The sequence below is a fragment of the Donghicola tyrosinivorans genome, from assembly GCF_003003355.1.
In the GTDB taxonomy this organism is placed as follows: domain Bacteria; phylum Pseudomonadota; class Alphaproteobacteria; order Rhodobacterales; family Rhodobacteraceae; genus Donghicola; species Donghicola tyrosinivorans.
Genome location: NZ_PVTQ01000017.1, coordinates 1 through 56535, shown reverse-complemented (window position 1 = coordinate 56535; position 56535 = coordinate 1). Strand labels below are relative to the sequence as shown.

At 59.4% G+C, this 56535-nt stretch carries 54 protein-coding genes (1 of these 54 only partly in view); 35 read left to right on the top strand and 19 right to left on the bottom strand.

The window, feature by feature from the left end:
- The 8 genes from mmsA to CLV74_RS18505 all read left to right on the top strand — a co-directional run.
- Window positions 1-475 carry the end of a multiple monosaccharide ABC transporter ATP-binding protein gene (gene mmsA, locus CLV74_RS18540; protein WP_106267781.1) on the top strand. The gene continues 1043 nt to the left of window position 1, outside the view, so the window shows 475 of its 1518 coding nt (coding positions 1044-1518); the start codon falls outside the window, past its left edge; the stop codon is at window positions 473-475.
- Window positions 476-485: 10 nt separating this feature from the next.
- Complete coding sequence (gene mmsB, locus CLV74_RS18535) at window positions 486-1697, top strand: multiple monosaccharide ABC transporter permease (RefSeq protein ID WP_106267779.1); 1212 nt, start codon at window positions 486-488, stop codon at window positions 1695-1697.
- 4 nt (window positions 1698-1701) lie between these two features.
- Window positions 1702-2670: an AraD1 family protein gene (araD1, locus tag CLV74_RS18530; protein ID WP_106267777.1), complete on the top strand. Its 969-nt coding sequence runs from the start codon at window positions 1702-1704 to the stop codon at window positions 2668-2670.
- A gap of 24 nt (window positions 2671-2694) precedes the next feature.
- A complete protein-coding gene (gene araD, locus CLV74_RS18525) occupies window positions 2695-4437 on the top strand; it encodes an L-arabinonate dehydratase (protein WP_106267829.1) in 1743 nt (580 codons plus the stop codon).
- A gap of 101 nt (window positions 4438-4538) precedes the next feature.
- Window positions 4539-6050, top strand: coding sequence for an aldehyde dehydrogenase (NADP(+)) (locus CLV74_RS18520; protein WP_106267775.1), 1512 nt, complete (start codon window positions 4539-4541; stop codon window positions 6048-6050).
- Window positions 6051-6068: 18 nt separating this feature from the next.
- Window positions 6069-6938 (top strand): SMP-30/gluconolactonase/LRE family protein, encoded by an 870-nt coding sequence (locus CLV74_RS18515; protein WP_106267773.1) that lies wholly within the window; start codon window positions 6069-6071, stop codon window positions 6936-6938.
- Window positions 6935-7861, top strand: a complete 927-nt coding sequence (locus CLV74_RS18510; protein ID WP_106267771.1) for a Gfo/Idh/MocA family protein — start codon at window positions 6935-6937, stop codon at window positions 7859-7861. The genes CLV74_RS18515 and CLV74_RS18510 overlap by 4 nt, the downstream gene beginning before the upstream one ends.
- Window positions 7854-8894, top strand: coding sequence for an aldose epimerase family protein (locus CLV74_RS18505; protein WP_170108100.1), 1041 nt, complete (start codon window positions 7854-7856; stop codon window positions 8892-8894). Before CLV74_RS18510 ends, CLV74_RS18505 begins: the two co-directional genes overlap by 8 nt.
- Here CLV74_RS18505 and CLV74_RS18500 read toward each other — a convergent pair whose 3' ends face one another.
- On the bottom strand, window positions 8895-11375 hold the full coding sequence (locus tag CLV74_RS18500) for a penicillin acylase family protein (RefSeq protein ID WP_106267766.1): 2481 nt from the start codon (window positions 11373-11375) through the stop codon (window positions 8895-8897).
- Window positions 11376-11460: 85 nt separating this feature from the next.
- Between CLV74_RS18500 and CLV74_RS18495 the strand changes: the two genes are divergently transcribed.
- The 4 genes from CLV74_RS18495 to pgi all read left to right on the top strand — a co-directional run bounded on the left by CLV74_RS18495 (window position 11461) and on the right by pgi (window position 16193).
- A complete protein-coding gene (locus CLV74_RS18495) occupies window positions 11461-12333 on the top strand; it encodes an NAD(P)-dependent oxidoreductase (RefSeq protein WP_106267764.1) in 873 nt (290 codons plus the stop codon).
- Between the two features lie 132 nt (window positions 12334-12465).
- Entirely contained in the window at window positions 12466-13920 is a 1455-nt protein-coding gene (zwf, locus tag CLV74_RS18490) for a glucose-6-phosphate dehydrogenase (protein ID WP_106267762.1), read from the top strand.
- On the top strand, window positions 13917-14588 hold the full coding sequence (gene pgl / locus CLV74_RS18485; protein ID WP_106267760.1) for a 6-phosphogluconolactonase: 672 nt from the start codon (window positions 13917-13919) through the stop codon (window positions 14586-14588). The genes zwf and pgl overlap by 4 nt, the downstream gene beginning before the upstream one ends.
- A 6-nt stretch (window positions 14589-14594) precedes the next feature.
- Window positions 14595-16193 (top strand): glucose-6-phosphate isomerase, encoded by a 1599-nt coding sequence (pgi, locus tag CLV74_RS18480; protein ID WP_106267758.1) that lies wholly within the window; start codon window positions 14595-14597, stop codon window positions 16191-16193.
- Window positions 16194-16326: 133 nt separating this feature from the next.
- Here pgi and CLV74_RS18475 read toward each other — a convergent pair whose 3' ends face one another.
- Window positions 16327-16797: an acyl-CoA thioesterase gene (locus CLV74_RS18475; RefSeq protein ID WP_106267756.1), complete on the bottom strand. Its 471-nt coding sequence runs from the start codon at window positions 16795-16797 to the stop codon at window positions 16327-16329.
- 220 nt (window positions 16798-17017) lie between these two features.
- Here CLV74_RS18475 and cysS point away from each other — a divergent pair, with 220 nt between their 5' ends.
- The 3 genes from cysS (at window position 17018) to CLV74_RS18460 (ending at window position 20846) form a co-directional block, all read left to right on the top strand.
- On the top strand, window positions 17018-18394 hold the full coding sequence (gene cysS, locus CLV74_RS18470) for a cysteine--tRNA ligase (protein WP_106267754.1): 1377 nt from the start codon (window positions 17018-17020) through the stop codon (window positions 18392-18394).
- 86 nt (window positions 18395-18480) lie between these two features.
- Window positions 18481-20103 (top strand): citramalate synthase, encoded by a 1623-nt coding sequence (gene cimA / locus CLV74_RS18465; protein ID WP_106267752.1) that lies wholly within the window; start codon window positions 18481-18483, stop codon window positions 20101-20103.
- Entirely contained in the window at window positions 20100-20846 is a 747-nt protein-coding gene (locus CLV74_RS18460; RefSeq protein ID WP_106267750.1) for a squalene/phytoene synthase family protein, read from the top strand. The genes cimA and CLV74_RS18460 overlap by 4 nt, the downstream gene beginning before the upstream one ends.
- 51 nt (window positions 20847-20897) lie before the next feature.
- On the opposite strand, the gene CLV74_RS18455 is transcribed toward CLV74_RS18460, so the two are convergent.
- Complete coding sequence (locus tag CLV74_RS18455; RefSeq protein WP_106267748.1) at window positions 20898-22112, bottom strand: MFS transporter; 1215 nt, start codon at window positions 22110-22112, stop codon at window positions 20898-20900.
- Window positions 22113-22173: 61 nt separating this feature from the next.
- On the opposite strand from CLV74_RS18455, the gene CLV74_RS18450 reads away from it, so the two are divergent.
- The 3 genes from CLV74_RS18450 to CLV74_RS18440 all read left to right on the top strand — a co-directional run bounded on the left by CLV74_RS18450 (window position 22174) and on the right by CLV74_RS18440 (window position 24242).
- The gene (locus CLV74_RS18450) at window positions 22174-22803 is read left to right on the top strand and encodes a DNA-3-methyladenine glycosylase family protein (protein ID WP_425430989.1); all 630 of its coding nucleotides are present in this window, start codon (window positions 22174-22176) and stop codon (window positions 22801-22803) included.
- A complete protein-coding gene (locus tag CLV74_RS18445; RefSeq protein WP_106267744.1) occupies window positions 22800-23465 on the top strand; it encodes an alpha/beta hydrolase in 666 nt (221 codons plus the stop codon). Before CLV74_RS18450 ends, CLV74_RS18445 begins: the two co-directional genes overlap by 4 nt.
- Before the next feature lie 192 nt (window positions 23466-23657).
- Window positions 23658-24242, top strand: coding sequence for an HNH endonuclease (locus CLV74_RS18440; RefSeq protein WP_106267742.1), 585 nt, complete (start codon window positions 23658-23660; stop codon window positions 24240-24242).
- On the opposite strand, the gene CLV74_RS18435 is transcribed toward CLV74_RS18440, so the two are convergent.
- Complete coding sequence (locus CLV74_RS18435) at window positions 24239-24991, bottom strand: metallophosphoesterase family protein (RefSeq protein WP_106267740.1); 753 nt, start codon at window positions 24989-24991, stop codon at window positions 24239-24241. The two genes, CLV74_RS18440 and CLV74_RS18435, sit on opposite strands and share 4 nt — an antisense overlap.
- A 316-nt stretch (window positions 24992-25307) precedes the next feature.
- Between CLV74_RS18435 and atpD the strand changes: the two genes are divergently transcribed.
- Genes atpD through CLV74_RS18390 form a run of 9 tightly spaced genes read left to right on the top strand, consistent with a single transcriptional unit; the run spans window position 25308 to window position 31702 of the window.
- Window positions 25308-26714 carry a F0F1 ATP synthase subunit beta gene (gene atpD / locus CLV74_RS18430; protein ID WP_106267738.1) on the top strand — a complete coding sequence of 469 codons (1407 nt, stop codon included), beginning with the start codon at window positions 25308-25310 and terminating at the stop codon, window positions 26712-26714.
- Window positions 26711-27160, top strand: coding sequence for a F0F1 ATP synthase subunit epsilon (locus CLV74_RS18425; protein ID WP_106267736.1), 450 nt, complete (start codon window positions 26711-26713; stop codon window positions 27158-27160). The genes atpD and CLV74_RS18425 overlap by 4 nt, the downstream gene beginning before the upstream one ends.
- A 3-nt stretch (window positions 27161-27163) precedes the next feature.
- The gene (locus CLV74_RS18420; protein ID WP_106267734.1) at window positions 27164-27451 is read left to right on the top strand and encodes an AtpZ/AtpI family protein; all 288 of its coding nucleotides are present in this window, start codon (window positions 27164-27166) and stop codon (window positions 27449-27451) included.
- The gene (locus CLV74_RS18415) at window positions 27448-27714 is read left to right on the top strand and encodes an N-ATPase subunit AtpR (RefSeq protein ID WP_106267732.1); all 267 of its coding nucleotides are present in this window, start codon (window positions 27448-27450) and stop codon (window positions 27712-27714) included. Before CLV74_RS18420 ends, CLV74_RS18415 begins: the two co-directional genes overlap by 4 nt.
- Before the next feature lie 2 nt (window positions 27715-27716).
- Window positions 27717-28385 carry a F0F1 ATP synthase subunit A gene (gene atpB / locus CLV74_RS18410; RefSeq protein ID WP_106267730.1) on the top strand — a complete coding sequence of 223 codons (669 nt, stop codon included), beginning with the start codon at window positions 27717-27719 and terminating at the stop codon, window positions 28383-28385.
- An 11-nt stretch (window positions 28386-28396) separates the two neighbouring features.
- Window positions 28397-28642, top strand: a complete 246-nt coding sequence (locus CLV74_RS18405; RefSeq protein WP_106267728.1) for a F0F1 ATP synthase subunit C — start codon at window positions 28397-28399, stop codon at window positions 28640-28642.
- Window positions 28643-28645: 3 nt separating this feature from the next.
- The gene (locus tag CLV74_RS18400) at window positions 28646-29371 is read left to right on the top strand and encodes a F0F1 ATP synthase subunit B family protein (RefSeq protein WP_106267726.1); all 726 of its coding nucleotides are present in this window, start codon (window positions 28646-28648) and stop codon (window positions 29369-29371) included.
- Between the two features lie 3 nt (window positions 29372-29374).
- The gene (locus CLV74_RS18395; RefSeq protein ID WP_106267724.1) at window positions 29375-30901 is read left to right on the top strand and encodes a F0F1 ATP synthase subunit alpha; all 1527 of its coding nucleotides are present in this window, start codon (window positions 29375-29377) and stop codon (window positions 30899-30901) included.
- A complete protein-coding gene (locus CLV74_RS18390; RefSeq protein WP_106267722.1) occupies window positions 30902-31702 on the top strand; it encodes a F0F1 ATP synthase subunit gamma in 801 nt (266 codons plus the stop codon).
- 24 nt (window positions 31703-31726) lie between these two features.
- Here CLV74_RS18390 and rocF read toward each other — a convergent pair whose 3' ends face one another.
- The 3 genes from rocF to hemB form a co-directional block, all read right to left on the bottom strand.
- Window positions 31727-32644: an arginase gene (gene rocF / locus CLV74_RS18385; RefSeq protein WP_106267720.1), complete on the bottom strand. Its 918-nt coding sequence runs from the start codon at window positions 32642-32644 to the stop codon at window positions 31727-31729.
- Between the two features lie 162 nt (window positions 32645-32806).
- On the bottom strand, window positions 32807-33367 hold the full coding sequence (locus CLV74_RS18380; RefSeq protein ID WP_106267718.1) for a lipid-binding SYLF domain-containing protein: 561 nt from the start codon (window positions 33365-33367) through the stop codon (window positions 32807-32809).
- A 113-nt stretch (window positions 33368-33480) separates the two neighbouring features.
- The gene (hemB, locus tag CLV74_RS18375) at window positions 33481-34479 is read right to left on the bottom strand and encodes a porphobilinogen synthase (protein ID WP_106267716.1); all 999 of its coding nucleotides are present in this window, start codon (window positions 34477-34479) and stop codon (window positions 33481-33483) included.
- 117 nt (window positions 34480-34596) lie between these two features.
- On the opposite strand from hemB, the gene CLV74_RS18370 reads away from it, so the two are divergent.
- Window positions 34597-35121 (top strand): component of SufBCD complex, encoded by a 525-nt coding sequence (locus CLV74_RS18370; protein WP_106267714.1) that lies wholly within the window; start codon window positions 34597-34599, stop codon window positions 35119-35121.
- Window positions 35122-35127: 6 nt separating this feature from the next.
- Complete coding sequence (gene mfd, locus CLV74_RS18365; RefSeq protein ID WP_106267712.1) at window positions 35128-38589, top strand: transcription-repair coupling factor; 3462 nt, start codon at window positions 35128-35130, stop codon at window positions 38587-38589.
- Between the two features lie 41 nt (window positions 38590-38630).
- Here the strand turns inward: mfd and CLV74_RS18360 are convergent, their stop codons facing one another.
- The 4 genes from CLV74_RS18360 to CLV74_RS18345 all read right to left on the bottom strand — a co-directional run bounded on the left by CLV74_RS18360 (window position 38631) and on the right by CLV74_RS18345 (window position 42917).
- On the bottom strand, window positions 38631-39404 hold the full coding sequence (locus CLV74_RS18360) for a hypothetical protein (RefSeq protein WP_106267710.1): 774 nt from the start codon (window positions 39402-39404) through the stop codon (window positions 38631-38633).
- 133 nt (window positions 39405-39537) lie between these two features.
- On the bottom strand, window positions 39538-40761 hold the full coding sequence (locus tag CLV74_RS18355; RefSeq protein WP_106267708.1) for a multidrug effflux MFS transporter: 1224 nt from the start codon (window positions 40759-40761) through the stop codon (window positions 39538-39540).
- A 2-nt stretch (window positions 40762-40763) separates the two neighbouring features.
- On the bottom strand, window positions 40764-41393 hold the full coding sequence (locus tag CLV74_RS18350; RefSeq protein ID WP_106267706.1) for a DsbA family oxidoreductase: 630 nt from the start codon (window positions 41391-41393) through the stop codon (window positions 40764-40766).
- A 9-nt stretch (window positions 41394-41402) separates the two neighbouring features.
- Window positions 41403-42917 (bottom strand): class I adenylate-forming enzyme family protein, encoded by a 1515-nt coding sequence (locus CLV74_RS18345; RefSeq protein WP_106267704.1) that lies wholly within the window; start codon window positions 42915-42917, stop codon window positions 41403-41405.
- 64 nt (window positions 42918-42981) lie between these two features.
- On the opposite strand from CLV74_RS18345, the gene CLV74_RS18340 reads away from it, so the two are divergent.
- Window positions 42982-43605, top strand: coding sequence for a helix-turn-helix domain-containing protein (locus CLV74_RS18340; RefSeq protein WP_106267702.1), 624 nt, complete (start codon window positions 42982-42984; stop codon window positions 43603-43605).
- A 19-nt stretch (window positions 43606-43624) separates the two neighbouring features.
- On the opposite strand, the gene CLV74_RS18335 is transcribed toward CLV74_RS18340, so the two are convergent.
- The 3 genes from CLV74_RS18335 to CLV74_RS18325 all read right to left on the bottom strand — a co-directional run bounded on the left by CLV74_RS18335 (window position 43625) and on the right by CLV74_RS18325 (window position 46102).
- Window positions 43625-44101 carry an arsenate reductase/protein-tyrosine-phosphatase family protein gene (locus tag CLV74_RS18335; RefSeq protein ID WP_106267700.1) on the bottom strand — a complete coding sequence of 159 codons (477 nt, stop codon included), beginning with the start codon at window positions 44099-44101 and terminating at the stop codon, window positions 43625-43627.
- 64 nt (window positions 44102-44165) lie between these two features.
- Window positions 44166-44282, bottom strand: coding sequence for an entericidin EcnA/B family protein (locus tag CLV74_RS18330; protein ID WP_106267698.1), 117 nt, complete (start codon window positions 44280-44282; stop codon window positions 44166-44168).
- A 2-nt stretch (window positions 44283-44284) separates the two neighbouring features.
- Window positions 44285-46102 (bottom strand): extracellular solute-binding protein, encoded by a 1818-nt coding sequence (locus tag CLV74_RS18325; protein ID WP_425430988.1) that lies wholly within the window; start codon window positions 46100-46102, stop codon window positions 44285-44287.
- A gap of 355 nt (window positions 46103-46457) precedes the next feature.
- On the opposite strand from CLV74_RS18325, the gene CLV74_RS18320 reads away from it, so the two are divergent.
- Together CLV74_RS18320 and CLV74_RS18315 are read left to right on the top strand one after the other, a co-directional pair.
- Entirely contained in the window at window positions 46458-47231 is a 774-nt protein-coding gene (locus CLV74_RS18320; RefSeq protein WP_106267696.1) for a 3-hydroxybutyrate dehydrogenase, read from the top strand.
- A 69-nt stretch (window positions 47232-47300) separates the two neighbouring features.
- A complete protein-coding gene (locus CLV74_RS18315) occupies window positions 47301-48338 on the top strand; it encodes a patatin-like phospholipase family protein (protein WP_106267694.1) in 1038 nt (345 codons plus the stop codon).
- Here CLV74_RS18315 and CLV74_RS18310 read toward each other — a convergent pair.
- The 4 genes from CLV74_RS18310 to CLV74_RS18295 all read right to left on the bottom strand — a co-directional run bounded on the left by CLV74_RS18310 (window position 48324) and on the right by CLV74_RS18295 (window position 51858).
- Window positions 48324-49070: a DUF502 domain-containing protein gene (locus CLV74_RS18310; protein ID WP_106267692.1), complete on the bottom strand. Its 747-nt coding sequence runs from the start codon at window positions 49068-49070 to the stop codon at window positions 48324-48326. The genes CLV74_RS18315 and CLV74_RS18310 overlap by 15 nt on opposite strands.
- Before the next feature lie 92 nt (window positions 49071-49162).
- Window positions 49163-50068, bottom strand: a complete 906-nt coding sequence (locus CLV74_RS18305) for a pseudouridine-5'-phosphate glycosidase (RefSeq protein ID WP_106267690.1) — start codon at window positions 50066-50068, stop codon at window positions 49163-49165.
- Window positions 50061-50957: a PfkB family carbohydrate kinase gene (locus tag CLV74_RS18300; protein WP_106267688.1), complete on the bottom strand. Its 897-nt coding sequence runs from the start codon at window positions 50955-50957 to the stop codon at window positions 50061-50063. Before CLV74_RS18300 ends, CLV74_RS18305 begins: the two co-directional genes overlap by 8 nt.
- Before the next feature lie 85 nt (window positions 50958-51042).
- Window positions 51043-51858, bottom strand: a complete 816-nt coding sequence (locus CLV74_RS18295; RefSeq protein WP_170108099.1) for a DUF4198 domain-containing protein — start codon at window positions 51856-51858, stop codon at window positions 51043-51045.
- A 16-nt stretch (window positions 51859-51874) separates the two neighbouring features.
- Between CLV74_RS18295 and CLV74_RS18290 the strand changes: the two genes are divergently transcribed.
- The 3 genes from CLV74_RS18290 (at window position 51875) to tsf (ending at window position 54918) form a co-directional block, all read left to right on the top strand.
- Window positions 51875-53002, top strand: coding sequence for a HupE/UreJ family protein (locus CLV74_RS18290; RefSeq protein WP_245888602.1), 1128 nt, complete (start codon window positions 51875-51877; stop codon window positions 53000-53002).
- A 182-nt stretch (window positions 53003-53184) separates the two neighbouring features.
- Window positions 53185-53949, top strand: coding sequence for a 30S ribosomal protein S2 (gene rpsB, locus CLV74_RS18285; RefSeq protein ID WP_106267683.1), 765 nt, complete (start codon window positions 53185-53187; stop codon window positions 53947-53949).
- 93 nt (window positions 53950-54042) lie between these two features.
- Window positions 54043-54918 carry a translation elongation factor Ts gene (gene tsf / locus CLV74_RS18280; RefSeq protein ID WP_106267681.1) on the top strand — a complete coding sequence of 292 codons (876 nt, stop codon included), beginning with the start codon at window positions 54043-54045 and terminating at the stop codon, window positions 54916-54918.
- 459 nt (window positions 54919-55377) lie between these two features.
- Here the strand turns inward: tsf and CLV74_RS18275 are convergent, their stop codons facing one another.
- Window positions 55378-56136, bottom strand: coding sequence for a LuxR family transcriptional regulator (locus tag CLV74_RS18275; protein WP_106267679.1), 759 nt, complete (start codon window positions 56134-56136; stop codon window positions 55378-55380).
- Window positions 56137-56535 lie beyond the last annotated feature (399 nt).

Here is a 56535-nt window from a genome sequence, read left to right as displayed (position 1 = left end):
CAAATCACTGGGTCTGGTGCTGGATGAGAGCATCAAGTTCAACACCACGCTGGCCAAGCTGGAAGGCGTCAGCACGCGGGGCGTTCTGGATGAGAACGCCGAAACCGAAGTCGCCGAGCGTTACCGCAAGGCCCTTGGGACACGCACCCCGTCGGTGTTCCAGAAGGTCGGGAACCTTTCAGGCGGCAACCAGCAGAAGGTTGTGCTTGGGAAATGGCTGTTCACCGGCCCCGAGGTTCTGATCCTTGACGAGCCGACCCGCGGCATCGACGTGGGCGCCAAGTACGAGATTTATTCGATCATCAACGACCTTTCGGCCCAAGGCAAAGGGGTGGTGATGATCAGCTCGGAAATGCCCGAGCTTCTGGGGATGTGTGACCGCATCTATGTCATGAACGAAGGGGCCTTCGTTGGCGAAATGCCAGCGTCAGAGGCATCGCAAGAGCGCATCATGTCGCTCATCGTCACAGAGTAAGAGGACGAAAATGACCAGCGAATCCAAAGGATTGAAGGCCTATCTTTCAGCGCATATGCGCGATTACGGTCTGCTGTTTGCCCTGATCGCCATCATGGCGTTCTTCCAGATTGTGACCGAGGGCACTTTGATGCGCCCCGTCAACATCACCAACCTGTTCCTGCAAAACAGCTACATCATCATCATGGCCTTGGGCATGTTGATCGTGATTGTCGCAGGTCACATCGACCTCTCGGTGGGTTCGGTCATGGGGTTCATTGGCGCTTTGGCGGCGGTGATGATTGTGAACTACGACATCCCCGTCGCGGTTACGATCCCCGTCTGCCTTGTGCTTGGTGGTCTGATCGGGGCGGCGCAGGGTTATTGGGTGGCCTTCTGGCGCATCCCCAGCTTCATCGCCACGCTGGCAGGGATGCTGGTGTTCCGCGGTGCCTCGCTCTGGCTGCTAGAGGGGCAATCGGTTGGCCCGTTCCCCCAAAGCTTTCAGGTTCTGTCCACCGGTTTTGTTGCGGATATCTTCCCGCAAGCCATGACTAGCCCCATCGCTGAGGCTGTCGGTGCGCGGAACTTCAACCTGTTGGCACTTAGCGTGGGCGCTGTGGCTTCGATGGTCATCATCTGGCTGGGTCTGCGGGGCCGCGCCCGTGCCAAAGCCTACGGGATCGAAGGCGAGCCTTCTGCCTTCTTCTGGGGCCGCAACGTGATCGTGCTGGGGGCTTTGATGTTCCTGACGTTCAAGCTCTCGACTTTCCGCGGTCTGCCGAACGTTCTGGTGACCATGGGCATTCTGATCGTGATCTATGCCTTTATCACCCAGAACACAGTGATCGGTCGCCGCGTCTATGCCCTTGGCGGCAATGAAAAGGCGGCGAAATTGTCGGGGATCAAGACCGAACGGCTGACCTTCTTTGCCTTTGTGAACATGGGCGTTCTGGCGGCGCTGGCGGGCCTGATCTTTGCGGCACGTCTGAACACCGCAACCCCCAAGGCCGGTTTCGGGATGGAACTGGACGTGATCGCGGCGGTCTTTATCGGCGGCGCGTCGATGTCCGGTGGCTCGGGCAAGATCGTCGGGGCTGTGGTCGGTGCCTTCATCATGGGCGTGATGAACAACGGTATGTCCATCGTCGGGATCGGCATCGACTATCAGCAAATGATCAAGGGTCTGGTGCTGTTGGCGGCTGTGATCTTTGACGTATACAACAAGCAAAAGCAGGGCTGATCTGATGCATCTTTCTCAACTGATCGGCGGCGGCGTGATTGTCCGCAAAGGAGACACCGCCCGCCTGCTGTCCGGTGTCGCAACAGTCTACGCTCTGGCGGAAACGGCCGTCGCCCAAGAGGCACCTTTGGCTGCCGTCATCCCTGAGGGGGGCGAGGTGGTGGATCTGGCGGCCTTGGCGGTGCAGGGCAAGCTGGACGTTCCTGTCCGCCATCCGGAACCTGCGCGAATGTATCTGTGCGGTACGGGGCTGACCCATCTGGGCAGTGCCTCTACCCGCAACGCCATGCACGCCAGTGACGCTGAGGATGTCTCGGACTCCATGAAGATGTTCCGCATGGGCGTTGAGGGCGGCAAGCCCGCTGCGGGCCAGATCGGAGCGCAGCCCGAATGGTTTTACAAAGGACCGGGAACCGAGGCGATTGCCCCCGGTGCGCCCTTGGTCAGCCCCGGATTTGCACTGGATGGCGGCGAAGAGCCCGAGATTGCAGGTTTCTACCTTATCGGCCCGCGCGGTACCCCGCACCGGATCGGCTTTGCCCTGTCCAATGAGTTCTCGGACCATGTGACCGAGAAGATCAACTACCTCTTCCTTGCCCATTCCAAGCTGCGGCCAGCCTCTTTCGGGCCGGAACTGCGCGTGGGTGATCTGCCGCGTCATATTGAGGGACGCTCGCGGATTTTCCGGGGGGATGAGGTGATCTTTGATGCGCCTTTCCTCTCGGGCGAAGACAACATGTCCCACACCATTGCGAACCTTGAGCATCACCACTTCAAATATGCGCCGTTCCGCCGGCCGGGCGATCTGCACGTGCATATGTTCGGCACCGCGACCCTGTCGGTCGGGGCGGGCGTGACAACGCAGGATGGCGATGTCTTTGAAATCTCGGCCCCCGATTTCGGTCAGCCACTACGTAACGCTTTGCAGGTGACGCCGGAAAATCCCGCGCCCGTCACCGTTCACCAACTCTAACGCCGGAGACCTTGCATGTCCGCCTTGTCCTTTACGCCTGCACCTTGGCCCCGCCGTCTGCGGTCTCAGGAATGGTATGCGGGCAACTCTCGTGACACGATCTATCATCGGGGTTGGCTTAAGAACCAAGGCTATCCCCACGATCTGTTCGATGGGCGGCCGATCATCGGCATCCTGAACACATGGTCCGATCTGACGCCCTGTAACGGGCATCTGCGCGAACTGGCAGAGAAGGTGAAAGCAGGAATCTGGGAGGCGGGCGGCTTTCCGGTGGAAGTGCCGGTTTTCAGCGCCAGCGAGAATACCTTTCGCCCTACGGCAATGATGTTCCGCAATCTGGCGGCGCTGGCGATTGAGGAAACCATTCGCGGACAGCCCATTGATGGGGCGGTGCTGCTGGTCGGTTGTGACAAGACCACGCCGAGCCTCATGATGGCGGCGGCCAGTTGCGACATTCCGTCGATCGTCGTGACAGGTGGACCGATGCTGAACGGCTACTTCAGAGGCGAGCGTGTGGGCAGCGGCACCCATCTGTGGAAATTCTCTGAGGCGGTGAAAGCCGGAGAGATGACGCAGGAAGAGTTCCTTGAAGCCGAACAAAGCATGTCCCGTAGTTCTGGCACCTGCAACACCATGGGAACGGCCAGCACGATGGCGTCGATGGCCGAAGCGCTAGGTATGGCCCTGTCAGGAAACGCCGCCATTCCGGCGGTCGACAGCCGTCGCCGCGTGATGGCGCAGCTGTCGGGGCGGCGCATCGTGCAGATGGTGAAGGATGATCTAAAGCCGTCGGACATCATGACAAAAGCGGCCTTTGAGAACGCGATCCGTACCAACGGCGCGATTGGTGGCAGCACCAATGCGGTCATCCACTTGCTGGCGATTGCGGGCCGTGTGGGTGTGGATGTGACCTTGAACGATTGGGACCGCTGCGGCCGCGATGTGGCGACCATCGTGAATCTGATGCCCTCGGGTGAGTACCTGATGGAAGAGTTCTTCTATGCCGGTGGCTTGCCCGTGGTCTTGAAGCGCTTGGGTGAAGGCGGACAGCTGAACAAGGATGCTTTGACTGTGTCCGGTCAGACCATTTGGGATGAGGTGCGCGATGTGGTGAACCACAACGAAGATGTCATCCGCCCCTTGGAGCGGGCCTTGACCCCGCAAGGGGGGATCGCGGTTCTGCGGGGCAATCTTGCACCGAATGGGGCGGTCCTGAAACCTTCGGCGGCCAGCGCCCATCTGATGCAGCATCGGGGCCGCGCCGTGGTGTTCGAGGACATCGACGACTACAAAGCCAAGATCAACGATGAGGCTTTGGACATTGATGAGACCTGCATCATGGTGCTGAAAAACTGTGGCCCCAAGGGGTATCCCGGCATGGCCGAGGTGGGCAACATGGGCCTTCCCCCGAAGGTGCTGCGCAAGGGGGTGACCGACATGATCCGCATTTCTGACGCGCGGATGTCGGGAACGGCCTATGGGACAGTGATTCTGCATACCTCGCCCGAGGCGGCAGCGGGTGGTCCGCTGGCGATTGTTCAAACCGGCGATATGATCGAAGTGGATGTTGCCGCCCGCCGTTTGCACCTTGATCTGAGCGATGCAGAGATCGCCGCGCGTCTGGCTGCGTGGACACCTATTCACGAGCGTGCGGCAAGTGGATATGCGTTCCTCCATCAGACCCATGTTGAGGGTGCAGATACCGGTGCGGATCTGGATTTTCTGAAGGGCTGCCGCGGAAATGCGGTCGGTAAGGACAGTCATTAAGGGACGTATTCCGCCTCCGGCGGGAGTATTTTTATCATGAAGAAGCATGGGCTGCTTTTTGCTGCGTTGGCGCGGTGGGGCGGTTTTGAGGGAGAGTTGTGATGGGGTTTGAACCGCACGGGAAACATCTGGTGGCTGGAGAATGGGTTGCAGGGGATGCAACGTTCCAGTCCGAGCCGGCCCATGGGCGCGCGTTTGCCTTTTCAGTGGGAACGCCGGCTTTGGTGGATCAGGCTTGCGCGGCCGCGGAAGAGGCGTTCTGGTCTTATGGCTATTCCAGCCGCGAAGAGCGGGCGGCTTTTTTGAATGCGATTGCCGATGAGATCGACGCGCGCGGTGAGGCGATCACCGAGATCGGCTCGTCCGAGACCGGTCTGCCTGAGGCCCGCCTGCAGGGCGAGCGCGGGCGGACTGTGGGGCAGTTGCGCCTGTTTGCCGCGCATATTCTGGCGGGCGATTATCTGGACCGGCGTCATGATGTGGCTTTGCCGGATCGGGCGCCTCTGCCGCGTCCCGATCTGCGGATGATGCAGCGGCCTATCGGGCCGGTTGCGGTCTTCGGGGCCTCGAACTTTCCGCTGGCTTTCAGCGTGGCGGGTGGCGATACGGCCAGCGCTTTGGCGGCGGGCTGTCCGGTGGTGGTGAAGGGGCATAGCGCCCATCCCGGCACCGGCGAGATCGTGGCCGAGGCGATTGCCGCAGCGATTGCCAAATGCGGTGTCCATCCCGGTGTGTTCAGCCTGATCCAGGGTGGCAAGCGCGATGTGGGGACGGCTTTGGTGACCCATCCGCTGATCAAGGCAGTGGGCTTTACCGGCAGTCTGGGCGGTGGCCGTGCGTTGTTTGATCTGTGTGCACAGCGCGACGAGCCGATCCCGTTCTTTGGCGAGCTTGGCTCGGTCAATCCGATGTTCATGCTGCCCGAAGCTGTGGCCGCCCGCGGCGCGGCGCTGGGGCAGGGATGGGCGGCGTCCCTGACCATGGGCGCGGGCCAGTTCTGCACCAACCCCGGTATTGCGGTGGTTCTGGAAGGCCCCGAAGGCGAGGCCTTTGCCGTGGCAGCCCGTGAGGCGCTGTCCGAGGTGAGTGCTCAGGTCATGCTGACGGACGGGATTGCGGCGGCCTATCGGGACGGGCGTGATCGGGTTCAGGGCGCGGGCGTGCAGGGGCTGTTGACCAGCATGTGCGATCAGCGCAACGCGACGCCGTATCTTTTCCGCACCACTGGGCCTGAGTGGCTGGAGAACCATGCGCTGGCCGAAGAGGTCTTTGGCCCCTTGGGTCTGATCGTGACGGTCAAGGATATGGACGAGATGGCGCGGATTGCCTGCAGCCTTCAGGGCCAACTGACCTGCACCCTGCATATGGACGACGGCGATGCAGATGCCGCCCGCCGCCTGCTGCCGATATTGGAGCGCAAGGCGGGCCGCGTGCTGGCCAACGGCTTCCCCACCGGCGTCGAGGTTTGCGACAGCATGGTTCACGGCGGACCCTATCCCGCGTCTACCAACTTTGGTGCGACCTCCGTCGGCACCCTGGCCATCCGTCGCTTCCTGCGGCCTGTGTGCTACCAGAACATCCCCGCCAGCGTTCTGCCGAACGATCTGGTGTGAGAGAAGGAGCGTGACCCGATGATATTCGATCAGACCGTATGCGAGCTTGGTGAAGGGCTGTTGTGGCATCCAGAGCGGCAGGCGCTGATCTGGTTTGATATCACCGGCCAAAAGATGTTCATCCGTGAAGGGGCCGATCTGAAGGTTTGGGATCTGGAAGAAATGTGCTCGGCCGCCGGTTGGGTGGATCGGGACAATCTTCTGGTGGCCAGCGAGACCGCCTTGGGCGTGTTCCATCTGGAAGAGGGAACATGGACCCATGTGACTGTGCTTGAGGCCGAAAACACCCTGACCCGTAGTAACGATGGCCGCGCCGATCCTTGGGGGGGCTTCTGGATCGGGACCATGGGCAAAAAGGCCGAGCATCGGGCAGGGGCGATTTATCGCTACAGCGACGGGCAGTTGAAAAAGCTGTACGGCGGGGTAACTATCCCGAACGCCATCTGTTTTGACGGAGCGGCCCAATGCGCCTATTTCACGGACACGCCCACGGGTGTCATCCGCCGCGTTCATGTGAACGAAAACGGCTGGCCTGACACCCCGACCGAAGTATTTGCCGACTTCAAGAATGCGGGCCTTAGCCCCGATGGGGCGGTTGTGCTGGCAGATGGGACTTTGCTGGTCGCATGCTGGGGCGCGGGTGGTGTGGTGCCAGTGACGCCCGATGGGGTGATCGGAACATTGATCCCTGCACCGGCACCCCACGTAACCTGTCCGGCAATGGGCGGGCCGACGTTTAGCGATTTGTATTGCACCTCAGCGACCGAGGGTATGACGCCAGAGGCGCTGGCGGCGTGTCCCGATGCGGGTAAGACCTTTCAATTAGAGGGGATCGGTGCGGGCGTGTCCGAACCCCGCGTGATCTTGGATGACGGAGATTGGGGATGAGCGATCAGATCAAACTTGCTCTGGTCGGGTTGGGCACCATTGCCCGCAGCCAGCACTTACCGTCGATTGCTGCGACGGATGGGATCACCCTGACTGCTATCGCCAGCCGCAATGCGCAAGAGGCGGGACTGGCAAATTACACGGACATTGACGCCCTGCTTGCGGCTGAAGATGTGCAGGCGGTTTCCCTCTGCACGCCGCCACAGGGGCGCTTTGCCCAAGCGGCCAGCGCGATTGCGGCGGGGCGGCATGTGATGCTGGAAAAACCGCCCGGTGTCGGCGTCAGCGAAATTCACGCCCTCAGACGCTTGGCACAGGCCAAGGGGGTGACGCTGTTCACCACTTGGCATTCGCGAGAGGCTGCCGTGGTGGAAACTGCCCGCTCGATGTTGGCTGATGCGGATATCCTGCGGGTAGACATCGACTGGCGTGAGGATGTGCGACAGTGGCATCCAGGTCAGCAGTGGATCTGGCAGGCAGGCGGCTTGGGAGTTTTTGATCCGGGTATCAACGCGCTGTCGATCCTGACGCGGATCTTGCCTGATCCGGTCTTTGTCACCGATGCGCAGCTAGAGGTGCCAGAGAATTGCCAGACGCCCATCGCGGCGGCGGTGCAAATGTCTGCGGGTGGTAAGGCACAGGTGAGTGCCGCATTCGACTGGCGCTGGCAGGGGCCGCCCCAATGGGACATAGCCGTGCAAACCACCACGGGCACGATCACCCTCAAGAAAGGCGGGGCCGAGTTATGGCTGGATGGCGTGTTGCACAGCTCCTCAGAGGATCACGAATATCGCAGGCTCTATGCGCGATTTGTCGAGTTGATCGGGCGCGGTGAAAGCGACGTGGACGTCATGCCGTTGCAATTGGTGGCCGATGCGTTTCTGGTCGGCTCCCGCTCCATGGTTGAGCCATTTCATGACTAGGCCAGAGCCCTTTGGCACTGCGCCTGACGGCTCGGTGATTTGGGCGGTGACGCTGCGGTGCGGGGTGGTCTCGGCGCGGGTAATCAGTTTTGGCGCGGCGCTGCAGAGCCTGATCGTACCGGATCGCGATGGCATTCTGGACGATGTGGTTCTGGGGCATGACGGGCCAGAGGGGTATATGCAGAACCGCAAATGCTTTGGGTCCACCGTGGGCCGCGTTGCGAACCGGATCGCTGACGGTGGGTTCCAGATTGACGGCACTTTTCATCAGGTGGCCGTGAACGAGGGGACCTCGACCCTGCACGGGGGGACTGACGGGTTTGACCAACGGAACTGGCAAGTGGGCGTAGTCACTGACACTTCGGTTCAACTCAGTTTGCTCAGTCCCGACGGGGACATGGGCTTTCCAGGAAGTTTAACGGCGACAGTGACTTACCGGCTGGTTCCGCGCGGGGACGCTGTGGCGCTAGAGATCATCCATAGGGCCGAGACCGATGCGCCGACGCCGGTGAACCTGACCAACCACAGCTACTTTGCCCTTTGTGGGCACAGCGCATTAGCGGCGCGGCCCGCGTCTGGATTAGAGTATGCTTTGACCGTGAATGCAGGACGCTATCTTCCCGTTGATAAAAGGAAAATCCCGACCGCGCCCGCGCCTGTCGGGGCCACACCTTTTGATTTTCGCCGCCCCAGACAGCCCGTGACTGCCGTGCGCAGCGGCGCGTTGGAGGGCTATGATCATTGCCTCTGCCTGGAAGACGGTCAGGCCGTTTTGGTGGATGAGGTCAGCGGACGGCGGATGCGGCTTGAGACAAACCAAACGGGTCTTCAGGTCTACACTGCACAGGCTCTGACGCCGGACGTGATCGGCAAAGGCGGGCACGCCTATCAGCCTTTTGACGCCATTTGTCTTGAAGCGCAGGCGTGGCCGAATGCGGTGAATATGCCGCCCGAAACAGGTCGCCCCGATACGATCTTGCGACCCGGCCAGACCTATGACTGCCGGATCGCCTTTGTCTTTGACACCGTCTGATTACTGCGCTGCGGGATAGATCCGCGTGATCCCAAGGTTCGCCGCCCGTGCCAATTCAGGGTCCAGCGACATGGGCACATATTCCCCCAGCCGCCAGCGTGCGCCCAGATCATCATAGTGGCGGGACAGGAAATGCCCCGACTGACCGGTCGAGGTCACAAAGACCGAGCTTTCAGGATCGGCAAAGTCATACACACCGCGATAACCCGCCCCATGCACGTTAAAGAACGGATCGGGGTTGGTCCCTTTGGTCAGACCGCGCTGTAGGGTGTTGTCGCCGCCGCTGGTCGATTGTCGGATGTTCACGAAGTACTTCAGCACCGCGATATTGCCCAGAACCGGATGGTCATGGGTGGCCTGATGGGCATCACCCCAGCGCAGGCTTTCCAGCTTACCGCTGTAATTCTCGCCGATCCAGATCAGTGCATCATCCAGCGCAAGACGGGCCATGTCGGTGCAGGTCTCGACCTCGGCGCTTTGGCGCACGTCGCACCATTGGGCCGCACCATCCACATCGCGGAAGACCCGTTCAATGAACAGGGGCTCGATGTGGGTGTAGTTATTGGCGATGGGACCAAGTTCGTCACGGATCAGACGCTCTTGCAGGGCGCGGACCCATGCGGCGTAGATCAGGGGTTCCGGCAGATGTTCGTTCATCTCGCCGTTCCAGTTCGCCAGAAGGGTCAGTGCCTCTTGCCGCAGCCGTTCGCGGGTACCATCGGCGGCTGCCTCGCCGGTGAACCATAAATCCGCGCCAATCAGCGGCAGCAGCGTGCGCGCCGTGACCGAGACCGTATCCAACTGCGCCTCAATGAAGCTGTCACGGGTGTGGACTTTGCGGGCCTGCATTAGACGTTCAAAGCGCTGGACACGCTCGGTATCGCCCCACTCGAACGAGACATGGCGCGGAAAGGCGCGATCAATCATCTTGTTGTTGGTGTTGCCGATGATCCCGCCTTGTGGATTGACGAACTCGGGGTTGTCGATGGTGTAGCTCATGCGGCCTTTCCAGCGGTTGGTCGAAATCCAACCGGGGGACGGCATACGGCCCTTGCTTTGATGGGCCGCATCACGGCGCGGCATCGCACCGATGGTCTTCATCCCGATCGCCCCATTGGCGTCGGCTAGCGACAGGTTCTGGCTGGGGCCAACGAAATCTTTTGCCGCAGCAATGGCTTGGCGGACGGTCTTGGATTTCATCATCGCCAGAGCGGCAGAGAATGATGTGTCATCAGGCGTCAGGGCCGTCCAGCTGAGGGCTGCCACATGACCGCGCGGCGTGATGGTATTCACCTTCAGTGCTTCGCTTGGCAGCACAGGTCCGTTGCGGGTCCAGCGCAGGGTGTAGGTCTCGGGGGCGGCATCCTTGACCTTGATGATCGTGGGGCGGCTGACAAACTGCTCAAAGCCGTCTTCGGTCCGGTATTCATTCGGGTCTTCAGGGTTTACCTCTTCGATGTAGAGGTCCTGATCGTCTAAGTAGGATGACGTCACCCCCCAACCCAGATCAGCGCTGCGGCCCGAGAGGATCAGGGGCAGGCCCGGAATGCCACCGCCGATAATCCCGCCCGAGGACAGCTCTAGCCGCGCCAGATACCAGATCGTCGGGGCGGTAAAGCCAAGATGCGGATCGTTGGCCAGCAAGGCGCCGCCCGCTGCCGACCGTTCAGGGCTGGCCACAAAGGCGTTCGAGGCCCCTGCAAAGTCAGGCGCGTTAAAGGGCGACAGGGGATTGTCATAAAGATCGTTGCCTGCGGTCTGCACAGGATCGAAACCGCCCATAGGGAACAGGCTGGCGTAATCGGGCAGGGCGGCGATCCCTTCACCGGGTACATCGGGCAGAATATCGGCCAGACGCTCGGGCGAGATCATCAGCGCGGTTTGGGCCCGCAGGATTTCCGACTGCATGTGCCCGCTTAGCTGTACGGCCATCATCTTCAGAACGGCTAGCGAATCTGCCGGTGTCCACGGAGCAATGTCTGCGTTGAACAGGAAGAGTTCGGGCGCGCCGCGTCCCAATGCCTTTTCATTAATCTCATTGAGGCGCGCGTTCACGCCGGCGGAATAGGCCTTCAGCACGGCCATCGCCTCAGGGGTTTGAACCTGAGTGGCGCGGATCGAAAGGTTATACAGATCGAACTGGCGCATCATGCGATCGACGTTCAGCGTGCGCTCACCGAAAATCTCGGACAGGCGGCCTTGAGCGGTACGGCGCATTAGTACCATCTGCCACAGGCGATCCTGCGCGTGGGCATAGCCAAGGCCAAAGAACACATCCTCATCGGTTGCGCCAAAGATATGGGGCACCGCTGCGGTATCGCGCACAATCTCGACCGGCGCTCTCACCTCGGCCGAGGTCAGCGTGGTGTCGTAGTCAGGCAACGACCGCGCGGCCAGAAAATAGATCGCGATGACAAGCAGGGTCGCCAGCACGACTGCGACCGACGTAATCCGGAGCAGCCATCTAAAAACTCTTTTCATCGTAACCTCATTGGTTGACGCGGATTGTTTGCGTATTACGACTGGTGTTGAACAATAGCCGTCACGGACGCAAGGGGGGATTGATATGGCGAAAGTCGCGTTTCTGGGTTTGGGGGTCATGGGATACCCGATGGCGGGCCATCTGGCAAAGGCCGGACATGAGGTCACCGTCTACAACCGGACCACAGCAAAAGCAGAAAAATGGGCAGCCGAGTTCGGCGGTTCCTTTGCCGCAACGCCCGCAGAAGCCGCAAAGGGTGCCGAATTTGTGATGACCTGCGTCGGAAATGACGACGATCTGCGCATGGTTTGCGCAGGCGAAGGCGGTGCGTTTGAAGGCATGAGCGCCGACGCGGTGCTGGTGGATCACACCACGGTGTCAGCTCAGGTGACCAAAGAACTGGCGGGAATCGCTACGGTAAAGGGCCTGCATTTCGTGGATGCGCCCATCAGCGGCGGTCAGGCCGGGGCAGAAAACGGTGTTCTGTCGGTGATGTGTGGTGGCGATCAGGCGGCCTATGATCGGGCAGAGCCGGTGATCGACGCCTATTCCAAGATTTGCCGCCGTATGGGCGACACCGGCGCAGGCCAGATGACCAAAATGGTCAACCAGATCTGCATTGCGGGTTTGGTGCAGGGCCTGTCCGAAGGTCTGACCTTCGCTGACAAAGCCGGTCTGGACATCGAAGCCGTCGTTGAGGTGATCAGCCAAGGCGCGGCGGGCAGCTGGCAGATGGTGAATCGCCACAAGACCATGAAGGCCGACCAGTATGAGCACGGCTTTGCTGTGAACTGGATGCGCAAGGATCTGGACATCTGCCTGCGTACCGCCGAAGAAATCGGCGCACCGATGCCTGTCACCGCGCTGGTGGATCAATTCTACAAGGACGTGCAGGCGATGGGCGGCGGACGCTGGGATACCTCGTCGCTGATGGCGCGGCTCAAGAAACTGAGCTAAGGCCCAAAACAAACCACCTTTTCGCAGGTTTTCTGCGGGTCGGGGTGGCGCGTGGTGGACTTTTGTTTTCTACTTGGGTAGGAGAGCGTCAGTTAGCGCTAACAAGACCTGTCCAGCTTCAGGAGAGAAACAATGGTTTCACGCGTCATCCCGGTCGACAACTTCGATTTGGTGATCTTTGGCGGCACCGGGGACCTGGCCCGCCGCAAGATTCTGCCGGGTCTGTTCCGCCGGTTCATTTCGGGGCAAATGCCTGAAGAGGCGCGCATCATTGGTGCTGCGCGTTCGGATATGTCGGTGGATGACTACCGCGTCATGATCCGCGATGCGGTCCATGAATTCGATCCTGCATCGGCCAAACACAAAGATTGCCTTGAGCGGTTCCTTGGGCAGCTTGGCTACGTGGCTGTGGACGCCATGGGCGAGGGCGGCTGGAAAGAGCTGCACGCCGAAATGCGTGAGAACACCGTGCGCGCCTTCTACTTCTCGGTCGCGCCGAGCCTGTTTGGCGCGATTGCCGAACGGCTCAAATCCTTTGGTCTGGCCGATGATCAAAGCCGGATCGTGGTGGAAAAGCCCTTCGGTAAGGACCTTGAGACCGCAAAGAAACTAAACCGCAGCCTGTCGGAGCACTTCGACGAAAGCCAGATCTACCGCATCGACCATTACTTGGGCAAAGAGACGGTCCAGAACCTGATGGCCGTGCGCTTTGGCAACATGCTGTTCGAGCCGCTGTGGAACAGCCAATACGTGGATCATATCCAGATCACCGTGGCTGAAACGGTGGGCGTTGGTGGCCGTGGCAGCTATTACGACACTTCGGGCGCAATGCGCGATATGGTGCAAAACCACCTGATGCAGCTCTTGTGCCTTATCGCGATGGAGCCGCCCGCCAAGTTCGATCCCGACGCGGTGCGCGATGAAAAACTGAAAGTCATCCGCGCCCTTGATCCGGTCGAGCCGCATCACATCGTGCGCGGCCAATATGCCGCCAGCGAAAAGACCCCCAGCTATCGGGCCGACGTTGAGAACGCGCGTTCTTTCACCGAAAGCTTCATCGCCATGCGCTGCCAGATTTCCAACTGGCGTTGGGCAGGTACCCCGTTCTACCTGCGCACGGGCAAACGGATGAAGGCCCGCACTAGCGAAATCGCCGTGGTCTTCAAAGACGCGCCTCATTCGATCTTTGGCCCCGAGGCGGGCTATCACCGCAACGTGCTGTCGATCCGCCTGCAGCCGAACGAAGGCATGACCCTTGGCGTCACGATCAAGGAACCCGGTCCGGGCGGGATGCGTCTGGTAGATGTGCCGCTGGACATGACCTTTGCCGAGGCTCTGGGGCCGGACGCAGAGGAGGTGCCCGACGCATACGAGCGTCTGATCATGGATGTGATCCGTGGCAACCAGACCCTCTTCATGCGCGGCGATGAAGTTGAGGCCGCATGGCGCTGGACCGATCCGATTATTGAAGGCTGGCAGCGTCGTAATGATGTTCCAAAAGAATACGATACCGGCAGCACCGGTCCCGATGATGCGTTGATGCTGATGCATCGGGACGGTCGCCGCTGGAGAGAGATCAAAGAATGAATTTCCATGAGTACCCCGACCGCGAAATGATGATGATTGACCTCGCCAACCAGATCGCTGGCGAGTTGGGCGAGGCATTGCGCGCAGGGGATCGCGCGTCACTGTGTGTGCCCGGCGGTACCACGCCCGGTCCTGTGTTCGATGTCCTCTCGGATGTGGCGCTGGACTGGGGGCGTGTTGATGTTCTTTTGAACGATGAACGCTGGGTGCCCGAAGATCATGAACGCTCGAACACCCGTTTGTTGCGCCAGCGCCTGTTGGTGAACCGTGCGGCAGCGGCCAATTACGTTCCGCTTTTTGCGCCGACCGACACGCCCGAGGAAAGCATGGACCTGCTGGCCAAGGGCATTGAGCCAGTGCTGCCTTTGTCGGTCCTGATCTTGGGGATGGGCGCAGACATGCATACAGCGTCCCTTTTTCCTGGTGCGGACAAATTGGCCGAAGCGATGGCAGAGGATGCCCCCGTATTGCTGCCCATGCGTGCCCCCGGTGCGCCCGAACCGCGCATCACTTTGTCGGCCCGTGTCCTGCAAGGCGCTTTGAAAACCCACATCGTGATCATCGGTGCTGAGAAACGCGCGGCGCTGGAAAAAGCCCGCACGCTGGACCCGATGGAGGCCCCCGTGGCCGCAGTCCTCGACAACGCAGAAATCCACTGGACGGAGTAAGCCCATATGTGGAGCACGCTGAAAGATATTCACGCGACAACCAAAGACCGCAGCATTCTGGACCTTTTCGCCGATGACGACCGGTTCGCGACATTTTCCGCCCGTTTCGGAGAAATGCTGTTCGATTATTCGAAAACCAATATTGATGCCACAACCCTTGATGCGCTGGTCTCTCTGGCCGAAAGTGCAGGGCTGGCCGAAAAACGCGCCGCCATGTTCGGTGGCGAAAAGATCAATGAAACCGAGGGTCGCGCGGTGCTGCACACAGCCCTGCGGAACCTCTCGGGCCGCGCTGTTACCGTGGACGGTGTGGATGTCATGCCTGAGGTTCTGGCAACCCTGTCGCGCATGGAAGCCTTCGCCGAAGACGTGCGCAGCGGCGCATATCAAGGGCAGGGTGGTAAGATCACCGATGTGATCAACATCGGCATCGGTGGCTCGGACCTCGGGCCTGCTATGGCCTACCGCGCCCTGTCACCCTTCCGCGACGGCCCGCGTTGCCACTATGTGTCGAACGTGGATGGCGCCGATATCGCCGAGGTGCTGGCGGGGCTTGATCCCACCACCACCATGGTCATCGTCGCCTCAAAAACCTTCACCACCATTGAGACCATGACCAACGCCGCCACCGCGCAAAAGTGGATGGCTGAAAAGGTCACCGACACTGGCGCACAATTTGCCGCCCTCAGCTCGGACCCCGACAAAACCGCCGCTTGGGGCATCGATGCCAGCCGCGTCTTCGGGTTTGAGGATTGGGTCGGCGGGCGCTACTCCATGTGGGGCCCAATTGGACTTTCGCTGATGATCGCAATCGGGGCCGATGATTTCCGCGCCTTCCTCTCGGGGGGCGACAGCATGGACCAGCACTTCCTGAACGCGCCTTTCGCGGAAAACCTGCCGGTGCTGCTGGCTCTGGTGGGCATCTGGCACAACCAAATCTGTGGCTACCCGACCCGCGCGGTACTGCCCTACGACCAGCGGCTTGGCCGCCTGCCAGCCTACCTGCAACAGCTGGAAATGGAATCAAACGGCAAACGCGTCTCGATGGACGGCGGCGACCTGACCATCGCCTCGGGTCCCATCGTCTGGGGCGAGCCTGGAACCAATGGCCAGCATGCCTTCTACCAACTGATCCACCAAGGCACCCAAGTGGTTCCTTGCGAATTCATGGTCGCCGCAAAAGGCCACGAGTCCGCACTGGCCCACCATCACCAACTGCTGGTCGCCAACTGCCTCGCGCAATCCGAAGCCCTGATGCGTGGCCGCTCACTGGATGAGGCCCGCACCCGCATGGCTGCCAAGGGCCTCACCGGAGACGAGCTGGAACGTCAGGCCCGCCACCGGGTCTTCCCGGGCAATCGCCCGTCAACCACGCTGGTCTACCCGCAACTGACCCCCGAGCGTCTGGGCCAGATCATCGCCCTCTACGAACACCGTGTCTTCGTCGAAGGAGTGATCTTGGGCATCAACAGCTATGACCAATGGGGCGTCGAACTGGGCAAAGAACTCGCCCTTGCGCTCGATCCGATCCTCGTTGGCAAAGAGGACGGCGCGGACAAGGACGCCTCAACACGCGGCCTCGTCAGCTACATCCAAACCCACTAAGGCAAAAAAAGGGCGCGCCAGATCAAAGGCGCGCCCTAACTTGCTCAAACCAAGCTTCTTTCATCTTGGCGAAAATACCTCGGGGGTGAATTGGACCGCAGGTCCAAGAGGGGGCAGCGCCCCCAAACCGGCCTCAGGCCGCCACTGCTCCGTCAACCTCAATAAACCGCTGCCGCAAAGCTGCGGGCAGCGTTCGCTTGCCGGACCCATCAGGTTCCAGCATCACAATCACCGCTGTACCAGTCACACGCAAATCACCGGAATAAATCCCGTATTCCTGCGTAAAACTGGTGGTCCGGAACTCGGTCGTGCGGGCGGTCAGAATATAATCCTCGTTCAGCAGCATTTCTTTGCGATACTCAAGCGAGACCGACCGCAACACGATCCGTGGATCATCGGGCGAATAGCTGGTGATGCCCCAATCCATCAAATACTGGATGCGGATATTCTCTAGCCACTTGAGATAGACGGCATTGTTCACATGCTGCAAGGCATCCAGATCCCCGAAGTGGACCCGATCTGCGATCCCCAGCGGCCAAGCGTCGGGAATGCCGTGATCGCGCATAACATCGCGCGACAAAGGTGTGTGATATGGCAAGCTCATGGGATCAGGCGTAGCTGCACCGCAGCAATCCCGCAAGAGACTTGGCAGAGATTGTGACGCATGGTAACCACATCCCATGAGCATCATGGGCACCATCATTACCATTTGCATTATCCGCTGAGACAAACGTCCGGCGGGCCCATTCGCGCTTTCTTCCCAAAACGCACAATGTTAAACCCCGCCGCGACCCGAAGGCACTTTTCTGGGGCGAGGACCAGGCATGACCGAGATTACACTCACCAATTCGATGACGCGCAAAAAAGAGGCTTTTGCGCCGATCGATCCGCAGAATGTGCGTATGTATGTCTGTGGCCCCACGGTCTATGACCGCGCCCATCTGGGCAACGCCCGCCCTGTGGTGGTCTTTGATCTGCTGTATCGCCTATTGCGCCATGTCTACGGGGCGGACCATGTGACCTATGTCCGCAACTTCACGGACGTGGATGACAAGATCAACGCCCGCGCCGCAGAGACCGGCCGCGATATCCGCACCATCACTGATGAGACTATTCAGTGGTTTCTGGACGACATGGGCGCGCTTGGGGCGTTACAGCCGAACCATGCGCCGCGTGCGACCGAGTATATCCAGCAGATGATCGACATGATCAGCGTGCTGATCGAACGGGGCCACGCCTATGCAGCCGATGGCCATGTGCTGTTCGCCGTCGATAGCTGGAAGGAGGGCTACGGCCAGCTTTCGGGCCGCTCGGTCGAGGATATGATCGCCGGTGCCCGCGTCGAGGTTGCACCCTATAAACGCGATCCGATGGATTTCGTGCTGTGGAAGCCCTCCAGCGATGATCTGCCCGGTTGGGACAGCCCTTGGGGTTACGGACGTCCGGGTTGGCATATCGAATGCTCGGCCATGAGCCACGCGCTGCTTGGTGCGACCTTTGATATTCACGGGGGCGGCAATGACCTGATGTTCCCGCATCATGAAAACGAGATCGCCCAAAGTTGCTGCGCCCATCCGGAGGGTGGTTTCGCCAAGGTCTGGCTGCACAATGAGATGTTGCAGGTCGAGGGCAAGAAGATGTCCAAGTCCTTGGGCAACTTTTTCACCGTGCAGGATCTTTTCCAGCAAGGCTGGCCCGGTGAAGTGATCCGGCTGGTCTTCTTGCAGACCCATTATCGCAAGCCGATGGACTGGACCGAAGCCAAAGCCAAAACCGCCATGGACACGCTGCGCAAATGGCGCAAGCTGACGGATGGCGTTCAGGCAGGAGAGGTTTCGCCTGCCGTGCTAGAGGCGGTTGCCAGCGATCTGAACAGCGCCGGTGCCGTGGCCGAGTTGCACAAACTGGCAGGCAGTGGCGATGCGGCAGGTCTTCTGGCCGGCGCGCAGTTCTTGGGCCTTTTGACGCCAGAGCTTGGTGGTTGGGCTGATGCGCCTGCCGGGGGCGACGATATTCTGGCGGCGATTGCCGAGCGGATGACCGCCGTGCGGGCCGATGCAATGGCGCGCAAGGATTTCTCGGAAGTGGACCGGATGAAAGCGGTCCTGCTGGCGGCAGGTGTCGAGGTTCGGATGTCCAAAGAGGGTGTCACCCTTGAGGCAAAGCCCGAGTTTGATGCAGCCAAACTGGCAGATCTGTAACAGCGAAATGGCATAGGCCGGAACGGGGGGCTGTCTGCCCCCCGCACCCCCCGAAGGTATTTCGGCCAAGATGAAAGGCGGGCGGCATGAAAGAGCGCGTTTATCTTTACGACACCACCCTGCGGGATGGGCAGCAGACCCAAGGGGTTCAGTTCTCGACCCGTGAGAAGCAGCAGATCGCAGGGGCTCTGGATCGTCTTGGTGTGGATTACGTGGAAGGCGGCTGGCCCGGCGCGAATCCAACGGACAGCGAGTTTTTCGAAGTGCCGCCCGCGATGTCCGCGGTCCTGACGGCTTTCGGGATGACCAAGCGGGCAGGGCGTTCGGCCGAGAATGATGATGTTCTGGCGGCGGTGCTGAATGCGGGTACGCCGGCGGTCTGTCTGGTGGGCAAGAGCCATGATTTCCATGTGACCTGCGCTTTGGGGATCAGCTTGGAAGAGAATGTGGAGAATATTCGCGCCTCGATCGCGCATATCGTGTCTTTGGGGCGTGAGGCGCTGTTTGATGCGGAGCATTTCTTTGACGGCTATGATGCGAATCCTGCGTATGCGCTGGAATGTGTGAAGGCGGCCTATGAGGCGGGGGCACGTTGGGTGGTGCTGTGTGACACCAATGGCGGGGCGCAGCCTTCCCGGATTGCGGACGTGGTGCGCGACGTGATTGCGGCAGGCATTCCCGGAGATCATCTGGGCATCCATTGCCACAATGACACCGAGCAGGCGGTTGCAGGATCCTTGGCCGCGCTGGAGGCCGGTGCGCGGCAGATCCAAGGCACCCTGAACGGTTTGGGCGAGCGATGCGGTAATGCCAACCTAACCACCCTGATCCCGACGCTTTTGCTGAAAGAGCCCTATGCCAGCAAGTATGACACCGGCGTGTCTTTTGCTGCCCTTGAGGGGATGGTGAAGGTCAGCCGGATGCTGGACGATATCCTGAACCGTGTGCCCCAGCGGCAGGCGCCTTATGTGGGGGCCAGTGCCTTTGCCCATAAGGCAGGTTTGCACGCGAGTGCGATCCTCAAGGATCCCTCGACCTATGAGCATATTGATCCGGCAGCCGTCGGGAACAACCGCATCATCCCCATGTCCAATCAGGCGGGCCAGTCGAACCTGCGCCGCCGTTTGGCCGAAGCGGGGCTGGAGGTAGCCGCAGGGGATCCGGCCTTGGGCCGCATTCTGGACACGGTGAAAGAACGTGAGGCCGAGGGCTATTCCTATGACGGGGCGCAGGCCAGCTTTGAGCTTTTGGCCCGTGAGGAACTAGGGCTGCGGCCGCGGTTCTTTGAGGTGAAACGGTACCGCGTCTCGATCGAGCGGCGGAAGAACAAGTACAACAAGATGGTCAGCCTGTCGGAGGCCGTGGTTGTTGTGAAGGTCGGCGGCGAGAAGAAGCTGTCGGTCAGCGAGTCGATGGATGAGAACGGCACCGATCGGGGTCCGGTGAACGCGCTGTCCAAAGCTTTGGCAAAGGATCTTGGCCCGTATCAAGAGATGATCGATGACATGCGTCTGGTGGACTTTAAGGTCCGGATCACTCAAGGGGGCACTGAGGCGGTCACGCGGGTCATCATCGATAGCGAAGACGATAAAGGGCGCCGCTGGTCCACCGTGGGTGTCAGCGCGAACATAGTCGACGCCAGTTTTGAGGCGCTGCTGGATGCCATCGCGTGGAAGCTGCTGCGCGACGGGGCGGTGCCTGCGGAATGAGCGTGAATGCCTGTGCTCGCATCGTCAAAGAGGGCGATCCCGACCGGTTCCTAGCGGCCATGGCGGCACCCGTGGATGCGCGGCGGGTGCTGTTTCCGCTGTATGCTTTGAACATCGAGGTCAGCCGCGCCCCGTGGCTGACGCAGGAAAGCATGATCGCCGAAATGCGACTGCAATGGTGGCGCGATGTGCTGACCGAAATCCGCGAAGGCGGCGTTGTGCGCCGTCACGAGGTTGTGGATGCGGTGGCCGAGGTGCTTGATGCAGACGGGGCGGCGGCTCTGGATGGGCTGGTCGAATTACGCCGCTGGGACATCTACAAAGAGCCCTTTGAGGATGATGCGCATTTCTGGTCCTACTTGGATGAAACAGCGGGCAATCTGATGTGGATCAGTGCGCGCGCATTGGGGGCCAAGGATGAGGCTGCGATCCGCGCCTATGCACGTATGCATGGGCTTGCGAACTGGTTTCTTGCGGTGCCGGAGCTTGAGGCCCGTGGACGAATGCCTTTGCCCGATGGTCGGCCCGAGGCTGTTGCTGCCTTGGCCCGTACCGCGCTGGAGGGCGTACGCGGGCTGCGGTTCGAAAAGGCAGCGCAACCGGCGCTGCTGGCGGGTTGGCAGGCGCGCAGTTTGCTGATGCAGGTGGTGGATCATCCGGCCCGCGTAGCGGCGGGGGCCTTGGGGCTAAGTCCCATTGGCAAGCGGCTGCGATTGATCAAACAGTCTGTCTTTGGCGAGTAACCCAATTGAAAAGGCCGCAGAAATCTGCGGCCTTTGCTTTATTCGTTGGATTTAGGCGTTCTCTTCCTTGGGACGTAGAATCAGCCAGATCAGGGCCGCGCCTGCAAGAGCAAGGAACGGTACCATGGCAAGGTTCACGGCCATCCAGCCATCTACCGGACTGCCGCCCGAGCAGTTCATCAGACCACCTGAGGCCAGTGAGGCGACGGTCACACCGCCGAAAACGATCAGGTCGTTCAAGCCTTGGACTACGCCGCGCTCTTCGGGGCGGTGGGCGCTGGCCAGCATGGAGGTCGCGCCAATAAAGCCGAAGTTCCAGCCAAGACCCAGCAGGATGAGGGCACCGAAAAAGTTCTCGATCTGCACGCCGTTCAGCGCCACGATCCCCGCGCCGCAGAGGATCAAAAGGCCCAAGGCGATGATCTTTTCCACACCAAATCGGGCGATCAGGCTACCGGTGAAGAAAGACGGGATAAACATGGCCAGAACGTGGGCGCTGACCACATCCGCCGCGTCGCCCTTTTCATAGCCGCAGCCCACAACCGCCAGCGGGGTCGAGGTCATGACAAGGTTCATCAGTGCATAGCTGACCATACCGACGATGATCGCTACCAGAATGCGCGGCTCGGACAGTAGGGCGCGGCGCGAGCGGGCAGCAGGGGCAGTTTCAGACGGCACGGGTGGGCGCGGGATGTCCAGCGCCAGAAACAGCAGCATCCCGAAGACGTTGATCGCGATCACCGCCATGTAGGTGCCGACAAAGGGCACCACAAAGCTGTCAACGGTTGCTTTCACCAGTTGCGGTCCGATGATGGCCGAGGCCAGACCACCTGCCAGAACGTAGGAAATCGCCTTTGGGCGGAAGGCATCTGATGCCGTATCGGCGGCGGCGAAGCGGTAAAAACCCTGCGCGCACATATAGATACCGGTCATGTAGCTGCCTAAAAGGAACAGCCAGAAATTCGAATAGAACAGCGCCGTCACCGCGATCAGCGATCCGAACAGACCGCCGCTTGCGCCGATGATGAAACCGGCGCGGCGTCCATAGCGCTGCATCACATTCGACAGCCATGTGGCCGAGGTCATAGACCCGAAGACGATCAATGAGATCGGCAATGTGGCAAGGCAGGGGTTGGGGGCCAGTTGCTGACCGGCGAGGCCGCCGATCACGAAAATCATGCTCATCTGGCTGCCCAGAATGGCCTGTGCCGCAGCTAGAACGGCAACGTTGCGCCAAGCGCGTCGATCATTGATAACTTCGGTCATGGATGTGGCGTAGCCTGTCCAACTCAACCCGTCCAGATCATATCTTGCAAAGGGGATCAGTTTGCACGAGCGCGTCATTCAAGGCCCCGATTGCATTTCCGAAGGCTGCGCCCATCTGGCCGCCCACCACCCACGATTTGCCCATGCGTTAGAGCAGACTGGCACCGTGCCAACCCGCCTGCGGAAAGACGGGTTTGAACAACTACTATCGGCTATCGTCAGCCAGCAGGTCAGCGTTGCCGCCGCCCGTGCCATCCTGGGGCGTTTGAAAGAGGCCAAGCTAACCGGACCGCGCAAGATCACGTGGGCCACTGAGGAAGAACTGCGCGCTTGCGGGTTGTCGCGCCAGAAGATCCGCTATGCCAAGGCGCTGGCCGAGGCGCGGATCGACTTCAAGGCGCTCCGCGATGCGCCCACCCCCGAAATCGTCAGCACCCTGACGCAGGTCAGCGGCATCGGTGTCTGGACCGCCGAGATTTACGCGATGTTCAGCTTGGGCCGCGCCGATGTCTTTGCTCCCGGTGATCTGGCCTTGCAGGAATCCGCCCGCATCCTGTTCGATCTGCCCAAACGCCCGACCGAGCGCGAGATGCGTACCATGGCCGAGGACTGGCAGCCATGGCGGGCGGTTGCGGCGCGGCTACTGTGGGCGTACTACCACGTAGAGAAAAACAGGGAAGGGATCAGATGACTCGGGTTCTGACATCAAAGCGCCGCGAAGCGGCTTCGGGGCAGACACGCTCGGTTGTGGTCTTTCTGCATGGATACGGGGCCAACGGCGCCGATCTGATGGGGCTGGCCGATCCGCTGGCGGAACATCTGCCGGACACCACTTTCTACGCCCCCGATGCGCCAGAGCATTGCGCCGGATCGCCTATGGGCTTTCAGTGGTTCCCGATCCCTTGGATCGACAACTCGTCCGAGGAAGAATCCGAGGCAGGCATGATGCAAGCCGTTGCCGATCTGAACGCCTACCTGCTGAACATCATCGACGAAGAAGACATCCTGCCCGAACAGCTGGTCCTAATCGGTTTCAGCCAAGGCACCATGATGTCGCTGCACGTGGGCCCGCGCTTTGAAGAGGCGCTTGGCGGGATCATCGGGTTCTCGGGCCGTCTTTTGCAGCCTGAACTGCTGAAGGATGAAGCGCGTTCCAAACCGCCAATCCTGCTGCTGCATGGCGATCACGATGACGTTGTTCCGCCCCAAAGCCTGCCTGCCGCCATCGACGCCCTGCAAGAAGCAGGCTTTTCCGAGGTCTACGCCCACGTCATGAAAGGCACCGCACACGGTATTTCCCCTGACGGTCTTGGGGTCTCGTTGGCGTTCATGCGCGACAAACTGGGGATGTAAGGGCCCAAGCCGCCCGGTCTTCGGGCGGTTTTGCCTGTCATATAGCCGTCACAGCAAGTTGCTACCTCTTCGGTGACTACATCATCTTGCGGGACTTGCCAGCCAAGCCCCGAGATATATAGTGATCTTGATACGGGGCGGGGCGTCCCGCCTTGGTGTCAGCACGACAGACAGGGCGAAGAGGCTTTGATTATGGACGGCGACTTCAGGACGGACTTTGTAAGAGAACCATCAGCACTCAAGCAGCACCCCGCTTTGGTGTTGAACGCCGATTACCGGCCATTGTCCTATTACCCTTTATCCCTTTGGCCCTGGCAAGAAGCGATCAAGGCAGTCTGGCTAGATCGGGTGAACATCGTCGCCGAATATGACGAAGTTGTCCGAAGTCAGCGGATGGAAGTTCGCATTCCTTCCGTTGTCGTCCTCAAAGACTATGTGAAACCTCAAAAGCGCGTGGCCTTCACGCGCTTTAATCTTTTCTTGAGGGACGAATTTTCGTGCCAATACTGCGGATCGCACGGGGATCTGACCTTTGACCACGTGGTACCCCGCGCGCGTGGCGGGATCACCAGTTGGGAAAACGTCGTGGCGGCCTGTTCGCCTTGCAACTTGAAGAAGGGCAGCAAGAGCCTACGACAGGCGAACATGCATCTACGAAAGCCCGTTCGTCAGCCCTCGGCCGAGGAACTGCGGAACCAAGGCCGCAAGTTCCCACCCAACCATTTGCACTCCAGTTGGGTGGATTACCTGTACTGGGACAGCGAGCTGGACGCTTAATCAGAGGCTTCGGATATCCACCCGGTCGCCAAAGCCCGCGCCCAACCAGCGCGAACGTTTTTCGCGGCCAAGGCGCTGGCTTCGGTAGATGCGTAGGGGATGGATCGGAACGTGACCGTCCAAGCGTCTGGTGTTTTCTCGACGATGGCATAAGAGGCGTTAGGCGTGCCGGTCTCGACGCAGTGATAGACCGGATGATCATCGTCATAGGCAGGGCAGCCGACGCTGCCGGGATTCACAATCAATCGGCCATCGGACAGATGCACAATGCGAGGCAGATGGGTATGGGCGCAGAGGATGAGTGAGGCACCGATCCCCTTCGCCTCTGCCTCGATCTCGGACAAGGTCGCGCGGCGCAATGATCCGTCAGGATTTACCCGTTCCAGCCAGTAGGTCTGATCGCTGGTAGGGGTGCCGTGGCACAGAAACACGTCACCATGGAAGGACAAGGTTTCGGGCAGGGACCTGATCCAGTCCAGATGGGTTTCACTGAGCAGATCAAACGCCGCTCCGTCCGACAGGCCCATATCCTCACGCGCTTGGGTGATCAGATAGCGGTCATGATTGCCACGGATCGACGGGTAGTTCCTCTCTGCCAGTAATGCCGCTGTTTCATCCGCATCCAAAGGCCCGCTGAAGAAGTCCCCAAGGTTCACAGCCTCGGCCACGCCCAAAGCGTCCATGTCCGCAAGGACAGCGCGCAAGGCGCGGGCATTTCCGTGGATGTCGGCGATCACAGCAAATCTCATTCTGTCACACTGCACTCAAAGCCTCTCAGAGCAACTTCTCACTTTGTGCGAGGGAACGATTGGCCGCGGAAAGCTCAAAACATCCACGGTCAATGCATATTTTTCCGGCACCGACGCGGGAACAGCGCCCAGCGTCCGGTTAACAGATGTGTGATACTGATCTGCATCAAGGCACCGTAAGTTAACGCAGGAAAAACATGGGAAAAGACCAGTGATCCCCTGTTCCGGAGTGTGCCTTGCAAAGCCCCGTTCATTCCCAAGCCTACAGCCCAGTACGCGCGTGCTCTGCCAAAGCAGCAGAGGCGGAGTGGGTCCGATGACTGGGGAAGGGCATGTGTCGCAGGTTGATGGATCGGTCGTTGAAGTCACCTTTCCCGACCACGCGCTACCACGCATAAACGCGGCTTTAGAGGTGCTGTGGGATCAAGGCACCCGCTTGGTGTTAGAGGTTCACCAGCACGCCGGTCCCAACACTGCGCGCTGCGTGGCCATTCAGGAAACCGCAGGCTTGGCTTGCGGAACGGCGGTCTGTGACACCGGTCAGCCGATTGCAGTACCGGTGGGCGATGCGGTTCTGGGGCGGCTGATGAATGTGGTCGGGGACACCATCGATCGCGGCCCGGCCTTGCCCGCAGATACCCCGCGCCGCGCTATCCACCAGAAAGCGCCCATGCTGGCCGAGCAAAGCACCGGCACCGAAGTCTTTCAGACCGGTATCAAGGTCATCGACCTGCTGGCCCCTTTGTCCCGTGGCGGAAAGGCCGCGATGTTTGGTGGCGCGGGCGTTGGCAAGACCGTTCTGATCATGGAACTGATCCGGTCGATTGCGGATCGTTATCAGGGCAAGTCGGTCTTTGCTGGCGTGGGTGAACGTTCCCGCGAGGGGCATGAGCTGTGGCTTGATCTAAAGCGCTCGGGCGTGATTGACCGGACCGTGCTGGTGTTCGGCCAGATGAATGAACCACCCGGTGCCCGCTGGCGTGTGGCTCTGTCCGCTTTAAGCGTGGCCGAACATTTCCGTGATCAGATGGGGCAGGACGTGCTGCTCTTGATCGACAATGTGTTCCGCTTCGTGCAGGCGGGGTCCGAGGTCTCGGGCTTGCTAGGGCGCTTGCCGTCCCGTGTGGGCTATCAGCCGACGTTGGCGACCGAAATCGCAGAACTGGAAGAGCGGATCGCCTCGGTTCATGGGGCGGCAGTGACCTCGATCCAGGCGGTCTATGTGCCTGCCGATGATTTCACGGATCCGGCGGTGGCTGAAACCTTCACCCATCTGGACAGCGCGATTGTCCTCAGCCGCGATATGGCCAGCGAAGGCCTATATCCGGCGATTGATCCGCTGGACTCAAGCTCGACCCTGCTGGACCCGATGATCGTGGGCGATCGGCACTATAAAGTGGCCGAGGATGTGCGCGGGTTGATCGCGAAATATCGAGAGCTGCAAGAGATCATCTCGCTTCTAGGAATCGAGGAACTGGGCGCCACGGACCGACAAGCTGTCGGACGTGCGCGGCGCTTGATCCGGTTCCTGACACAGCCCTTCGCGGTAACTGCGCAGTTTACCGGACACGGCGGCGTCTCGGTCTCGCTTGAGGATACTTTGTGCGGGTGCGAAGCGATCATGGCCGGTGACGCGGACACATGGGACGAGAGCGCCTTTTATATGATCGGCACCCTAGAGGATGCCCGCACCAAGCAATCCACACAGGAAGGGCAGGGATGAGACTGCGCGTCACCACCCCAACCGAGATCATAGCCGATGTGGACGGCGTTCTGTCCCTGCGGGCCGAGGATGCGACCGGCGCCTTTGGCATCCAGCGGAGACACGCGGATTTTGTCACAGTGCTGCCCATCTCGGTCGTCTCATGGCATGACGGGAAGGGGGAAGAGTTCATTGCCCTGCGTGGCGGCGTTCTGCACGTTCAGGGCGGCGATCGGATCAACATCGCCACCCGTGGCGCGTGGCGTGAGGCGGACCTGAAAGCCCTTGGTCCCAATGCGCTGGCGGAACTGGCCAAAGCAGACGAAGCTGAAGACAGCGTTCGCACCTATGATCACCGCTTGCATCTGGCGACCATCCGGCAGGTCGAGAGGCTACTGAAAATAGGCCGCGACATCCCCGAAAGCCCGCCACGGCTAGAGCCCCGCAACCAGCGGGCCGAGGGCTAAGTCATGACCGATCCCGATAAGACGTCCCGTGACGATCTACTGGAGGCAATCCGTAAAAGAGATGCCCGCCGCACCCAGTGGGCGGAACAGGGTGAACGCCCGCTCTGGAAGAACCTGTCGATGATCGGCGCCTTGGGTTGGTTGATCGTCGGAGCCACCTTGTTGGGCATCATTGCAGGCCGCTGGCTGGATCACCGGTTCGGAACAGGGGTGACATTCAGTGGAGCTCTGACCTTCGGCGGTGCGTGTCTGGGATTTTACATGGCGTGGCAGAGGATGAATAGCGAATGACAATTTCCCAAGTAATCACAGCCCTTCCGTGGCTTTTTGTCGGGGCTGCTATCGGGACCGCCTATTTCCACCTGCTTGGACGCTCGGTCGCGGCGATGGGCAGCGATTGGCAACGGGCCATTGGCTTTCTACTGCTGCGGATCGTGATTGCGGTCACAGGCTTTGCGGTGGTGGTCCATTACGGCACGCTGCCCTTGATCGCCGCGCTTCTAGGACTGTTGCTGGCGCGGACCATCATGATCCGCCGCGTGCGGAGGGCCTGAGGATGGAGGCCAGCCCGCTCGTTCCAGACATCCTGTTCCATATCGGCTTTGTGCCGATCAGCCGCTCGGTCGTCACCACATGGGGGATAATGGCGCTGCTGTTTGTGGTTTTGCGCGTCAGCCTAGGCACCCCGAAAGTCAACGCAGGCCCCGCCCAAGCGGCGTTAGAAGTCGTGGTGCTGGCCATCGCAGATCAGTTGCAACAGGTTTTGAACCGCGATCCTTGGCCCTACATGCCGCTTTTGGGATCGCTGTTTATCTTCCTTGGCCTCGCCAATCTGGCCGCGGTCTTTCCCGGAGCGACGCCGCCCACGGGCCATCTGGAAACCCCTGCGGCCTTAGCCGCCATCGTCTTTCTGTCGGTGCATTACTTCGGTATCCGCACCCGCGGCGCACGAAAGTATTTTGGGCACTATCTAGAGCCCAACCCGTTCCTTTTGCCCCTCAATGTACTGGGGGATCTGACAAGGACGTTTTCCCTGATGATCCGCCTGTTCGGCAACATGATGAGCCATGAGTTCGTCATCGCCATCGTGGTCTTTCTGGCGGGGCTGATCGTGCCCGTGCCCTTCCTGCTGCTGGGTGTCCTGATCGGGATCATCCAAGCCTACATCTTCACCATTCTCGCAACTGTCTACATCGGCGGCGCTATCGGCGCGGTCGAGACATAGGAGCACCTTCCATGAACTACATCGAAATCGTCAGCATCATCGGCGCGGTGATCGCCGTGTCTTTCGGGGCGATCTTTCCCGCCTATAGCGAGGGGCGCGCCATAGCCGCCGCGATGGAGGCCATCGCCCGCCAACCCGAGGCTGCCGGCACACTGTCGCGTACCCTGTTCGTCGGGCTTGCGATGATTGAAACGATGGCGATCTACTGCCTCGTGATCGCGCTGCTCTTGCTCTATGCGAACCCGTTTGTGGGATAAGCCATGCAGATTGATTGGTGGACGCTGGGATTGCAAACGGTCAACTTTCTGATCGTGATCTGGCTGCTCTGCCGTTTTCTCTACCGTCCCATTCGGAAAGTTATCGCCGATCGCGAAGCCGCCGACCGCGCCGCAACTGAGGCCGCCGAGGCCAAAGTCCGATCCGCTGAACAGGCAATGCAGGCCTATCAGGCCAAGCTGGATGCCTTCGAGGCCGAGAAACAAGCGCAGATCACATCCCTGCACGAAACCCTTGAGGCCGAGCGTGTGAAGCGTCTGGCAGATGTTCAGGCAGAGGCTGAGGCGGCACTTACCGCCGGTCGCGCTAAGATCGCTGCCGAAAAGGCCACCGCACAGACGGCCCTGCGCGCTGATATTGTGGCTCTGGCCGAGGATCTGGCCCGCAAGGCGCTGTCCTCGGTCGGGGACGATCCTTTGGCCGCAGCGGCAGGTTATCTAGATGGGGTGACAGCGACGGAGCTGGATGGGCTGAAGCAACAGCTTGGGCCAGATGCCCCCATAACAGTGATCTCTGCCCAAGAATTTGGTGCCAAACGGCAAGCAAAATGGCGGATGGCGCTGACCACGCGGCTTGGCCCTGACGTACCGGTTACCTTTCAGCAGGATCCGTCTTTGCTTGCAGGGGTGGAGCTGCACTTTCCCCACGCCGCCTTGCGCTTTTCTGCCGCCGACCGACTGCACCGCGCCGCATCCGCTTTGGAGACCTGAGTGATGAGTACTGATGATCCAACCGCCGCATGGCTGGCGCAGGCTCGGGAAACAGTCGCCGCGCAAGAACTGCCGCCGCGCCTTGAGCGTATCGGGCGGGTCGAGCAGATCGGCGACGGAGTTGCCATCATATCGGGCCTGAAAGAGACCAGACTGGACGAACTCCTGCGCTTTGAGGACGGCACCTTCGGGCTGGCCATGTCGATTAGCGAAGACAAGCTTGGCTGTATTCTTTTGGCCGCCGATGACGAGATTTCGGCTGGTACTCGCGTCTATAACACTGGCCAGATTGCCCGCGTGCCCGTTGGGGACGGGCTGCTGGGTCGGGTGGTCTCGCCCCTTGGTACGCCGCTGGATGGCGGGCCCGAGATTACCCCCGAGCGGTTTGACCCGATTGAACGGCCCGCTCCGCAGATCGTGGATCGCGATCTGATCACCGAACCGATGCTCACGGGCCTCACGGTAATTGACGCGATGATCCCCTTGGGACGAGGCCAGCGGCAATTGATCGTGGGCGATCGCAAGACCGGAAAGACCGCGATCGCCATTGATACGATCATCAACCAGAAAGACAGCGATGTGATCTGCATCTACGCAGCGATCGGGCAAAAAGCCTCGACCGTGGCACGGGCGATTGAGGCGGTGAAAACCCACGGCAACCCTGATCGCTGCGTCTTTGTGGTTGGCACTGCCGATGCGGCGCCGGGGGCGCAATGGATTACGCCCTATGCAGCCTGCACCATTGCCGAGTATTTCCGTGATCGCGGCCAGCACGCCTTGTTGATCCTTGATGATCTGACCAAACACGCGATCATCTATCGCCAACTGTCGCTGCTGCTGCGCAAACCTCCGGGGCGCGAGGCGTATCCCGGTGATGTCTTCTACCTGCATGCGCGCTTGCTGGAGCGTGCCGCGAAGTTGTCGGAAGAACATGGGGGCGGCTCATTAACTGCGCTGCCCATTGCCGAAACGCAGGCGGGCAACATGACCGCCTATATCCCGACCAACCTGATCTCGATCACCGATGGGCAGATCATTCTGGATCAGAAGCTGTTCTACGGGGGGCAAAAGCCCGCTGTGAATGTGGGGATGAGCGTCAGTCGCGTGGGCGGAGCAACACAGGCCAAGGCGATCAAGAGCTTGGCGCATTCCCTAAAACTTGACTACGCCCAATACCTTGAGCTGGAAATCTTCACGCGCTTCGGCGCTATGGTGGATGAGCGCACAGCCAAGACCATCGCGCACGGACGGCGGCTGAAGGCGATCCTTGCGCAGCCGGAATACAAACCCCTGCGGCTATCCTTGCAAGTCGCGCTGCTTCTCGCGGTGTCAGAGGGCCATTTGGACGGGGTCGCGTTGACAGACATCGCGGCGTACCGGCAAAGCTTGGCACAGCGGTTACAGGCCGAACTGCCCCAACTCGCGGCGCAGATCGATAAGACGAATGAACTGTCAGAAGATGACCGTAAGGCGCTGGATAAATTGACAAAAGACTGCGCATCGCTATTCTTGAAAAAGCAGGATGGCTAGATGACCTCAGGCGCTGAAATCGCCGCCCGCATACAGGGGCTAGAGCAGTTGGGGGACTTGGTACAAGCGCTCCGCTCGATGGCGGGAAGCCGCGTGCATCAAGCGCAAAACGCGCTGTCGGGCACCGAAGGGTTTCGCAAAACGGTCGAAGGCGCAATCCTCAGCTTGCGTGCGCCTGTTCATGTGGAGGGCGCAGGCGCCAGCCTGTTGGTGATTACCTCGGAAACCGGCTTTGTGGGCGGGTTCAATAACCGGATCATTGAAAAGGTCAAATCCGTCCGTCGCCCTGAAGAACGCTTGGTGATTGTCGGGCGTCGGGGGCAAATTCTATCGGCAGAGCAAGGGCTTGGCGTGGATGGCTCATTTCAAATGACCTCTCGCGCTGACGGGGTGACCACCTTGGCGCGGCGCGTTTTGGCCGATGTTGGACAAGTGGCAGAGGCACGGATCATCTTTGCGGCACACCAGCAAGGCGGGACCTTCAAAGTGACGGAACGGCAGATTTTGCCTCTGTCACTGACGCAACAAAGCACCGACAACGACGCCCCGTTGCATCACCTGCCGTTACGGACGCTGATGGCGGAACTGTCGCAAGAGTATCTCTTTGCCGAGGTCGCGCAGGCCTTGATGGAAAGCCTTGTCAGTGAGAACAACGCACGGCTCATGACCATGGATGCCGCCGCCCGCAACATCGACGAAACCTTAGAGAACCTGCGCCGTGAAGAGCGGACTGCGCGGCAAGAACAGATCACGACGGATATGCTGGACGTGATTGTCGGGGTTGAGGCGCAACGACAATAGCCGTGCACCTCAACCATATGAATCTTATGACAAATAAGCGCGGGTGGGTCGATCAAAGACGCGGCGACCAAGGGCAGAGGCGGCTAGATCGACCATGACCTGCGCGGTGCGGCCTCGTTCATCCAAGAAGGGATTCAGTTCGACCAGATCAAGCGAGGTCATCAAGCCGCTGTCGTGGATCATCTCCATGCACAGGTGCCCTTCGCGCACAGTCGCACCGCCCGGAACGGTGGTGCCCACCGCAGGTGCTACGGCGGGATCAAGGAAATCCACGTCCAGAGACACATGCAGAACGCCATTTACCTCACTGATATCATTTAAGAAACGGCGCAGAAGAACCGAGATGCCGTTCTCATCGATCTCGCGCATATCGTGGTAGCGGATGTCGCTGTCTTCCAGAAACTCACGCTCGGCTCCGTCCACGGACCGGAGACCGATGATGCAGACATTCTTTTCCGGTACGGGGTTCATCACCTCGGGGAAGCCGTCAAACCCGTCGCGCCCTGTGATGTAGGCCAAGGGAGTGCCATGAAGATTCCCGCTTTCGGTGGTCAGCAGGGTGTGAAAATCCGAATGGGCATCCAGCCACAGGACAAACTGCGGGCGGTCTGTCGCTGCGGCAACGCCGGTCACAGACCCCAGTGACAAGCTGTGATCACCGCCCATAAAGACGGGCAGGCGGCCGCCACGGATCGCATCTTCGCCTACGCGGGCCAGCGTTTTGGTCCAGCCGATGGTTTCGGCCAGTGAATGAACCGCAGGATTGGCGCAGTCAGGCTTTTCTATCTGATCGGGGCACAGGTTTCCCAAGTCTTTTACCTCATGGCCCAAGTTGCGCAGGGCGCGGGCCAGATTGGCAGTGCGATAGGCATCGGGGCCCATCAGGCAGCCTTTGCTTTTCTTACCGCTGTCGACGGGGGCTCCGATCAGGTCAATTTTCATAGGGTGCGTCCTGTATTTGAAGGCTCTGGCGGGGAGACAGAGGATGCAGTCGATGGCGCAAAGCGCCAGACACCCGAGGCGCAAAACAGCGCCGGTCTGCGCCGCACCGGAGTTGGAAGACCAATCCGGTACGGAGCGTTTTGTTCCGATCCTAGCCGAGGCTTAGGGGATAATACGGTTGTACTTCGCACCTTCCAGCGTCGCGCCAAGGCGCAGGCCGGTCTGACCAAAGACGACAGCCACGATAGGCGCCAGCGAGGTGGTGGTTTCGGCACGGATCTTTTCGCCCTGATCGGCGACCGCGTATTCGATGTTCGCGCCAGCGGCCCAACCGCTGCCACGACGGAAGTCCTGCAGCGCTTCGGGGGTCATGAAGAACAGAACGTGGGCGTATTGCTGTGCGCCGATTTGCAGGCCGATGCTGCCTTTGGTCGAAGAGTAATAGTCCACAGTCGCATTGTTGATGCGCAGTGCGCCACGGCCATAAGCGCCGCCCAGACCAAAGCCCGCCTCAGTCACCAGCGGCATGACCAGCATGCCAACGGATTTGTCTGCCAGTTCGCGGGTTCCGGGGTAGTTGTTGAACATATAGCTCAGCGTGGTGTCCACGCGGGCGTCAATGATGTTCGGACCGGGCGAGCCGACACCGTTGCCGCAAGCGGCAGTGGTGACAAGGGCCCCAAGGCCGGTCAGAGTGAATACGCGGCGGTTCATATCAGTCATGCTGTTGTGCCTGTGTGCTGCTGGGGCGCACCCCGGTTGTTGTTTTACCTGAACTATACACTGGTAAGTGCGGGCTTGTCACCTTTGGGTAGGTTTGATGCGTCAAAGGATGCTTACGCACCGATAATCTTGGCGGCGGCGGGCGCAAAGTAGGTCAGAACACCGCTACAGCCTGCGCGCTTGAAGCACATCAGACTTTCCAGCATCACACGCTCTCCGTCCAGCCAGCCGTTCTGGGCTGCGGCCTGCAACATCGCGTATTCGCCGCTGACCTGATAGGCCATGACAGGTACGCCAAAGGTCTCGTGGGCGCGGCGGCAGACGTCCAGATATGGCATCCCGGGTTTGACCATAACCATGTCAGCACCTTCATCCAGATCGCGAGCGATGCAGCGCAGCGCCTCATCCGTATTCAGCGGGTCCATCTGGTAGGTCTTCTTGTCACCTTTCAGCGCGCCCGCAGCGCCGACCGCATCGCGGAACGGGCCATAGAAGGCGCTAGCGTATTTGGCGCTATAGCTCATGAGGCAGACGTTCTTGTGGCCACCATGTTCCAGTGCCTCGCGGATGTCGCCGATGCGGCCATCCATCATATCGCTGGGACCGATAATGTCAGCGCCAGCCTCGGCCTGCGAGACTGCCTGTTTTACCAGCGCCTCGACGGTCTCGTCGTTCACAACATAGCCATCCACGTCAAAGCCGTCCTGACCGGTGATGTTGTACGGGTCCAGTGCAACGTCGGTCATCACAGCCATGTCCGGCAGGGCGGCCTTTAGCGCGCGGGTGGCGGTGTTCGACAGGTTGTCAGGGTTCCATGCCTCGGCGCAATCTGCGGTCTTTTTCGCCGGATCGGTGTAGGGAAACAGGCAGATGGTCTGAACGCCCAGATCGTAAGCCTCTTTCGCAGCCTCAACAATTTTGTCGACGCTGCGACGGTACACACCGGGCATCGAGGGGACGGGCTCTTCCACACCGACGCCGTCACGGACAAAGACCGGCCAGATCAGATCGTCCACGCTGAGACTGTTTTCACGGGCCAACCCGCGCAATGCAGGGGTGCGGCGGGTGCGACGCAAACGGGCGGCAGGAAAGCTGGCGGCGGGATAGACCATGGAAAAACCTCCGGTGTTTTCGATTGGGTGCCACGGATCGGAAATGATCTCAAGTCTAGGCAATCCTTTAGGGTCAGGTTATGTCACGTCTCAAGAAGCTTTTTTCAGGAGACCCCGTTGAACCTGGGTGGACAGATTTTCGAGTTGATCGATATGCGGTCGTTTTCAAACCTTTGGTATTGGATCGGCCTTGCTGTGCTCTGGTCTACCACTAGCCACTTTGTGATGGGGGTGCCGTTCGATCTGGTCGGGCGGGCGCGGCGCAAAGGCGGGCAATTCCTGATTGATATGAATCACCTGGCGCAAATCAAGGCGCGACGCTTGCGGGACGTCTATGCACGTGCGGGCGTCTGGATCATCGGCGGCAGTGCTTTTGTGCTGACCATTCTGGCTGTGACCGGCTTTTACTATGGGGTCGAATTTGCCCAAGCGGTCTTTCTGCTTGTGCTGCCCATGTCATTTGTCGGCGCGATGCGCATCAGGCTGGCTTACAAGATCGAACATGAAGATATTCTGGACGAAGCCCTGTGCCGCGCGCTGACCCGACATAGGTTTGGCATTCAGGTGATCGGGATGATTTCGGTCTTTCTGACTTCGATCTGGGGCATGTACCAGAATATGAACATCGGCGTATTGGGATAAGACGGTATGGCAGAGGCCAAACAGATCAAGATGGGCGGCGCGCCCGAGGGTTTTGACGCGCGGCTGATCCTGAACGAAGTGGAGAAATCCGGCACGCCCGTCCTGCATGTGGCCCGTGACGACAAAAGATTGGCCTCAATCCGCGACGCGCTGCGGTTCTTTGCGCCCGATATGCCGGTCTTTGTGTTTCCGGCTTGGGACTGTCTGCCATTTGATCGGGTCTCGCCGAATGCCGATATCTCGGCGGCGCGGATGTCGCTGCTGGCGGCGCTGATCCACCAGATGCCCGAGAAATTCATCGTCCTGACCACGTTGAACGCCGCAACCCAGCGGGTGCCAGCGAGGTCGGTTCTGCGTGAGGCGTCCTTTATCGCCATGGTGGGCGAGCGCGTGGATGAGGCCGCCCTGCGATCTTTCCTTGTGCGTATGGGCTTTGTTCAAAGCCCCACAGTCATGGAGCCCGGTGATTACGCCGTGCGCGGCGGGATTATCGATATCTTCCCGCCCGGCGATACCGGCCCTGTGCGTCTGGATTTCTTTGGCGATGTGCTGGATGGCATTCGTCGCTTTGATCCTGCGACCCAGCGCACCACGGACAAGCTGGACAGCATTGAGCTGGCCCCGGTGTCCGAGGTGATCCTTGACGATGCGGCGATCACTCGCTTCCGCCAGAATTACCGGATCGAATTCGGCGCGGCGGGCAGCGATGATGCGCTCTATGAGGCGGTCAGCGCAGGCCGTAAACAACAGGGGATGGAGCATTGGCTGCCGTTCTTCCACGAGCATCTGGAAACCCTGTTCGACTATCTGCCCAAGGCGACCATCACGCTGGATGAACAGATGGACGCCGCCCGACAAAGCCGCTGGGACGGGATCGCGGATCAGTATGAAACCCGCAAGATCGCTCAGCAAAACCGTAAAAAGGGCGATACGGTCTATAAGCCTTTGCCGCCCGAGCTGTTCTACCTGAATGACGCCGCATGGCAGGGTGTCACCGGCGATCATCGGCGTATCTCGTTCCATCCGCTTGCACAGGCCAGCGGGCCGGGTGTGGTGGATGCAGGCGCACGGATCGGCCGCAACTTCTCGCCCGAACGGCAACAGGAAAGTGTCAGCCTTTTCGGTGCTTTGGGCGATCATCTGAAGAAAAAACTTCAGGATGGTCCAGTGGTTCTGGCCAGCTATTCCGAAGGCGCGCGGGAACGGATGGCGGGCCTGATCGAGGACGAGGGCCTGTCAGAAACCATCCTGATCGCGGATGGCACACGCATCGGCAAACGCGGCCTGCATCTGGCGGTCTGGGGGTTGGAACACGGGTTCGAAGCGCCGTGGAATGGCGGCAAGCTGACTGTTATCTCGGAACAGGATATCTTGGGTGATCGCTTGATCCGCGCCCCCAAGAAACGCCGCAAGGCCGAGAATTTCCTGACCGAAGCCACATCCCTGTCACCGGGCGATCTGGTGGTTCATGTGGACCACGGGGTTGGCCGCTATCACGGTCTAGAGGTGATCACCGCCGCCGGTGCGGCCCACGAATGTATCCATCTGGAATACGCCGAATCCGCAAAGCTTTACCTGCCGGTCGAGAACATCGAGCTGCTCTCACGCTTTGGTCACGATGAGGGGCTGCTGGACCGTCTTGGGGGCGGTGCATGGCAGGCCAAGAAGGCCAAGCTGAAAGAGCGCATCCGCGAGATGGCGGACAAGCTGATCCGTGTGGCTGCCGAACGGGCATTGCGCAAAGGTCAGATGCTGGAGCCGCCGCCCCATGCGTGGGAAGAATTCTGCGCCCGCTTTCCCTATCAGGAAACCGACGATCAGTTGCGGGCCATCAACGATGTGCTGGACGATCTGACCAGCGGCACGCCGATGGATCGCCTTGTCTGCGGGGACGTGGGCTTTGGTAAAACCGAGGTCGCCATTCGCGCCGCCTTTGTCGCGGCCATGTCCGGTGTTCAGGTGGCGGTCATCGCCCCGACCACGCTGTTGGCCCGCCAGCACGCCAAGGAGTTCCAAGAGAGATTCCGTGGTTTCCCGTTAGAAGTCAGACAGTTGTCACGCTTTGTTTCCTCAAAGCAGGCCTCTGAAACCCGCAAGGGGATCGCAGATGGCACCGTTGATATTGTTATCGGGACGCACGCGGTTCTGGCCAAGAACATCAAGTTCGAACGCCTTGGCCTGCTGATCATCGACGAAGAACAGCACTTTGGCGTTGGGCACAAAGAGCGGCTCAAGCAGCTGCGCAGTGACATCCACGTGTTGACCCTGACCGCAACGCCGATCCCGCGGACCCTGCAACTGTCGCTGACAGGGGTGCGTGACCTCTCGATCATCTCGACACCGCCGGTAGACCGTCTGTCGATCCGCACCTATGTGTCCGAGTTCGATCCCGTCACAGCGCGTGAGGCGCTGCTGCGCGAACATTATCGCGGCGGACAAAGCTTTTACGTTGTGCCGCGCATCACCGATCTGCCCGAGATCGAAGAGTTCCTGAAAGAGCAGGTCCCCGAGGTCAGCTACATCGTCGCCCATGGCCAAATGGCAGCAGGCGAGCTGGATGACCGCATGAACGCCTTCTACGACGGCAAATATGACGTGCTGCTGGCGACAACGATTGTGGAATCCGGTCTGGATATTCCGACCGCCAACACGATGATCGTCCACCGCGCGGATATGTTCGGTCTGGCGCAGCTTTATCAGATACGTGGCCGCGTGGGCCGCTCGAAAACCCGCGCCTATGCCTATCTGACCACCAAACCGCGCGCCAAGCTGACCCCAGCTGCGGAAAAGCGTCTGCGCGTGTTGGGATCGCTGGATACCTTGGGGGCAGGCTTTACGCTGGCCAGTCAGGATCTGGACATTCGCGGCGCGGGCAACCTCTTGGGCGAAGAGCAGTCCGGCCAGATGCGCGACGTGGGCTATGAACTCTATCAAACCATGTTGGAAGAGGCGATCGCCAAGATCAAATCGGGCGAACTTGAGGGCCTGACCGATGACAGCGGGCAATGGGCGCCGCAGATCAATCTGGGCGTGCCGGTTCTGATCCCCGAAGAATATGTGCCCGATCTGGACGTGCGCCTTGGCCTTTATCGTCGTCTGTCAGAACTGACCACCAAGGTCGAACTGGAAGGCTTTGCGGCCGAGTTAATCGACCGTTTCGGCAAGTTGCCCAAAGAGGTGAACACGCTGCTCTTGATCGTGCGCATCAAAGCCATGTGCAAGAAGGCTGGCATCGCCAAGCTGGATGGTGGCCCCAAAGGCGCGACGATCCAGTTCCACAACGACAAATTCGCATCGCCTCAGGGCTTGGTCGAGTTCATTCAAGACCAGAAGGGCTTGGCCAAGATCAAGGACAACAAGATCGTCGTCCGCCGCGATTGGGCCAAGGACAGCGACAAGATCAAAGGCGCATTCGCCATTGCCCGCGATCTGGCCGAAAAGGTCGTGGAAGCCAAGAAAAAGGCCTGAGGCCAGACAAAAGCCGCCCCGATACCGGAGCGGCTTTTCCTTTATTTCTCATAGGGAAAGGCCCAGATGTACATCTGGGATGTCAGCGGGTTGTCTTTGTTGTTCTGGAACAAGACAGGTCGGCCTGTGATCGTATGGGCGTTCGCGCGCAGGTCATCCAGCCGTTCGCCACGCTGATTTGGGTTGACGCCAAGATCTGCGAAACTGGGACAGTTTTCGGCTACACCGGCCGGAACATCGGACTGAACCCACCCGATAACCCGATCGGTTGAATAGCCGCTGGTCTGGTAGAAGACTTCGCCATTCGCAGGATCATAGACGTAGCCATAGGTGAAATGGCCGTCTCGGAATTTCTTGGCATCTTCGCGGATGATCAGCCCCGCGCCGCCCACAGGCGTCGGTGCAACGATCCATTCAAGAGCATGCTCCCAATAGTAGCCCTTGCCGGTGTAGCTGCACGACACGGCGGTCCCATCCGCAAAAGCACGGGTTGCGGTCCAAAGGGCCTTACGCTGTCGCTGGGGACGCCAGAAGTAGACGCCATCCAACATCAACTGGCGCAACGCATCTGGCGCGAGGTTGGACATGGGGACCTTGCGGTAGGTTTTGTTATAACGCTTGTAAACCTTCTCCGGATCGCCGCGCATCTGAATGCCCGAAAGCTCGGCGGCGCGGGCCTGACGGGCTTGCTCCATATGCCACTCCGTCATGCCTTTGGGTTTCTTCGGCTCTTCGGGGATACCATCGCGTGCAACCCCCGATGAGGCCAATACACCCAACGCAACGGCGAGGACCCCTAGTTTCAGTGCCTTCATCGAAAACTCGCAACCTTATCAATAACCTGCATTGGTTTTATGAACCGAAGGTCTTGAAAACAAGTTACCCTAAAGACGCAAAAGCCCCGCCAAATCCAAGGCGGGGCTTTCATTATTGCAATAGCAGAGGCGCTTAAACCTGAACGCCTTCCTCATATCGGCGCGAGAACAGCATGATCAGGAAGGCCGAGCCCGAACAGACCGCAACGCCGATGATCAGCGGGAAGGGCGTGCCGTCATAGGCATAGCCCACAGGAACCGCGATGCTGACCGCCAGAATGGTCGAGATCGCCCCAATGATCGCTGCAGCAAAGCCCGCCACGTGGCCCAGAGGCTCCATCGCCAAGGTGTTGATGTTGCCGAACACCAAACCGATCATGAAGAAGCTGACGGCCATGTAAGCGATGAAAATGTAGAACTCGAACTCGGGGCGGATGACACCGGACCCAAGGATCGCCAGCGCGACAAGCGAGGCGATACATTGCGCCGCCAAGCCGCTGGTGGACAGCTTACGCATCCCCAAAGTCATCACGAGGCGCGAGTTGGTGAAGCTGGCCAGCGCTGCAAACCCTGCCACCAAGGCGAACCACAAGGTGAAGGTTGCGCCGCGATCATAGGTCTCGGTAAACAGTTGCGGTGCGGTCGAGAGGAAGGCGAACATCTGGCCGAAACCGAACGACAAGGCAGCGATATACAAGACCACCAGACGGTTGCCCAGTACCTCGCCCGTAGCATAGCGGATGGTCGCAAAAGTCAGGGGGCGCCGGTTCTCTTTCGGCAGGGTTTCGGGCTGACGCAACATCATCCAAGCGGCCGAGGCCACTGCGAAGACGACAAAGGCGATGAACACACCGCGCCAGCTAGAGAAGGCGATAATCACCGCCCCAAGCGACGGCGCCATCGCGGGGACCAGAATGAAGACAGTCATGACAAAGGACATGATCCGCGCCATTTCACGCCCGCGGTAAAGGTCACGCACCATGGCAAGGCTGACCACGCGGGGTCCCGCTGCGCCAATCCCCATGAGAAAGCGCGAGAACAGCAGGTGTTCGATATCCGTCGTCACCGTCGCATAGAGCGCCGAGATGACATAGATCACGATCCCCAGCAGCATCAGGTTCTTGCGGCCGAACATGTCCGACAGGGGACCCGCAAAGAACGTACCGATCCCCATGCCCATCATAAAGCTGGTGATGATCAGCTGCGCCTTGTTCACATCATCGGGCGTCAGCTCTTGCGCGATCTTGGGGATCGCGGGCAACATCGCATCGATCGAAAAGGCGATGGTGGCGAAGAGCATCGCCAACAACCCCACAAATTCCGGTAACTTCAAAGGTTTCGTGGGGCTGGCGAACATACTTAGGCTCCTACAAGTTCGTCGATCACCTTGGCCCAAAGCTCGGTCGGTTGCGCTCCGGGCACGGCATGTTGGCCAGCCACGACGAACGTCGGCACCGCCTGAACACCCATTTCACGGGCCATGGCGTCTTTTTTCATAATTTCGTCTTTGTCGGCGGAGCTGGCCAGCAGACGCATAATCACAGCAGCGTCCAGTCCGGCCCCGTCGGCGATATCGGCAAGCACTTCATGATCCGAGAGATCGCGACCTTCTTGGAAGTAGGCCTGAAACATTGCAGTTGCAACGGGGGTTTGCCTGCATTCGACCCCAGACCAGTGAATTAGTCTGTGCGCATCAAGCGTGTTGGGTGTGCGCGAAATCGCAGACAAATTCAGCTCAAGTCCTATTTCCTCAGCCTTTTCAGCGATTTGCCCGTAAACTTTTACGGCATTGTCCTTACCGCCGAACTTTGCCTCTAGATAGGCGCGACGGTCCATACCGCCCGCGGGCATCTCGGGGTTTAGCTGGAACGGCAGCCATTCCAGTTCAAACGGATGATCAGGCTTGGCCTCCAAAGCGCGGCTTAATTGGGTGTAACCGATGTAGCACCAAGGGCAGATCGGGTCCGAAAAGATGTTCAACTTTACCATGGGAGTCCTTCAACGGTCTTCGGGCAGTGCCAGCGCCTTGCGGCGCAGCTTGCCATTCGGATTGCGGGGCAGGCTGTCCAGCCGCACCCACAGGCGGGGTTGTTTATAGCGGGCCAGAATTTCTCCGGCGGCTGCGGTCAAAGCAGCTTCGTCCAGTTCTGTGTCGGCGACGTAAAAGGCCGCAATGACGCGCACGTCGGCTTTGATCTCGACATCGGTGACGGCGATTTCGTGGATCCCGTCCAGATGGGCCAATGCATGCTCGACCTCTAGAGGAGACACACGAAAGCCGCCCGCGTTCATCAGGTCATCGTCGCGGCCCAGATATGTGATTGCGCCGCTTTCATCCATCGTGCCTTGATCGCCGGTCAGGAACCAGTCGCCACGGAACTTGGCTTGGGTCTCCTCGGGCGCGTCCAGATAGCCCAGCATCAGACCCGGATCATGACGGTGAATGGCAATGGTGCCTTCGGTGCCAAGAGGCACGGGTTGACCGCTATCATCGACGATCGCCACACGGCGGCCCGGTTGCGGCAGCCCTAGCGTACCGGCGGGCGCGGGCGTCGCGGGACAGGAAGAGATAAACGTCGAAATCTCGGTCTGGCCATAAGCCTCATAAAGGCCGGTACCGGTGGTTTCCTGCCATTTGCTGCGCAGTGCCTCGGGCAGCTTTTCACCTGCGCAAAGGCCGTGACGCAACTTGGGCAACGACAGGGGCGTATCGCCCGTCAGCAGCTTGCGATAGACGCCCGGTGCGGCGGCCAGCAGAGTGGCGTCGTGCCGTTTGAGCAATAGGGGCAGGGCGCGGGGATCGGTGCCGTCCTGCGGGATCAGAGCGGTGGCCCCGCAAGCCCAAGGGTCCAGAAGACCGGTTCCCAGCGTAAAGGACCAGTTGAACGCGCCTGCGTGCAGCAGTCGGTCAGTGCTGTGCAGATCGTACCAACCACGCCACATCATCCGCCGCGCCCAAACAACGCGGTGGGCGTGGCGCACAGCGCGGGGCACGCCAGAAGTGCCGGAGGTGAAGATAATATAGGCCTCGCGGTCGGGATCCCCCAATACGGGCCGGACAGGGTCAAGATCCCGCATGGCGCGCAGATCATCCTGCGCGATGCTGCGCCAGTCGCCCGTGGGTGCGGGCACATCGGGCGCTTGCAGGACGGCTGCGGGCTGGATCACTTGGGCCAGCTTTTCCGCCTCAACCGCTGTCAATTGGCTTGAGGTCGGCACAGGCACCAGACCGGCGGCGATTGCGCCCAAAAAGGCCAGAGGGAAATCCACCGTATTACCTAGCCGGATCAGCACCCGATCGCCGGGCTTTAGACCTGCCTCAAGAAGACCCGCTCCGGTCCCAAGGGCAGCGGCCCGCAGCTTGCCAAAGCTCCAGCGTTCGGCGCCGGACAAAGCCAGCACCGCCAGAGCGATCTTGTCATCCGCCGCGCCCGAGCCATCAAGGACATAGGCGGCCAGATTGAATGGGGCGGGACAGGGCGGCGATGCCGGTGTATCAGAGATCGAAAGCATAGCATCGGCGTAAGCGGCGGCGGGCTATGTTGCAAGTCCTACAGGCTGGAATTACAGAGGTTTCATGACCCAAACCGACCCCAAGCACCTGATCCGCGTGGCCCGTGAAAGCGGCGAGGACGGGAATGTCATGCCCCTTGATCTTGGTGCCCGCGTGCGCGACCTGCGCAAAGAGCGGAACTGGACCATGGAACAGGCCGCACAACAGGCGGGGCTGGCCCGCTCGACCCTCTCGAAGATCGAGAACGGGCAGATGTCGCCCACCTATGATGCGCTGAAAAAGCTGGCCGTCGGCTTGGGCATTTCAGTGCCGCAGCTGTTCACGCCTCCGCAGCGCGAACAGATCAACGGACGCATGGTCACGACCCAGTCAGGGCAAGGCGCGGCGCATAACACCACCACCTATGAGCACGAGTTGCTGGCCGAAGGGCTGCGCAAGAAATCCATGCTGCCTTACCGCGCACGGATTCGCGCCCGCAAGATCGAAGAATTCGACGGTTGGGTGCGCCATGATGGCGAAGAGTTTCTGTATGTGCTGACGGGCACCATCCGCCTTTACACCGAGTTCTACGAGCCGGTGGAAATGAAGCGGGGGGACAGCGCCTATTACGATGCCACGATGGGTCACAACGTGGTTTCAACCAGCGCAGAGGATGCCACCATCCTGTGGGTGACATCCCTTCAATAAAAGCGCCTGAAAGGCGGTTTTAGACCACCTTGGCCAGACGCTTGAGAACCTGCTTCAGTTCGCCCTGATCCAGCGTTTCGGGGCCATGCTTTAGGAAGGCCGAGACGCGCTTTTGCAAGGTCGCATAGGTTGCCGCAATCGCCTGCGGCTGCGCGCCTTCGTCCAACGCCTTCACATCGTCGATCGGCCAAGTCACCTCGATCGGGCCACCGGCAAAGGTGGGGTGCTTGAGGGCGGCAGTGTCCGAATCCAGATAGATGGCCACATCCACTTCGGGCGCTTTAGGGCCCGAAAACTCTTCCCATGACTTCGGGTACAGATCATCGGCGTCGATATCATCGGCGCGCAGCAGATCAAGAGTATGGGGATGCGGAGCCTCGGCCGGCACAGGCGCGGCAGAGTAAGCTGTGATACGGCCGCGGCTCATGTCGTTGAGCAACGCTTCCAGCATCAGCGAACGGGCAGCATTGGCTGCCGATAGGACAAGGATATTCATGGGGGTCCCAGTTAAAACAATGACGGCACGCTACTGCGCGCCGTCACACAAAGCTACTGGAATTTTAGCGTGCCCAGCTTTGAACCGAGCGCGCCGCGCCGGAAAGGTCGTCTCCGACCCCTGCAACGGTGTTGCAGGCCGCAAGTGTCAGCACCACAGCGAGAGCGATGATGGGGCGCATGTTTACTTCTCCTCGTACCACCAGACGTCTGGCATGAATCCGATCCAGTCACCATAGATCGGCAAGTGCTGGGGATACTTCAGACGCGCGTCATGAGCAATCCAGCTTACATTCCACTGATAGATCGGAATGATATAGCGGCCAGCGGTCAGGATACGGTCAAGGGCACGGGTCGCGGCGACAAAATCCTCGTTGCTTTGGGCGGTCAGGATATTGCCGATCATGTCGTCCACAGCGGGGCTGTCGATGCCGATAATGTTATAGCTGCCTTCCTTATCCGCAGCCTCCGACCCCCAGTAGAGATACTGTTCGTTGCCCGGGCTCAGCGAGACACCACGACGGTAGTAGGTCATGCCATAGTCAAAGGCGTTCATACGCTCGGTATATTGGGCCTGATCGATGACGGTGATGGTCGGCGTGATGCCCAGACGCTCAAGGCTGGAGGCGAAGATGTCCATCATCGACTGCACCTCAGAGCTGCCCTGTGACAGGACAATCTCGAACGTCAGCGGCTCGCCCGCCGCATTCACGCGTTTGCCGTCCTGAATCGTCCAGCCGGCCTCTTCCAGCAGATCATTCGCTTTGCGCAGGTTGCCGCGATTGCGTTCGGTGCCGTCGCTGACAGGCAGGGCGTAGCCGTCAATCGCGCCAGCGGGTAGGGCGTCTGCGTAGGGTGTCAGATATTCCAGCACGCGGCCTTCTGCAGGGCCATTGTCCATTCCCAGAACCGAGTTCGAGAAGAACGAGGTGATCCGCTCTTGCTTGCCGCCGGTCATGGTCTGGTTGATGAATTCAAAGTTGAACGCATGCATCATCGCATCGCGAACGCGGATATCGTCAAAGGGTGCTTTGCGGGTGTTCATGGCAAAGCCGGTGATCCCCGAGGGACGCTGGTGCGGGATTTCCGACTTCATTACGCGACCTTCTTGCACCGCGGGGAAGTTGAACTGCGTGTCCCACTTTTCCGCATTGCTTTCGCGATACCCGTTCAGTTCGCCCGCCTTGAAGGCCTCGAACATGACCGAGGCGTCGCCATAGAACTCCATCCGGATTTCGTCGATGTTGTTGGTGCCCTTGCGTACCGGCACATTCGCGCCCCAGTAGTCAGGATTACGCTTCAGGCGCACGTAGCGGCCCGCCTCATAGCTGTCGATCATGTAAGGGGCAGTAGAGATCGGAATGACACTCAGGCCCGCCTCTGCGAAAGAAATGCCGTCAAACTGCGCCTTCTTCAGAACGGGGCGCATCCCCACCAGCAGTGCCAGTTCGGGATCGTCCACGTTGAAGGTGAATTTCAGGCTCCGCTCGCCGGTTTTTTCCATGCTGGCGATCTTGGACCAGATGCCCGCGTATCGGGGATGCCCTTCAGTCGCCAAAGTCTCATAGGACCACATCACATCCTCAACCGTGACCGGCGATCCGTCCGAGAATTTTGCCTCTTGTCGCAGGGTAAATTCCACCCATTCGCGATTTGGGCCCACATCAATCGATTCGGCCAAGAGCCCATATAGGCCAAAAGGTTCGTCCCAATTGCGTTCCATCAGGCTTTCATAGGCAAGGAACCGCAGCTGCCAAGGGACATTTCCCTTTGCCTGATGGGGGTTTAGGCTGTCAAAGCTGCCCACTTCACCCATTGCAACAACGCCGCCTGTCGGGGCATCGGGATTTGCATATGGCAAATGGGTGAAATCGGCGGGCAAAGCGGGTTCGCCGTACATGGCGATGCCATGGGCGGGCTCTGCAAAGCTGAAAACAGGAAGTGCTGAGATGATGCCTGTCAGGGTGACTGCCTGCGCCAACTGCCTTATTTTTATTGCCACGATGGGGACTCCTCGCAAAGGAATAGATTCAATCTTCTGTGAATCCTATCCACCGAGCCCCGTGTTTTCAAACTTTTAGCTTGGATGCCGGCGCTGAGTTGCTTATATAAGAGGTACTGCTCGATAGGTTTCTTGCCTGTATGAAACCTGCCTCAATGACTTGCGCCAGCTTCGTGCTGGCGCTTTTTTTTGGCCAGTTCCCTTTGCAAGTTCTTCATTCCACCTCATTTTTCCGCGAGGGGCGGGAAAATGCCGGAACCACTTTCCCCCGCCGCGAATTGCGATTTTGATAGGAATCGATTCTGCATCTGCAGCGTGCCGCTGCGACCGCAAGTTTACTCAAGGGGACTGCACGATGACTTTAAAGGGAAAAACCGCTGTTGTGACTGGATCTAACTCGGGGATCGGGTTGGGCGTTGCGCGCGAATTGGCGAAAGCCGGTGCCGATGTGGTACTGAATTCCTTTACCGATACGGCCGAAGATCACAAGCTTGCCGCCGACATGTCGGCGGAATTTGGCGTAACCGTCCGTTACATCAAAGCCGACATGTCCAAGCCGGACGAGTGCCGCGCGCTGATCGAACAGGCCGAATCATGCGATATTCTGGTGAACAATGCGGGCATCCAGTTCGTGAAGGGAATCGACGAATTCCCCACCGAAAAGTGGGATGCGATCATCGCAATCAACCTCAGCTCGGCATTTCACACCACCGCAGCGGCGCTGCCCAAGATGCGCGCCGCCGGTTGGGGCCGCATCGTGAACATCGCGTCGGCCCATGGCCTGACCGCCAGCCCCTTTAAATCGGCCTATGTGGCGGCGAAACACGGTGTTGTGGGTCTGACCAAGGTAACCGCCCTTGAGACCGCCCAAGAGCCGATCACCTGCAACGCCATTTGTCCTGGTTACGTTCTGACCCCGCTGGTCGAGGCGCAAATCCCCGACACCATGGAAAAATACAACATGAGCCGTGAGGACGTGATCAAGAACGTCATGCTGGAGCGCCAGCCCTCGAAGGAATTCGCCACCGTTGAGGAACTGGGCGGCACGGCGGTCTTCCTTTGCTCGGACGCGGCAAAGCAGATCACTGGCACCACGATCAGCGTTGATGGCGGCTGGACCGCACTTTAAGCCTTGTAACAGGACGCGCTGTTTGGGCGCGTCCTGATATTTCCAAACAACACATAGGATTGGTGCACCATGGCCACCAAACGCATTAACCTTGCCTTGCAAGGGGGCGGCGCTCACGGGGCGTATACATGGGGGGTACTTGATCGGCTTCTGGATGAGGAGGATCTGGAAATCGATGCAATCGCGGGAACATCTGCTGGGGCGCTGAATGCGGCAGCCTATAAGTCGGGGTTCGTACGCAACGGGCGGGCAGGCGCGCGCGAGACGCTGGATTGGCTGTGGCATGAGGTCGGGATGACCAAGGACCTGCGCATTCCTTACTGGATGAGCCTGTTTCTTCCCACACCAGCACAGATGTCTCAGGCCATTGAACTGAGCCTGCCGTATATGATGTCAGACGCCTTATCGCGCATGACTACGCCTTACGCATGGGGCCCGTTCTATCGAAACCCACTGGCGCATATCGTTGAACAATTGGACTTTGGCAACGTCTGCGAACATGCCAGCCCACAACTGCACATCTGCGCCACGAATGTCCGCACCGGCAAGGTGAAAGTCTTTAGCGGGGATGAGTTGAGTTGCGACGTCATCCTAGCCTCGGCCTGTTTGCCAACCATGTTCCAAGCGGTCGAGATCGCAGACCCTGAGACCGGCAAGCTAGAGGCTTACTGGGACGGTGGTTACACCGGAAATCCGGCGCTATTTCCGTTGTTTGAGAAAGACTTGCCGGACGACATTGTCATCGTGAACATTAACCCGCTTGAGCGAGAAGACGTTCCGAAGACCGCGCAGGAAATCCAGAACCGCGTGAATGAGATCAGCTTTAACGCCTCGCTTCTGCGAGAGTTGCGGGCGATTTCATTTGTGAAGCGGCTGATTGATGCGGGATCAATCCAGCAAGGGGCGATGAAGGATGTGAATGTTCATATGATCGCCGATGATGATCTGATGAACAAACTGTCTGTCGCCACCAAGCTGGTGCCAACCCCTTACATCCTGCAAACCCTTAAAGAGGCTGGACAAAAAGCGGCTGACCAATTCCTTGCGGATCACAAGAAAGACCTGAACGAACGGTCAACCGTCGATCTGGTCTCAATGTTTTCCTGAAGCGGTCAGCTTTTGGGCCACGTCGGTGACGGGGTTCACATTCGGCAATCTCTCGGGCGGGTATACAAGACCGGCCGAGATCACCAATTTGGCAGCTTCTTCGATGGCCATGTCCAGCTCGACCACTTCGGAGGCAGCAAAGAACAGCAAAAAGCCCGAGGTGGGGTTCGGCGTGGTAGGAACAAAGACACTGATCAGGTCTTCCATCGTGTCGCTGCGACGGACGATTTCGCCCTTTGCCTCGGTCGAGATAAAGCCGATCGCCCAGATGCCCTTGCGCGGGTACTGAACCAGACATGCCTTTTCAAAGCTGCGTTCGGACTGGGCAAACACGGTTTCCGCTAGCTGCTTCACGCCTGAATAGATCGAGCGTACAACCGGCATCCGGTCCACCTGACGTTCGCCCCAGCGGATAAACGAGCGCCCAATCAGACCCTTCGCGATCCAACCAATAAGGATGGTAAATAGCAGGAAGAAAATGACCCCGAAGCCACGGATATCAATCGGGGATTCTACGCCGAAGTAGCGCATGAACAGCTCTTCGGGGTGATAGGCGCGCGGCACGAAGGGCATGACAAAGCTGTCTACCCAACCGACAACGGTCCACACCAGCCACGCGGTCAGGCCCAGAGGCGCGATCACAACGACGCCGGTAAAGAAATTCCCGCGCAGTCGCGCAAAAAGGCCCGGTTTATGAACCGGATGCGAATTGTCGTCAAAAGGCGTCGTCATGCCGATCCATTTCCCCCGCGGAACCACTTGGAACTTATGAAGTCCTTGGCTGCACTACAACGGGGGTAGAGAAGGTTTTGTGAAATTTTGCATCAATTGCACAATGCCTTCGCAATTTTCGTCGCAACGACCGCGTTGTTCAGAACCAAAGCGATATTGGTTTCCAACGAACGCCCCTCGGTCAACTCAAAGATCCGTTGCAGCAGGAAGGGGGTCACGCCCTTGCCGCTGACGCCTTGCTGCTCGGCCTCGGCCAAGGCTTGGGTGATGATCGGAGTGATCGATTCCGACGAAATTTCAAACTCTTGCGGGACGGGGTTAGCGATCAACTGGCCGCCGGGCAGGCCCATCGCGCCGCGCAGACGGAAAGCCTTGGCAATATCTTCCGCCGTATCCATCCGCAGCGGCGCGGCCATCCCGCTAGAGCGGGACCAGAAGGCGGGGAAATCGTCCTGACCAAAAGCGATGACCGGCACGCCAAAGGTTTCCAGCACCTCCAAGGTCTTGGGCAGGTCCAAAATGGCCTTGGCGCCCGCTGCAACCACGTTGACGGGGGTCTCGGATAGCTCGCGCAGGTCGGCAGAGATATCAAAGCTTTCTTCCGCGCCCCGATGGACACCGCCGATTCCACCTGTAGCAAATACCTCGATCCCCGCAAGGCGGGCCGCGATCATGGTGGCCGCCACAGTGGTTGCACCGGTGCCGCCGGTGGCGATGCAGGCGGCGAAATCCGCGCGGGACAGTTTGGCCACGTTCTTGGCCTGTCCCAGTTTGTCCAGTTGCGCATCGGTCAGGCCAGCATGCAGCACGCCGTCCAGCACGGCCATCGTGGCGGGGACTGCACCGCCGTCACGGATGGTCTGCTCCACACGGCGGGCGGTCTCAACGTTTTGCGGATAGGGCATCCCGTGGGTGATGATGGTGCTTTCCAGCGCCACGATGGGCTGTTTTTTCTCTTTCGCGGCAGCGACTTCGGGGGCGTAGGTGATGTCAATCATAAGGAGTCTCTCCGGAAACATGTGCAGCGGCGGCAGTCAGGGCGGCGCTGAGGGCTGCGTCGCGCGATGCGCCGCGATATTCGGCTGCAATATGAGCCGCCATAAAGGTATCGCCCGCGCCAGTGACACGGGTCACCAGCACCTCGGGCGGGGTTTGGACAAGGATTCCGTCTTTGGTGCCATCGGCAGTGGGGCGGCCACCGTCTGTCACAACGGCGCGGAACGCACCGCGATCCAAAAGGCCACGGGCGGCGGCCTCGGCACTATCATAACTGGCGCTACACAGCAGGCTGGCCTCTTCGAGGTTCACGTAGAGCGTTGCCCGACCTTGCTCCAGAAACGGGATCAGGCGCTGCGCCTTACCGGGTGAAGCGGGAGCGACCCGCAGGTCCGCCTTGGCAAAGGCTGGTGATGCGGCGATCTGGGTGAGCAACTCAACGGTAAGGTTACCGTCCAAAGCGATCAGCCCCTCATAGGGCGCAGAGGCGCTGCCAAGGGGGCCGTCCAGCAAGGCGGTGAGGATCTTGTCTCCGGCCTCTTCCAGTGAATGGGCGTCAGCGATGGCTGCGATCAGACCATTACCGCCCTCGACCGCCATGTAACGATCCGTGGGCAGGTCTTTAGACAGGTAGATATGGTCACAGGCCATACCCATGCGCTGACATTGGGCTAGCAGTTCCTGCCCCTCGGGGTCCAGCCCCATGGCAGTCAGCAGAGCAGGGTGCATACCCTGACGGCGCAAGGTGATGGCGATGTTCATGGCAACGCCGCCCGGAATGCGGATGATCCGCCCCGGCACATCGCTGCCCTGACGCATATGGCTGGCCGAACGCCCGATGATGTCCCACAGGACCGAGCCGATGCAAAGGATGTTGGGTGAAGTGGTCATGGGGGCCTCATGCCTCAAAGCGGCGGCGGGCCGCAAGCCACCTTTGGCAGAGGCCGACCTGACGTCAATACTTCATCGGGATGGGTCAACGGGCAGGCACAAAGAAGGTCAGCGCCGCCCATAGGCTTTCCCACACTATCGGGGTTTTTCCGTCAGGGGATGGATCGGCCGGTTCGCGCATGACAACCCCATCAAAGAGGTAAGTCTGATTGGGCAGGACAGGGATCGCGGCAATCCCATCTGCATCCGTCCGGAACGTATTGATCGACACGGTGTCATCGGGCGCACGGGCGAAAACCTCGACCTGAGCATCGGCTCGCGGCTGGCCTTGATAGAACAACTGCACGTGCATTGTGCCATCAAAGTCTGACGCGTAAGGGTTTGTAAGCGCGACAAACTCTGTCTCCATGCCGGTGGCCGTATCAGCGCCCGTGCCATCTCCGACCGCAACCAGCGCCTTGGCGTAACGGATGTAACCTTCCGCAAAGCCCGTCTCTGGCAGGCCGCGCGCCTTGTGCACTTCCAGAACCTCAGGAAACCCCTTGTGCGTCACGAAATTTTCGAACTTCGAGGCATCCTGATAGGTGATCCGGTTGAGGGTGGATTGATAGACCAGTACGGCCAGCCCATCTTGCAGCCCTGTCAACTGCACCGCCGGAATATCCCCCATCCGGCCCGCAATCGCGGCAGTCTGACCGTCCTGAATCACATCCATGCGCACCTGTTTCGCGGGCATGTAAGCCAGACGAAATCCCGAAAATGCCTCGCCATTGCGTAAGTCGGCCCGTAGGGTGCCCGCCGAAGAAACTTGATACTGCTGCGGTTCAAGCCATGTCTCATGGCTAAAGCCAATCGATGGCAGCAAGAAAAGGGAGAGGGCAAGCAGGATGGAGCGCGGCATAATTGGGTGGTCCCGTATGATGATCGTAATCAGGGTGTGGCTTGCAGCGCTGGTGTCAAGTGTTCTGCTTGTCCCGCATGCGCAGGCCCATGAGGTCACGCCGACCATCACGGACTTTTCCGTCGTGGACGGCAGCCTCTCTGTGACCATGCGCGCCAATGTCGAAGCGTTTCTGGCCGGAATCGATCTTGAGGGGCTGGAGGACACCAATGCATCAGCGCAGGTGGATACATATGACCGGCTACGGGCCTTGGAACCGGATGCTTTGACGCAGGATGTCACCACCTACTGGCCCCAGATGGCTGGCGACCTACAGTTAGAGACCGATCAAGGACCGGTCACCGCGATCCTGAGTGGTGTCGAGGTTGAACCCCAACCCGATCTGGAATTGCCCCGTGTGACCGTCCTGACGCTTCAGGCTGATCTGCCGGCCAATGCGTCCACTCTGACAATCGGCTGGCCCGCAAACTATGGCGCGATGATCGTCCGGCAGAACGGGGTCGAGGATCCTTACACAGCCTATCTGGCCGCTGGCACCAGCACCGATCCGGTTGCCATCACTGGCGGCTACAGCTTGGGCGCGGCCGAGACCTTTTTGACCTATATTCCCGTGGGCTTTGACCACATTCTGCCCAAAGGCTTGGATCACATCTTGTTTGTGCTGGGTCTTTTCTTTCTGTCGACACAGCTAAAGCCACTGCTGTGGCAGATTTCGGCTTTCACACTGGCCCATACGGTCACGCTGGCGCTTGGAGCACTGGGGCTGGTTGCTGTGCCCGGCGCGATCGTCGAGCCGCTGATAGCCGCCTCGATCACCTTTGTCGCGGTCGAGAATATCCTCACCCGCGGCCTTAGCCCGTGGCGGCCAGTGGTGGTCTTTGTCTTTGGTCTGCTGCACGGTCTTGGATTTGCCTCGGTTTTGGGAGAATTCGGCTTGCCGCAATCCCAATTCGTTCCCGCGCTGATCGGCTTTAATGTGGGTGTCGAGATCGGACAGCTGACTGTCATCGCGCTGGCGTTTCTTGCGGTCGGTTTCTGGTTCGGGGATAAACCTTGGTACCGCAAGGCGATCTCTGTTCCGGCCAGTCTGGTGATCGGCGCAATCGGCGCTTATTGGTTCGTGGAACGGGCTTTCGGGCTTTAATCCTTGTATCTTGCGCAAAAATGCGGGCAGGGGGTTGCCATACCCCCCATTTGCCAGTAATGGCACGCCCACGAAACCGCTGGCTGGGTTTGGGCCTACGGGGGAGAAATCCCTGTACGTCCGCCGGTTGAAGCATCCGCTTCTCACCCCAGCCGAGGCATGAAACCGGAAAGGATAAAGACATGGCTCTTCCTGAGTTCTCCATGCGCCAGCTGCTGGAAGCAGGCGTTCACTTTGGTCACCAGACGCAGCGTTGGAACCCCCGTATGGGCGAGTTCATCTACGGCTCGCGCAACGGCATCCACATCCTCGACCTGACCCAGACCGTCCCCATGCTGGACGCTGCTCTGAAGGTTGTTCGTGACACCGTTGCAAAAGGTGGCCGCGTTCTGTTCGTTGGCACCAAGCGTCAGGCAGCTCAGCCCGTCGCAGAAGCCGCTGAAAAGTGCGCACAGTACTACATGAACCACCGCTGGCTGGGTGGCACTCTGACCAACTGGAAAACTGTTTCGCAGTCGATCCAGCGTCTGAAGAACATCGACGAAGCCATGGAAGGCGGCGCCGAGGGTCTGACCAAGAAAGAGCGCCTGCAGATGGAACGCGAGCAGACCAAACTGCAAGCTTCTCTGGGCGGCATCCGCGAGATGGGCGGCGTTCCTGATCTGCTGTTCGTCATCGACGTGAAAAAAGAAGCCCTGGCCATTCTGGAAGCGAAAAAGCTGGGTATCCCGGTTGTTGCTGTCGTTGACACCAACTGCAACCCCGAAGGCGTTGACTACATCATCCCCGGCAACGACGACGCAGCACGTGCGATCGCTCTGTACACCGACCTGGTGTCGCGCGCCGCTCTGGACGGCATGACAGCTCAGCTGGGTGCCGCAGGCGTTGACCTGGGCGAGCTGGAAGCTGGTCTGGAAGAAGAAGTCGTCGCCGAAGGCGCCGAATAATCTTCGCTTCAAAAAAATGATACGGGCGCGGGGTACTTCCGCGCCCAAGCCCATTCCCGGGCTCGTAGACAAGACATTTGAGAGGAGCCAACCATGGCGATCACTGCAGCACAGGTTAAAGAACTGCGCGAGATGACCGGCGCAGGCATGATGGATGCCAAAAAAGCCCTGACCGAAAACAACGGCGACATGGAAGCAGCAATCGACTGGCTGCGCACCAAAGGCCTGGCGAAAGCCGCCAAGAAATCGGGCCGTACCGCTGCGGAAGGTCTGGTTGCTGTGAAGGTTGAAGGCGGCAAAGGTGTTGCTGTCGAAATCAACTCGGAAACCGACTTCGTTGCGAAGAACGCTGAATTCCAGACCATGGTTAGCGATATCGCTGGCGCGGCACTGAACGCAGCTGATCTGGACGCGCTGAAAGCAGCCGAAATCAACGGCAAAGCCGTTGAAACCATGATCACCGACAAAATCGCCACCATCGGCGAAAACATGACCCTGCGCCGGATGGCGTCGGTCGAAGCAGAAAACGTTGTGTCCTACGTCCACAACGCAGCTGCAGACGGCATGGGCAAAATCGGTGTTCTGGTTGCCATGAACGGCGGCGACGAAGCATTCGGCCGTCAGGTTGCAATGCACATCGCAGCAGCAAACCCCCAGTCGCTGTCGGCAGCTGACCTGGACCCCGCAATCGTCGAAAAAGAGCGTCAGGTTCAGATCGACATCGCACGTGAGTCGGGCAAGCCCGAAGCCGTGATCGAAAAGATGATCGAAGGCCGTATGGCCAAGTTCCTGGGCGAAGTGACCCTGCTGGGTCAGGCGTTCGTTGTGAACCCCGATCTGACCGTTGAAGCAGCTGCAAAAGAAGCTGGCGCAACCATCGTCGCTTACGTCCGCATGGAAGTTGGCGAAGGCATCGAGAAAGTCGAAGAAGACTTCGCTGCTGAAGTTGCGAAAGTTGCCAAGGGCTAATTCGCTCGGCACGCTAAACGATTTAAGGGACGCTTCGGCGTCCCTTTTTTATTGGGGTTTTCGGATATTTTGACCGCAGCCACAGGCGGGCAGGGCGCGCCTACGGGTACGCTGTAGTGCTTGATTCCTGCGCAGTTTTCCCGATGATTGGGCAAAAAAAGAGGCGCCGGAACTAGTCCGACGCCTGTAAGAAAATCATGCCTCGAGGGATGGGGATACGAAGCATAAAGTGTCGGTTTGTGCGCAGAATATTTCACCCAAACCGACGGGTCTGACGACCACCCTCAAGAAAGAGCACCTAAATACCAGTGTTTTCTTTCGGCGTTCCCTGGCCAAAGCCACCACTCACGGAACATGTGTTTTATGCCACCTTTCCGTGAGGTTCGGTAAGTATGGTATTCCGTACCTCGGCCGCTTTTCTCAACTTAAGTCATTGAAAATTAATGACGAAAAAGATCATCACCCTTCGACGATAAACATCTGGTTTTGAAACGCTGCCTTCAAAACAGCCTGCGCTGTTGTCTCGACATTCAGCGATTCACGGGCCAGCCGCAGATGTTTTTCAACCGTAGCTGGTGTAAGCCCCATTAATACCGCGATATCTTGGGTTGTCTTACCGTCTCCGACCCATTGCAGCGCTTCGCGCTGACGTTTTGTCAGGCCGCGTGTGGGCGGCGCATAGGGCAGGGAGGTGATCTTCAGGTGGGCAACGTTATTGGCAAGGATGATGTCGCGCCCATGGGCCTCCCAGATGACGTCTACATCGTCCTGGGACAGCCCGCGACGTCCGGTCAAAGCGATCGCGCCCTTGGAACGTGCTGACACGGATTTGAAAGAGATCGTGTAACCTGCAACCACATCCATCTTCTGGTTGAACTCGACCACACGCTTTTCATTGGCGGTCAACGCGTCTGTCGCAATCAGTTCATGCATAAAGCGCCAGCTGCACGCGCCTTCGTTCTCCAGGGCCCATTTCACCATCGGCGCATGGAAGTAATTGCCACCGTTGATAAAGGCCTCGATGTATTCCTTATCGTGGGTCGAGAGGATCAGGAAATCGTTCGGATCCCCAAGCGATGTCTCGCTGCGGTAATGGGTGAACCCGTAGATGAGGCGGTCAAACCCATATTCCGCCATCCGTTCGCTATGCATCGCCCAGAGCGCCTCTAGGGTTTTTGCGTCCGTAAGATCTTCAAGGTAAGACGAAAGCTGCTTCATAGCGCCACCAGTTTCCCATCGACTATACACTCATAAAACCAGCACACTTTGAAAATGTCCTAATTCAGGCACTGTGCAGTGCGCACATGCCGCTTTGTAGTTCACACCAAAATCCGCTTAACTGCCCGCTGAAAAAGGTAATGCGAGCACATACTACATACTTATTTTTCACGTCCGGTAGCAAGAACACACGATTACGAGAGCCTCTTTTTTCTATCGAGCCAATACTTTAGTCGTATAACTAACGCCGCAGTCGCAATTTATATTACATAATACCAATTATAAGTGTTGTCCGTGTAGCGCCGGCACATTCTAATCTGCGTTGCGACACACTCTCTATCTTGCTGAAAAGCAAGGAGACCGGACATGGCCCACACAGAACTGGATTTACATGAAAGA

What these genes read in the sequence shown, in the direction of transcription:
- mmsB (WP_106267779.1), top strand. Translation starts at nt 486, where the DNA reads ATGACCAGCGAATCCAAAGGATTGAAGGCCTATCTTTCAGCGCATATG.
- araD1 (WP_106267777.1), top strand. Translation starts at nt 1,702, where the DNA reads ATGCATCTTTCTCAACTGATCGGCGGCGGCGTGATTGTCCGCAAAGGA.
- CLV74_RS18520 (WP_106267775.1), top strand. Translation starts at nt 4,539, where the DNA reads ATGGGGTTTGAACCGCACGGGAAACATCTGGTGGCTGGAGAATGGGTT.
- CLV74_RS18515 (WP_106267773.1), top strand. Translation starts at nt 6,069, where the DNA reads ATGATATTCGATCAGACCGTATGCGAGCTTGGTGAAGGGCTGTTGTGG.
- CLV74_RS18510 (WP_106267771.1), top strand. Translation starts at nt 6,935, where the DNA reads ATGAGCGATCAGATCAAACTTGCTCTGGTCGGGTTGGGCACCATTGCC.
- CLV74_RS18505 (WP_170108100.1), top strand. Translation starts at nt 7,854, where the DNA reads ATGACTAGGCCAGAGCCCTTTGGCACTGCGCCTGACGGCTCGGTGATT.
- CLV74_RS18500 (WP_106267766.1), bottom strand. Translation starts at nt 11,375, where the DNA reads ATGAAAAGAGTTTTTAGATGGCTGCTCCGGATTACGTCGGTCGCAGTC.
- CLV74_RS18495 (WP_106267764.1), top strand. Translation starts at nt 11,461, where the DNA reads ATGGCGAAAGTCGCGTTTCTGGGTTTGGGGGTCATGGGATACCCGATG.
- zwf (WP_106267762.1), top strand. Translation starts at nt 12,466, where the DNA reads ATGGTTTCACGCGTCATCCCGGTCGACAACTTCGATTTGGTGATCTTT.
- pgl (WP_106267760.1), top strand. Translation starts at nt 13,917, where the DNA reads ATGAATTTCCATGAGTACCCCGACCGCGAAATGATGATGATTGACCTC.
- pgi (WP_106267758.1), top strand. Translation starts at nt 14,595, where the DNA reads ATGTGGAGCACGCTGAAAGATATTCACGCGACAACCAAAGACCGCAGC.
- CLV74_RS18475 (WP_106267756.1), bottom strand. Translation starts at nt 16,797, where the DNA reads ATGAGCTTGCCATATCACACACCTTTGTCGCGCGATGTTATGCGCGAT.
- cysS (WP_106267754.1), top strand. Translation starts at nt 17,018, where the DNA reads ATGACCGAGATTACACTCACCAATTCGATGACGCGCAAAAAAGAGGCT.
- cimA (WP_106267752.1), top strand. Translation starts at nt 18,481, where the DNA reads ATGAAAGAGCGCGTTTATCTTTACGACACCACCCTGCGGGATGGGCAG.
- CLV74_RS18460 (WP_106267750.1), top strand. Translation starts at nt 20,100, where the DNA reads ATGAGCGTGAATGCCTGTGCTCGCATCGTCAAAGAGGGCGATCCCGAC.
- CLV74_RS18455 (WP_106267748.1), bottom strand. Translation starts at nt 22,112, where the DNA reads ATGACCGAAGTTATCAATGATCGACGCGCTTGGCGCAACGTTGCCGTT.
- CLV74_RS18445 (WP_106267744.1), top strand. Translation starts at nt 22,800, where the DNA reads ATGACTCGGGTTCTGACATCAAAGCGCCGCGAAGCGGCTTCGGGGCAG.
- CLV74_RS18440 (WP_106267742.1), top strand. Translation starts at nt 23,658, where the DNA reads ATGGACGGCGACTTCAGGACGGACTTTGTAAGAGAACCATCAGCACTC.
- CLV74_RS18435 (WP_106267740.1), bottom strand. Translation starts at nt 24,991, where the DNA reads ATGAGATTTGCTGTGATCGCCGACATCCACGGAAATGCCCGCGCCTTG.
- atpD (WP_106267738.1), top strand. Translation starts at nt 25,308, where the DNA reads ATGACTGGGGAAGGGCATGTGTCGCAGGTTGATGGATCGGTCGTTGAA.
- CLV74_RS18425 (WP_106267736.1), top strand. Translation starts at nt 26,711, where the DNA reads ATGAGACTGCGCGTCACCACCCCAACCGAGATCATAGCCGATGTGGAC.
- CLV74_RS18420 (WP_106267734.1), top strand. Translation starts at nt 27,164, where the DNA reads ATGACCGATCCCGATAAGACGTCCCGTGACGATCTACTGGAGGCAATC.
- CLV74_RS18415 (WP_106267732.1), top strand. Translation starts at nt 27,448, where the DNA reads ATGACAATTTCCCAAGTAATCACAGCCCTTCCGTGGCTTTTTGTCGGG.
- atpB (WP_106267730.1), top strand. Translation starts at nt 27,717, where the DNA reads ATGGAGGCCAGCCCGCTCGTTCCAGACATCCTGTTCCATATCGGCTTT.
- CLV74_RS18405 (WP_106267728.1), top strand. Translation starts at nt 28,397, where the DNA reads ATGAACTACATCGAAATCGTCAGCATCATCGGCGCGGTGATCGCCGTG.
- CLV74_RS18400 (WP_106267726.1), top strand. Translation starts at nt 28,646, where the DNA reads ATGCAGATTGATTGGTGGACGCTGGGATTGCAAACGGTCAACTTTCTG.
- CLV74_RS18395 (WP_106267724.1), top strand. Translation starts at nt 29,375, where the DNA reads ATGAGTACTGATGATCCAACCGCCGCATGGCTGGCGCAGGCTCGGGAA.
- CLV74_RS18390 (WP_106267722.1), top strand. Translation starts at nt 30,902, where the DNA reads ATGACCTCAGGCGCTGAAATCGCCGCCCGCATACAGGGGCTAGAGCAG.
- rocF (WP_106267720.1), bottom strand. Translation starts at nt 32,644, where the DNA reads ATGAAAATTGACCTGATCGGAGCCCCCGTCGACAGCGGTAAGAAAAGC.
- CLV74_RS18380 (WP_106267718.1), bottom strand. Translation starts at nt 33,367, where the DNA reads ATGACTGATATGAACCGCCGCGTATTCACTCTGACCGGCCTTGGGGCC.
- hemB (WP_106267716.1), bottom strand. Translation starts at nt 34,479, where the DNA reads ATGGTCTATCCCGCCGCCAGCTTTCCTGCCGCCCGTTTGCGTCGCACC.
- mfd (WP_106267712.1), top strand. Translation starts at nt 35,128, where the DNA reads ATGGCAGAGGCCAAACAGATCAAGATGGGCGGCGCGCCCGAGGGTTTT.
- CLV74_RS18360 (WP_106267710.1), bottom strand. Translation starts at nt 39,404, where the DNA reads ATGAAGGCACTGAAACTAGGGGTCCTCGCCGTTGCGTTGGGTGTATTG.
- CLV74_RS18355 (WP_106267708.1), bottom strand. Translation starts at nt 40,761, where the DNA reads ATGTTCGCCAGCCCCACGAAACCTTTGAAGTTACCGGAATTTGTGGGG.
- CLV74_RS18350 (WP_106267706.1), bottom strand. Translation starts at nt 41,393, where the DNA reads ATGGTAAAGTTGAACATCTTTTCGGACCCGATCTGCCCTTGGTGCTAC.
- CLV74_RS18345 (WP_106267704.1), bottom strand. Translation starts at nt 42,917, where the DNA reads ATGCTTTCGATCTCTGATACACCGGCATCGCCGCCCTGTCCCGCCCCA.
- CLV74_RS18340 (WP_106267702.1), top strand. Translation starts at nt 42,982, where the DNA reads ATGACCCAAACCGACCCCAAGCACCTGATCCGCGTGGCCCGTGAAAGC.
- CLV74_RS18335 (WP_106267700.1), bottom strand. Translation starts at nt 44,101, where the DNA reads ATGAATATCCTTGTCCTATCGGCAGCCAATGCTGCCCGTTCGCTGATG.
- CLV74_RS18330 (WP_106267698.1), bottom strand. Translation starts at nt 44,282, where the DNA reads ATGCGCCCCATCATCGCTCTCGCTGTGGTGCTGACACTTGCGGCCTGC.
- CLV74_RS18320 (WP_106267696.1), top strand. Translation starts at nt 46,458, where the DNA reads ATGACTTTAAAGGGAAAAACCGCTGTTGTGACTGGATCTAACTCGGGG.
- CLV74_RS18315 (WP_106267694.1), top strand. Translation starts at nt 47,301, where the DNA reads ATGGCCACCAAACGCATTAACCTTGCCTTGCAAGGGGGCGGCGCTCAC.
- CLV74_RS18310 (WP_106267692.1), bottom strand. Translation starts at nt 49,070, where the DNA reads ATGACGACGCCTTTTGACGACAATTCGCATCCGGTTCATAAACCGGGC.
- CLV74_RS18305 (WP_106267690.1), bottom strand. Translation starts at nt 50,068, where the DNA reads ATGATTGACATCACCTACGCCCCCGAAGTCGCTGCCGCGAAAGAGAAA.
- CLV74_RS18300 (WP_106267688.1), bottom strand. Translation starts at nt 50,957, where the DNA reads ATGACCACTTCACCCAACATCCTTTGCATCGGCTCGGTCCTGTGGGAC.
- CLV74_RS18295 (WP_170108099.1), bottom strand. Translation starts at nt 51,858, where the DNA reads ATGCCGCGCTCCATCCTGCTTGCCCTCTCCCTTTTCTTGCTGCCATCG.
- CLV74_RS18290 (WP_245888602.1), top strand. Translation starts at nt 51,875, where the DNA reads ATGATGATCGTAATCAGGGTGTGGCTTGCAGCGCTGGTGTCAAGTGTT.
- rpsB (WP_106267683.1), top strand. Translation starts at nt 53,185, where the DNA reads ATGGCTCTTCCTGAGTTCTCCATGCGCCAGCTGCTGGAAGCAGGCGTT.
- tsf (WP_106267681.1), top strand. Translation starts at nt 54,043, where the DNA reads ATGGCGATCACTGCAGCACAGGTTAAAGAACTGCGCGAGATGACCGGC.
- CLV74_RS18275 (WP_106267679.1), bottom strand. Translation starts at nt 56,136, where the DNA reads ATGAAGCAGCTTTCGTCTTACCTTGAAGATCTTACGGACGCAAAAACC.